General features: G+C 39.9%; 47 protein-coding genes, 1 tRNA gene and 1 riboswitch (1 of these 49 running past the window's edge). Of the genes, 24 read left to right on the plus strand and 24 right to left on the minus strand.

The window, feature by feature from the left end; all coding sequences use genetic code 11:
• The first annotated feature begins 3 nt into the window (after positions 1 to 3).
• Positions 4 to 80, plus strand: a tRNA-Asp gene (locus MHO82_RS16600).
• A 180-nt stretch (positions 81 to 260) separates the two neighbouring features.
• The gene (gene metA, locus MHO82_RS16605) at positions 261 to 1,202 is read left to right on the plus strand and encodes a homoserine O-succinyltransferase (protein ID WP_239185486.1); all 942 of its coding nucleotides are present in this window, start codon (positions 261 to 263) and stop codon (positions 1,200 to 1,202) included.
• Between the two features lie 59 nt (positions 1,203 to 1,261).
• Here metA and MHO82_RS16610 read toward each other — a convergent pair whose 3' ends face one another.
• Positions 1,262 to 2,539, minus strand: coding sequence for a sodium:proton antiporter (locus tag MHO82_RS16610; protein WP_239185488.1), 1,278 nt, complete (start codon positions 2,537 to 2,539; stop codon positions 1,262 to 1,264).
• Between the two features lie 194 nt (positions 2,540 to 2,733).
• On the opposite strand from MHO82_RS16610, the gene metH reads away from it, so the two are divergent.
• Entirely contained in the window at positions 2,734 to 6,414 is a 3,681-nt protein-coding gene (gene metH, locus MHO82_RS16615; protein ID WP_239185490.1) for a methionine synthase, read from the plus strand.
• A 97-nt stretch (positions 6,415 to 6,511) separates the two neighbouring features.
• Here the strand turns inward: metH and lysC are convergent, their stop codons facing one another.
• Complete coding sequence (lysC, locus tag MHO82_RS16620; RefSeq protein WP_343299973.1) at positions 6,512 to 7,867, minus strand: lysine-sensitive aspartokinase 3; 1,356 nt, start codon at positions 7,865 to 7,867, stop codon at positions 6,512 to 6,514.
• A 112-nt stretch (positions 7,868 to 7,979) separates the two neighbouring features.
• Positions 7,980 to 8,158: riboswitch (Lysine riboswitch) on the minus strand.
• Between the two features lie 249 nt (positions 8,159 to 8,407).
• On the opposite strand from lysC, the gene MHO82_RS16625 reads away from it, so the two are divergent.
• Positions 8,408 to 9,526: an alanine--glyoxylate aminotransferase family protein gene (locus MHO82_RS16625; protein ID WP_239185492.1), complete on the plus strand. Its 1,119-nt coding sequence runs from the start codon at positions 8,408 to 8,410 to the stop codon at positions 9,524 to 9,526.
• Positions 9,527 to 9,592: 66 nt separating this feature from the next.
• Here MHO82_RS16625 and MHO82_RS16630 read toward each other — a convergent pair whose 3' ends face one another.
• From MHO82_RS16630 to galU, 7 genes are all read right to left on the minus strand, one after another.
• The gene (locus tag MHO82_RS16630) at positions 9,593 to 11,365 is read right to left on the minus strand and encodes a Wzy polymerase domain-containing protein (protein ID WP_239185494.1); all 1,773 of its coding nucleotides are present in this window, start codon (positions 11,363 to 11,365) and stop codon (positions 9,593 to 9,595) included.
• An 88-nt stretch (positions 11,366 to 11,453) separates the two neighbouring features.
• Positions 11,454 to 14,279, minus strand: coding sequence for an excinuclease ABC subunit UvrA (gene uvrA, locus MHO82_RS16635; RefSeq protein ID WP_239185496.1), 2,826 nt, complete (start codon positions 14,277 to 14,279; stop codon positions 11,454 to 11,456).
• Between the two features lie 87 nt (positions 14,280 to 14,366).
• A complete protein-coding gene (locus MHO82_RS16640; protein ID WP_239185498.1) occupies positions 14,367 to 15,740 on the minus strand; it encodes an O-antigen ligase family protein in 1,374 nt (457 codons plus the stop codon).
• Positions 15,741 to 15,829: 89 nt separating this feature from the next.
• The gene (locus MHO82_RS16645; protein WP_239185500.1) at positions 15,830 to 16,630 is read right to left on the minus strand and encodes a hypothetical protein; all 801 of its coding nucleotides are present in this window, start codon (positions 16,628 to 16,630) and stop codon (positions 15,830 to 15,832) included.
• 136 nt (positions 16,631 to 16,766) lie between these two features.
• Positions 16,767 to 17,174: a hypothetical protein gene (locus MHO82_RS16650; protein WP_239185502.1), complete on the minus strand. Its 408-nt coding sequence runs from the start codon at positions 17,172 to 17,174 to the stop codon at positions 16,767 to 16,769.
• On the minus strand, positions 17,171 to 17,839 hold the full coding sequence (locus MHO82_RS16655; protein ID WP_239185504.1) for a hypothetical protein: 669 nt from the start codon (positions 17,837 to 17,839) through the stop codon (positions 17,171 to 17,173). The genes MHO82_RS16650 and MHO82_RS16655 overlap by 4 nt, the downstream gene beginning before the upstream one ends.
• A 5-nt stretch (positions 17,840 to 17,844) precedes the next feature.
• Positions 17,845 to 18,711: a UTP--glucose-1-phosphate uridylyltransferase GalU gene (gene galU, locus MHO82_RS16660; RefSeq protein WP_239185505.1), complete on the minus strand. Its 867-nt coding sequence runs from the start codon at positions 18,709 to 18,711 to the stop codon at positions 17,845 to 17,847.
• 336 nt (positions 18,712 to 19,047) lie between these two features.
• Here galU and MHO82_RS16665 point away from each other — a divergent pair, with 336 nt between their 5' ends.
• The gene (locus MHO82_RS16665; protein WP_239185507.1) at positions 19,048 to 21,213 is read left to right on the plus strand and encodes a choice-of-anchor A family protein; all 2,166 of its coding nucleotides are present in this window, start codon (positions 19,048 to 19,050) and stop codon (positions 21,211 to 21,213) included.
• Positions 21,214 to 21,366: 153 nt separating this feature from the next.
• On the opposite strand, the gene MHO82_RS16670 is transcribed toward MHO82_RS16665, so the two are convergent.
• From MHO82_RS16670 to MHO82_RS16740, 15 genes are all read right to left on the minus strand, one after another.
• On the minus strand, positions 21,367 to 22,569 hold the full coding sequence (locus tag MHO82_RS16670; protein ID WP_239185509.1) for a glycosyltransferase family 4 protein: 1,203 nt from the start codon (positions 22,567 to 22,569) through the stop codon (positions 21,367 to 21,369).
• A complete protein-coding gene (locus tag MHO82_RS16675; protein WP_239185511.1) occupies positions 22,566 to 24,065 on the minus strand; it encodes a hypothetical protein in 1,500 nt (499 codons plus the stop codon). The genes MHO82_RS16670 and MHO82_RS16675 overlap by 4 nt, the downstream gene beginning before the upstream one ends.
• Positions 24,066 to 24,067: 2 nt before the next feature.
• Complete coding sequence (locus MHO82_RS16680; RefSeq protein WP_239185513.1) at positions 24,068 to 25,225, minus strand: glycosyltransferase family 4 protein; 1,158 nt, start codon at positions 25,223 to 25,225, stop codon at positions 24,068 to 24,070.
• A 2-nt stretch (positions 25,226 to 25,227) separates the two neighbouring features.
• Complete coding sequence (locus MHO82_RS16685) at positions 25,228 to 26,871, minus strand: alginate lyase family protein (RefSeq protein ID WP_239185515.1); 1,644 nt, start codon at positions 26,869 to 26,871, stop codon at positions 25,228 to 25,230.
• A gap of 1 nt (position 26,872) precedes the next feature.
• On the minus strand, positions 26,873 to 27,811 hold the full coding sequence (locus MHO82_RS16690; RefSeq protein WP_239185517.1) for a hypothetical protein: 939 nt from the start codon (positions 27,809 to 27,811) through the stop codon (positions 26,873 to 26,875).
• A complete protein-coding gene (locus MHO82_RS16695) occupies positions 27,811 to 28,917 on the minus strand; it encodes a hypothetical protein (protein ID WP_239185519.1) in 1,107 nt (368 codons plus the stop codon). The genes MHO82_RS16690 and MHO82_RS16695 overlap by 1 nt, the downstream gene beginning before the upstream one ends.
• On the minus strand, positions 28,877 to 29,494 hold the full coding sequence (locus tag MHO82_RS16700) for a hypothetical protein (protein WP_239185521.1): 618 nt from the start codon (positions 29,492 to 29,494) through the stop codon (positions 28,877 to 28,879). Before MHO82_RS16700 ends, MHO82_RS16695 begins: the two co-directional genes overlap by 41 nt.
• Positions 29,445 to 30,710 (minus strand): hypothetical protein, encoded by a 1,266-nt coding sequence (locus tag MHO82_RS16705; RefSeq protein ID WP_239185523.1) that lies wholly within the window; start codon positions 30,708 to 30,710, stop codon positions 29,445 to 29,447. The genes MHO82_RS16700 and MHO82_RS16705 overlap by 50 nt, the downstream gene beginning before the upstream one ends.
• A gap of 26 nt (positions 30,711 to 30,736) precedes the next feature.
• Positions 30,737 to 31,978: a UDP-N-acetyl-D-mannosamine dehydrogenase gene (gene wecC, locus MHO82_RS16710; RefSeq protein ID WP_239185525.1), complete on the minus strand. Its 1,242-nt coding sequence runs from the start codon at positions 31,976 to 31,978 to the stop codon at positions 30,737 to 30,739.
• Between the two features lie 15 nt (positions 31,979 to 31,993).
• The gene (gene wecB, locus MHO82_RS16715; protein WP_239185527.1) at positions 31,994 to 33,136 is read right to left on the minus strand and encodes a UDP-N-acetylglucosamine 2-epimerase (non-hydrolyzing); all 1,143 of its coding nucleotides are present in this window, start codon (positions 33,134 to 33,136) and stop codon (positions 31,994 to 31,996) included.
• Between the two features lie 18 nt (positions 33,137 to 33,154).
• Positions 33,155 to 35,374 carry a polysaccharide biosynthesis tyrosine autokinase gene (locus MHO82_RS16720; RefSeq protein ID WP_239185529.1) on the minus strand — a complete coding sequence of 740 codons (2,220 nt, stop codon included), beginning with the start codon at positions 35,372 to 35,374 and terminating at the stop codon, positions 33,155 to 33,157.
• A 26-nt stretch (positions 35,375 to 35,400) separates the two neighbouring features.
• Complete coding sequence (locus MHO82_RS16725) at positions 35,401 to 35,895, minus strand: polysaccharide biosynthesis/export family protein (protein WP_239185622.1); 495 nt, start codon at positions 35,893 to 35,895, stop codon at positions 35,401 to 35,403.
• Positions 35,896 to 35,938: 43 nt separating this feature from the next.
• Positions 35,939 to 37,174 carry an outer membrane beta-barrel protein gene (locus tag MHO82_RS16730; protein ID WP_239185531.1) on the minus strand — a complete coding sequence of 412 codons (1,236 nt, stop codon included), beginning with the start codon at positions 37,172 to 37,174 and terminating at the stop codon, positions 35,939 to 35,941.
• Between the two features lie 14 nt (positions 37,175 to 37,188).
• Complete coding sequence (locus MHO82_RS16735; protein WP_239185533.1) at positions 37,189 to 38,589, minus strand: undecaprenyl-phosphate glucose phosphotransferase; 1,401 nt, start codon at positions 38,587 to 38,589, stop codon at positions 37,189 to 37,191.
• Between the two features lie 285 nt (positions 38,590 to 38,874).
• The gene (locus MHO82_RS16740) at positions 38,875 to 39,513 is read right to left on the minus strand and encodes a LuxR C-terminal-related transcriptional regulator (protein WP_239185535.1); all 639 of its coding nucleotides are present in this window, start codon (positions 39,511 to 39,513) and stop codon (positions 38,875 to 38,877) included.
• Between the two features lie 143 nt (positions 39,514 to 39,656).
• Between MHO82_RS16740 and MHO82_RS16745 the strand changes: the two genes are divergently transcribed.
• From MHO82_RS16745 to MHO82_RS16835, 19 genes are all read left to right on the plus strand, one after another.
• Complete coding sequence (locus tag MHO82_RS16745) at positions 39,657 to 40,919, plus strand: MFS transporter (RefSeq protein ID WP_275440651.1); 1,263 nt, start codon at positions 39,657 to 39,659, stop codon at positions 40,917 to 40,919.
• Positions 40,920 to 41,052: 133 nt separating this feature from the next.
• Positions 41,053 to 41,586 (plus strand): single-stranded DNA-binding protein, encoded by a 534-nt coding sequence (locus tag MHO82_RS16750; protein ID WP_239185539.1) that lies wholly within the window; start codon positions 41,053 to 41,055, stop codon positions 41,584 to 41,586.
• 208 nt (positions 41,587 to 41,794) lie between these two features.
• Positions 41,795 to 43,768 carry an RNase E specificity factor CsrD gene (gene csrD, locus MHO82_RS16755; RefSeq protein WP_239185541.1) on the plus strand — a complete coding sequence of 658 codons (1,974 nt, stop codon included), beginning with the start codon at positions 41,795 to 41,797 and terminating at the stop codon, positions 43,766 to 43,768.
• Positions 43,769 to 43,963: 195 nt separating this feature from the next.
• Complete coding sequence (locus MHO82_RS16760; RefSeq protein WP_239185543.1) at positions 43,964 to 45,331, plus strand: MSHA biogenesis protein MshI; 1,368 nt, start codon at positions 43,964 to 43,966, stop codon at positions 45,329 to 45,331.
• Between the two features lie 8 nt (positions 45,332 to 45,339).
• Complete coding sequence (pilO, locus tag MHO82_RS16765) at positions 45,340 to 45,978, plus strand: type 4a pilus biogenesis protein PilO (RefSeq protein ID WP_239185545.1); 639 nt, start codon at positions 45,340 to 45,342, stop codon at positions 45,976 to 45,978.
• Positions 45,971 to 46,318: an MSHA biogenesis protein MshK gene (locus MHO82_RS16770; RefSeq protein WP_239185547.1), complete on the plus strand. Its 348-nt coding sequence runs from the start codon at positions 45,971 to 45,973 to the stop codon at positions 46,316 to 46,318. The genes pilO and MHO82_RS16770 overlap by 8 nt, the downstream gene beginning before the upstream one ends.
• 12 nt (positions 46,319 to 46,330) lie before the next feature.
• Positions 46,331 to 47,923, plus strand: coding sequence for a pilus (MSHA type) biogenesis protein MshL (mshL, locus tag MHO82_RS16775; protein ID WP_239185549.1), 1,593 nt, complete (start codon positions 46,331 to 46,333; stop codon positions 47,921 to 47,923).
• Between the two features lie 2 nt (positions 47,924 to 47,925).
• Positions 47,926 to 48,768 (plus strand): AAA family ATPase, encoded by an 843-nt coding sequence (locus MHO82_RS16780; RefSeq protein WP_239185551.1) that lies wholly within the window; start codon positions 47,926 to 47,928, stop codon positions 48,766 to 48,768.
• A gap of 3 nt (positions 48,769 to 48,771) precedes the next feature.
• Positions 48,772 to 50,073 (plus strand): tetratricopeptide repeat protein, encoded by a 1,302-nt coding sequence (locus tag MHO82_RS16785; protein WP_239185553.1) that lies wholly within the window; start codon positions 48,772 to 48,774, stop codon positions 50,071 to 50,073.
• Complete coding sequence (locus MHO82_RS16790; protein ID WP_239185555.1) at positions 50,063 to 51,790, plus strand: GspE/PulE family protein; 1,728 nt, start codon at positions 50,063 to 50,065, stop codon at positions 51,788 to 51,790. Before MHO82_RS16785 ends, MHO82_RS16790 begins: the two co-directional genes overlap by 11 nt.
• Positions 51,791 to 51,801: 11 nt before the next feature.
• Positions 51,802 to 53,022: a type II secretion system F family protein gene (locus tag MHO82_RS16795; protein ID WP_239185557.1), complete on the plus strand. Its 1,221-nt coding sequence runs from the start codon at positions 51,802 to 51,804 to the stop codon at positions 53,020 to 53,022.
• The gene (locus tag MHO82_RS16800) at positions 53,009 to 53,509 is read left to right on the plus strand and encodes a hypothetical protein (RefSeq protein ID WP_239185559.1); all 501 of its coding nucleotides are present in this window, start codon (positions 53,009 to 53,011) and stop codon (positions 53,507 to 53,509) included. Before MHO82_RS16795 ends, MHO82_RS16800 begins: the two co-directional genes overlap by 14 nt.
• A gap of 12 nt (positions 53,510 to 53,521) precedes the next feature.
• Positions 53,522 to 54,043, plus strand: a complete 522-nt coding sequence (locus MHO82_RS16805; RefSeq protein WP_239185561.1) for a prepilin-type N-terminal cleavage/methylation domain-containing protein — start codon at positions 53,522 to 53,524, stop codon at positions 54,041 to 54,043.
• Between the two features lie 25 nt (positions 54,044 to 54,068).
• A complete protein-coding gene (locus tag MHO82_RS16810; RefSeq protein WP_239185563.1) occupies positions 54,069 to 54,566 on the plus strand; it encodes a type II secretion system protein in 498 nt (165 codons plus the stop codon).
• A gap of 201 nt (positions 54,567 to 54,767) precedes the next feature.
• A complete protein-coding gene (locus MHO82_RS16815) occupies positions 54,768 to 55,310 on the plus strand; it encodes a prepilin-type N-terminal cleavage/methylation domain-containing protein (RefSeq protein WP_239185565.1) in 543 nt (180 codons plus the stop codon).
• Positions 55,297 to 55,905 carry a type II secretion system protein gene (locus MHO82_RS16820; RefSeq protein WP_239185567.1) on the plus strand — a complete coding sequence of 203 codons (609 nt, stop codon included), beginning with the start codon at positions 55,297 to 55,299 and terminating at the stop codon, positions 55,903 to 55,905. The genes MHO82_RS16815 and MHO82_RS16820 overlap by 14 nt, the downstream gene beginning before the upstream one ends.
• The gene (locus tag MHO82_RS16825) at positions 55,905 to 56,750 is read left to right on the plus strand and encodes a prepilin-type N-terminal cleavage/methylation domain-containing protein (RefSeq protein WP_239185569.1); all 846 of its coding nucleotides are present in this window, start codon (positions 55,905 to 55,907) and stop codon (positions 56,748 to 56,750) included. Before MHO82_RS16820 ends, MHO82_RS16825 begins: the two co-directional genes overlap by 1 nt.
• Entirely contained in the window at positions 56,740 to 57,225 is a 486-nt protein-coding gene (locus MHO82_RS16830) for an MSHA biogenesis protein MshP (protein WP_239185571.1), read from the plus strand. The genes MHO82_RS16825 and MHO82_RS16830 overlap by 11 nt, the downstream gene beginning before the upstream one ends.
• Before the next feature lie 3 nt (positions 57,226 to 57,228).
• A protein-coding gene (locus tag MHO82_RS16835; protein ID WP_239185573.1) for a DUF6701 domain-containing protein crosses the window boundary here: on the plus strand, positions 57,229 to 57,671 show its 5' portion. It continues 3,607 nt past the right edge of the window; 443 of the gene's 4,050 nt are visible here — the first part of the coding sequence; its start codon is at positions 57,229 to 57,231; its stop codon lies off the right edge, out of view.

Consider the following 57,671-nt stretch of genomic DNA (forward strand, 5'->3'; position numbering starts at 1 on the left):
TGCGGAGTGGTAGTTCAGTTGGTTAGAATACCGGCCTGTCACGCCGGGGGTCGCGGGTTCGAGTCCCGTCCACTCCGCCACTTATTGGAAAAGCCCGATACTTTCGTATCGGGCTTTTTTCATGTCTGCTGTAAATTATCTTTAAGCGATATTGTTTATTTTCAATCTAGTATTAGATTGGACTCGACATCATACGATTAGCTCTTTATATTTAGATGTATAGACGTCCAAATATCTAGATTGCTTAAGGAGAGAGCAGTATGCCGATTAAAATTCCTGACTTACTACCGGCTTCGGATATTCTTCGAAATGAGAATATTTTTGTGATGCCAGAATCGAGAGCGACAACCCAGGAGATTCGGCCCCTTAAGGTTCTTATCCTAAACCTTATGCCTAAAAAAATTGAGACTGAGACTCAATTCTTACGCTTACTTTCTAATAGCCCATTACAAGTAGATGTTGAGTTACTACGTATTGATGATCGCCCAAGTCGAAATACGCCTGAAGAGCACCTTAATAACTTTTATCGTCAGTTTGAAATGGTCAAGCAGCGTAACTTTGATGGTTTGATTATTACAGGCGCACCTTTAGGCTTAGTGCAGTTTGAAGATGTACTTTATTGGGATCATTTACAAACCATCATGAGCTGGGCTAAAGATCATGTAACATCAACCTTATATGTTTGCTGGGCTGCTCAGGCTGGTTTAAAATTATTATATGATTTACCTAAGCGCACCCGTTCAGAAAAGCTTTCTGGTGTGTATTATCATGATGCTCTTGATTGTCATCATCCTCTTTTAAGAGGTTTTGATGATACTTTTTTAGCCCCTCATTCGCGTTATGCCGACTTTTCTTCAGATTATCTTACCGAGCATACTGATCTCGATATTTTGGCAACTTCAGAACAAGCAGGTGTTTATTTAGCATCAACGAAGGATAAGCGGAATGTCTTTGTCACAGGGCACCCTGAATACGAGTCTCACACTTTGCATAACGAATATGTGCGTGATTTAGGAGAGGGAATGGAGCCTATCGTTCCTGTTAATTACTATCCAGATAACAATCCAGAAAACAAACCGAGAGCCACTTGGCGTAGTCATGGGCATTTATTGTTTTCAAATTGGCTAAATTACTGCGTTTATCAACAGACACCTTATGACTTAGAGCATTTCTCAGAAGCTAATTTTACTAAAGACGACTAGGATTAAGCCTAAAATAAAAGCCAGCAGTAACGCTGGCTTTGTTTATAGTAGGAAGGTTGTTATTGCTCTTTTTCTAGCTGTTTGGCTTTTTCGATCATCGGAGTGATGGTTGAGCCCTGTACTAGAATAGAGAAGACAACAACGGCATACGTCATCACGAGAATGATTTCTCTTACGTCTATGCCTTTTTCTGGAACAACCCAGACTCCAGCAGGAATGGCCATGGCCATAGCAAGTGCTAGCCCACCTCGTAAGCCGCCCCATGTCAAGATTTTCACTGAGTAAGGGTTGTAGGTACGGTAGCGTTTAAAACCGACATAAGATAAAAACACACTTAAATAGCGGCTTAATAATACTAGTGGAACCGCAAAAATCATGACAATCCAATCCTCGCTATGGAATTGGAATAGAAGCATGGATAAACCGATAAGTAAAAAGAGTGTTCCATTTAAAAACTCATCGACTAACTCCCAGAAGTGGTCAAGGTGCTCTTCACTCTCTTTTGAAAAGCCAATATAGCGAGTCCAATTACCAATCATGATTCCCGATACCACCATAGCCAGCGGGCCAGATACATGAATGATGTCGGCAAAGGCATAACCTGCGGTTGGTACACCAATCGTTAACAGGAGCTCCATTGAGTGATCGTCTGTGGCACTGATCAAATAGTGGAATAATAGGCCGAGTAAAAAACCATATACGATACCGCCAATGGCTTCTTGTACGAATAAATGAATCACATTACCGACAGTTGGAGCTTCGTTACCAAAAGCGATGGTAAATAGCGTTACGAATAGAACTAAGCCAAACCCATCGTTAAATAGGGACTCTCCTTCAATTTGAGTGGAAATACGTTTTGGGGCGTCGAGCTTTTTGACAATTGCTAATACTGCGATGGGATCGGTAGGAGAAATAAGGGCACCAAACAGCAAGCAATAGATAAAATCAAAAGGTAATCCGATTAACTGGCAAAACAGCCATAAAGCCCCACCAATGAAGAACGTTGAAAATAGAGTTGCTCCCAGAGCTAAGACGGTAATTTCCCACTTTTGGTCTTTGAGGTTAGGTAGTTTTATTCCTAAACCACCCGCAAATAATAAAAAGCCTAGGATCCCCTTTAGGAGAAAATCTTCAAAGTTAATCGCACTGAGTGTTGTTGTCGCAATTTCTGTTAGGTTGAACCAATCATTATGGCCCGCAATGATGATTCCAAGGGAAAGAATCATCGCACCTGCCGTAATGGCAATCGTGGTTTGCATTTTACCAATTTTACTATTGATAAATGCGATGATCATAGCGGCTGCAGCTAAAAAGCAGAGCGTGTAATAGACCGACATGGGCTAACCTCTGGTTAGAAAGAGAATAGATTAAAATGTTACTAATTGTAACTATCAGGCATTTTCAACGTAAGCTGGAAATTTATCAAACATATTTTTGTGAAGGGAGGGATAATTTTTTTAGACGTCTAGATTTCTAATTGCCCTGTGTTAGGATGGTTGTCAGTAAATATAACAAGGAATGAGGTAGTACCGTGTCGGGAAGCAATGTGAAACAGCAATTGGAAGCCTTACTCGCCGAGCGAATTTTATTGATCGATGGCGGTATGGGGACCATGATTCAGGGCTATAAACTGGAAGAGCCTGATTATCGTGGTGATCGTTTTTCTGATTGGCACTGTGATTTAAAAGGAAATAATGATCTACTAGTACTATCTCAGCCTCAGATTATTAAAGATATTCATAGTGAATATTTAGAGGCCGGCGCAGATATTCTTGAAACGAATACCTTTAATGCGACTACCATTGCTATGGCTGACTACGATATGGAAAGCCTTAGTGAAGAAATTAACTTTGAGGCCGCAAAACTAGCAAGAGAAGTTGCAGATGAATGGACGGCAAAGACACCGGATAAACCTCGTTATGTTGCGGGTGTGCTAGGGCCTACGAACCGCACTTGCTCTTTATCTCCAGATGTTAACGATCCTGGCTTTCGTAATGTGACTTTCGATGATCTCGTAGTCGCTTATTCGGAGTCGACACGTGCTCTGATTAAAGGTGGATCCGATCTGATTCTGATCGAAACCATTTTTGATACTCTTAATGCTAAAGCATGTGCCTTTGCTGTTGAATCGGTATTTGAAGAGCTTGGTATTGTTTTGCCTGTTATGATTTCAGGCACGATAACAGATGCTTCAGGGCGTACCCTATCAGGTCAAACGACAGAGGCTTTTTATAACGCTTTACGCCATGTTAAACCCATCTCATTTGGTTTGAACTGTGCACTTGGTCCTGATGAGTTGCGTCAATATGTTGAAGAGCTTTCTCGGATCTCCGAGTGCAGTGTTTCTGCTCACCCTAATGCAGGCCTCCCTAATGCGTTTGGTGAATATGACCTATCGCCAGAAGACATGGCGGAGCACATTGCAGAGTGGGCTCAAAGTGGCTTTTTAAACCTTGTTGGTGGTTGTTGTGGTACAACACCAGAACATATTCGTCAAATGGCCAATGCCGTTAAAGGGGTTAAGCCACGCGCATTACCTGACTTACCTGTTGCTTGTCGATTATCAGGCCTTGAGCCTCTTACTATTGAAAAAGATTCGTTATTCATTAACGTTGGTGAGCGGACTAACGTTACGGGCTCTGCTCGCTTTAAGCGTCTTATTAAAGAAGAGCAATACGATGAAGCTTTAGAAGTTGCTAGGCAGCAAGTCGAGAACGGTGCACAAATCATCGATATCAATATGGATGAAGGTATGATCGACGCCAAGGCTTGCATGGTGCGTTTTCTGAACCTGTGTGCGTCTGAGCCTGAAATATCTAAAGTACCAATCATGGTCGATTCGTCGAAATGGGACGTCATTGAAGCAGGTTTACAGTGCATTCAAGGTAAGGGGATCGTTAACTCTATTTCCTTGAAAGAAGGCAAAGAAGCGTTTGTTCATCATGCCAAATTAGTAAAGCGTTATGGTGCCGCCGTTATCGTGATGGCGTTTGATGAAGAAGGTCAAGCGGATACTCGTGAGCGCAAAACTGAGATTTGTACTAATGCATATCGGATTTTGGTTGATGAAGTTGGTTTCCCACCGGAAGACATTATTTTTGACCCGAATATCTTTGCGGTAGCAACCGGCATTGAAGAGCACAACAACTACGCGGTGGATTTTATTGAAGCCGTTGGGGACATCAAACGAGATTTGCCACACGCTATGATCTCTGGTGGGGTCTCTAATGTTTCGTTCTCATTTCGTGGTAATAACTACGTTCGTGAAGCGATTCATGCGGTATTTCTATATCACTGTTTCCAGCGTGGTATGGACATGGGGATTGTTAACGCGGGGCAACTTGAGATTTACGATAACGTGCCTGAAAAGCTTCGTGATGCAGTTGAAGATGTTGTATTGAACCGCCGTGAAGATGGCACTGAGCGTTTATTGGAGATTGCTGAAGCGTACCGAGAAAATGCGGTAGGCAAAGAGGACGACAAATCCGCACTAGAATGGCGTACTTGGTCTGTCGAAAAGCGTTTAGAGCATTCTCTGGTTAAAGGCATTACTGAATACATCATTGAAGATACGGAAGAAGCGCGTGTGAATGCTTCTCGGCCGATCGAGGTGATTGAAGGCCCGTTAATGGATGGCATGAACGTGGTCGGGGATCTTTTCGGTGAAGGTAAAATGTTTTTACCTCAAGTGGTGAAATCCGCACGTGTAATGAAACAAGCGGTTGCCCACCTAGAGCCTTTCATTAATGCACTAAAAGAAGAAGGCACTTCTAACGGAAAAATTTTACTCGCAACAGTAAAAGGCGATGTTCATGATATTGGAAAAAATATTGTGGGTGTTGTTCTTCAGTGTAATAACTATGAAATTATCGACCTTGGAGTTATGGTACCTTGTGAAACTATCTTAAAAGTCGCTAAGGAAGAAAACGTCGATATCATTGGGTTGAGTGGGTTAATTACCCCTTCTCTTGATGAGATGGTACACGTAGCAAAAGAGATGGAACGTCAAGGATTTGAACTGCCATTATTGATCGGTGGCGCGACCACATCTAAAGCGCACACCGCTGTTAAAATTGAGCAAAATTACCATGGCCCTGTGGTATACGTAAATAACGCTTCTCGTGCGGTAGGGGTATGTACGTCCTTGCTCTCTGATGAGCTGCGCCCTGCCTTTATGGATCGATTAGAGCTTGATTATGAGCGTGTGCGAGATCAGCATAACCGTAAAGCGCCACGAACCAAGCCGGTGACTTTAGATCAAGCGCGTGCGAATAAAGCAGATCTAGATTGGGATAGTTATACTCCACCTGCGCCAGCCAAAGGGGGAATTCATGTGTTTGATGATTTTTCTGTCGCTACGCTGCGTAACTATATCGATTGGACGCCATTTTTCATGACGTGGTCTTTAAGTGGTAAATTTCCTGCGATTCTTGAGCATGAGTTGGTGGGAGAAGAAGCTCGTAAACTTTACAAGGAAGCTAATCAACTGCTTGATAAAATTGAGCAGGAAGGAATTATTAAAGCTCGTGGCATGTGTGGTCTATTTCCTGCCAATAGCGTGGATGATGATATTGAAGTGTACAGCGATGAAAGTCGTACTGAAGTCATCAAGGTTCTACATAACTTACGACAGCAAACAGAAAAGCCAAAAGGGTTTAACTATTGCTTATCGGATTTTATCGCTCCCAAAGACAGTGGTAAACCTGACTGGGTTGGTGCTTTTGCCGTTACAGGAGGGATTGGTGAACGAGAACTTGCTGATCAGTTTAAAGCCCAAGGTGATGACTATAATGCCATCATGATCCAAGCTGTGGCTGATCGCTTGGCAGAAGCCTTTGCGGAATGTTTACATGAAACGGTTCGTAAAGAGATTTGGGGTTACGCTGCGGATGAAGATCTGAATAATGAAGATTTGATCCGTGAAAAGTATCAGGGGATTCGTCCTGCACCGGGTTATGCGGCGTGTCCTGAGCATACTGAAAAAGGCTCTTTATGGGAGCTAATGGATGTTGAAAATGCTATTGGCATGTCGTTAACATCCAGTTATGCGATGTGGCCTGGTGCTTCTGTTTCTGGCTGGTATTTCTCACATCCTGATTCTCGTTACTTCGCTGTAGCACAGATCCAACAAGATCAGGTCGATAGCTATATCGAGCGTAAAGGCTGGGATCCACTGGAAGCTGAAAAGTGGTTAGGGCCTAACATGAACTAATTACTGATTCCTATTCGGAAAATAAAAAGAGCGTGGTTGTTAAACACGCTCTTTTTGTATCTGGATAAGAATAAAGGAATTGGACGGTTAGCTGTTTTTATTCGCTTTCAAATAGTTCCTGGTGCAATGTTTGAACGGCTTGCTTAGACTCTGATTGGTGAACGAGGAAGCAAAGGTTGTGAGGGCTGGCACCATAACAGATCATTCTAAGGTTAAAGTCTTCTAAAGTACTGAAGACTTGTTTTGCATAACCTTTATTTTCACTCATTTTGTTACCAATTAAGGCCACTAGGCATAAGTCGTGCTCAACCTCTACTCGACACAACTTTTCCAGCTCTTGTTGGGCTTCGATAGGTAACTCAGGTGCACCGCCAGCAGTGTTGGTTTGATCTAATGTTAATGACACGCTGACTTCTGAGGTTGTGATGAGATCCACTGAGATCTGATGCTTCGCTAAAATGTTAAAGACTTCTGCGAGGAAACCATAAGCGTGGAACATATTTAAACTATGTAAAGTGACCATCGTTTGGTTGCAGCGTAGCGCCAGTGCTCTGAATAATGGTGCACTGTCGACAGACTCTTTTATCCACGTCCCGCCTTTTTCCGGTTCTTTAGAGGATCCGACAAACACCGGGATCTGGTGACGTACGGCAGGCACTAAGGTCGAAGGGTGGAGAATTTTTGCGCCGAAGTTGGCCATTTCAGAGGCTTCACTGAAGCTAATTTCTGGGATTGGTGTGGCTTTCGGGGCAATGCGAGGATCAGTGGTATAGATCCCAGGAACATCGGTCCAAATTTCTAACCCATTTGCTCGCACGGCTTCTGCGATTAATGCTGCGCTATAGTCACTGCCACCACGGCCAAGGGTGGTGGTGTTACCTTGTGAATCTGAGCCAATAAAACCTTGGCTGATCACTACGTGATTTTCACATAGTGGTATCAGCTTTTCACTAGCAAGGGCGGAAATGTCATCAAGTTGAGGTACGGCTTTGCCAAATTGACTATCTGTTCTTAATACATCTCGGATATCAAATCGAACGGCATCAATGCCACGTTCACGAAGTAACTGGGCAAATAGGTGAGTCGACATTAACTCACCACAGGCGACGAGTTGATCCGTTAATTTATTACTCGGCTCTTTTGATGCTGCTTCAGCCACCGTGGCAACCGTATCTAAAATCTCTTGAATGTCATTTTCGACCGCAATTGGATCCGCGAGTTGATCGAGCACTCCATAGTGAATATTTTTTAATTGTGAAAGGGTATTAAAACGGCTGGTGGCATCTTGCATTCCATTAGCCAGTTCAACCAACAAGTTTGTGACGCCTGAGCAGGCACTAATCACGACTAGACGAGTATTTTGATTGTGTTCGATGATATTTGCACAGCGCCCCATGGCTTCAAAATTAGCCACACTGGTTCCGCCAAACTTTGCAACAGTGAAAGTGCTCACTTTCCTTTCTCCCAAATATATCCAGATAAATTGGTGATTGTGTTACGTGGGAAAGTTGTGTCCCAACGTCCATTGTCAGGAGAGCTAAGGTAGGAAAATACATAGAAATGTACTAACCAGAAGCTCTCCACTTGTTATGTACAAGTGACAGCCGCAAGGATTCAGCCTTAACGACCGATAAGATTAAGCCCGCAACCTAACCTTATCTCGGCATTGCTCCCCATGACTGACTCGCATTGGAGTTGGGGCTCCGCGAGTGAGCTGCCTGGGCAATGCTCCTCTTCTGTTTTGTTTGCCTCATTCATTGAGTACAAACAAGATGAATGACTTATTGATACGTTTTTGTTGCATTGTTGTCAATTGTAGAATGAGTTGTTAAGTAAAAAAGTGTGTATTTAGGAAAGAGGCGACAAGAAATTACCGTTTTTGAGAAAAAGAGAACAGCATTTTCGTGGTTGGTCTAATTGTACACAAAAACATCATTGGCTATGATGAGCGAGACATGGCAGGAGCCTACTTTACCTCTAGGAGATGATAATAATGACAATTCAAAGTTTTAACCCTCCTCACCGTACGTTAATGGGCCCTGGCCCTTCTGATATTTACCCGCAAGTGCTGCAAGCGTTGAGTCGCCCGACCATAGGGCATCTAGATCCTTTGTTTATTGGAATGATGGATGAACTTAAACAGTTACTGCAATATGCTTTCCAAACTGAAAATACATTCACAATAGCGGTATCGGCACCAGGTAGTGCAGGCATGGAAGCGTGTTTTGTCAATCTAGTTGAGCCGGGCGATAAAGTGGTGGTGTGTCGCAATGGTGTGTTTGGGGAACGCATGCGCCAAAACGTGGAACGTTGTGGTGGTGTTGCTGTTGTTATTGATGACGAGTGGGGCAAACCAGTTAGTGTTGATAAGGTGGCAAAAGCCCTTGAAGAGCACTCAGATACCAAGTTAGTCGCCTTTGTTCATGCTGAAACATCGACAGGAGCGTTAAGTGACGCACAAGCGATTGCTGCATTGGCTCAAAAGCACAATTGTTTAACCATTGTCGATGCAGTGACCTCTTTAGGTGGGGTTCCTTTGCTGGTGGATGAGTGGGGGCTAGATGCAGTTTATTCCGGTAGTCAAAAATGTTTGTCCTGTGTTCCTGGCTTATCTCCATTGACATTTTCATCAAAAGCGGTAGGAAAAATTCAGGCTCGAACGACTCCAGTCCAAAGTTGGTTTTTAGATCAAAGCTTAGTACTTGGGTATTGGAGTGGGGAAGGTAAGCGCAGTTACCATCATACGGCACCAGTAAATAGTTTATATGCGTTGCATGAAGCATTGCTACGCTTGAAAAATGAAGGTTTAGAACAAGCGTGGCAGCGTCATGCAGCAGCTCATGAGCAACTAAAAGCTGGCTTAGAGCAGCTTGGTATTGAATTTGTTGTGGACGAAAAAGATCGTCTTCCTCAACTTAATGCGGTTTACATTCCAGACGGTGTCGATGATGCCGCAGTGAGGCAGCACTTACTTGAAACCTATAACCTTGAGATCGGTGCAGGACTTGGTGCATTGGCGGGTAAAGCGTGGCGTATCGGGTTAATGGGATATGGGGCGAGAGCTGAAAACGTAGCGCTGTGTTTAAAAACACTAGAGTCAGCGCTTCGTTAGTTTTGTAAATTTCTTATGTCTTGGTAGTTGGGCTGATACTAATAATCAGCCCTTTTATTATGTAAGTTATTCGGCTGCGCTGCTCGCTTTGCTCAGGCCTGAAGGCAGATTCACGAGAGAAAAATCGACCTTAGGAAATAAGTAGCGGGCTTCGTTGCGAATCTCTTCCGCCATCTCCCTTTCTCCAACGCCTTGATAGGCCAAAATCAAGTTCTTATAAAAAGCAGGACGTGGCTTATTGAGAATGATGTCTTTAGACCAGTTAATGTAAGGCTGAATGTATTCCGGTTTGTTTTGCTGCAAACCGATGGCCAACTGAGTGCTGAAAATATCCCAGTTAAAGCGATCTTCCCACACGACAGGGTTAGTTACCTGTAAAAGAATATCAGGCTGAGGCGGGCGGCTAGTTTCAAATTTTGTTAAGACCCAATTGGTGTGAAGAACACTTAACATATAGGCTGTTGTGACGATGGGGATCACTAACGAGCTGACTCGAAACAGCACTTTACTTGGTAAATGAATGGCAACTTTTTTGTATTTTGCACTGAGCTGTTCAATCCAGTACACCAAAATAATAAACGTGAACCAGTGTGGCGCAGAGTGGTAAAACGGATACTCAAGTAAACTATGCAGCATGATAGGCGTCAGTAAAGCTAATAGGGCCAAGCGCGAACCATTACTTGAATGATGAATACGAATGAAAATATAGCAGCCTGCCAGTATTAATCCGATCACAGGGATCATCCCACCTTCAACGGCCCAGAATAAGAATTCATTATGTGGGTGATCCATAGAAGGCAGCCCAGGGTGGTAATTTGGATTCAAGGCGTGTTGTTTGGCGGTATAGAGGGTGTACTCTGCTTCAAACCGACCATAACCATACCCGGTATATGGTTTTTCTAATACCATATCTAAGGTTTGAGGGTACGTGAATTGGCGAGCGCTCTCCAAAGTCGTTTTATGTGACAAAAGCTGCTGAGTACTAGCATTTTTGAGAGAGTGCAGCTGGATCACACTATAGCTCAGTATTAAACCCGTGAGTAAACTGCTTCCCCATAAATAAAATCGCTTCTTATTGGTATAGCGCCACATGTAAGGGGAAATGAGTGCTATTGTAATGAATGCTGATAACCAGCCTGTGCGAGAAGCTAAAACAACTAACAAAGGGATAAGGATGATGGGTGTAATGAAAAGAATGAAAGTTGCGATTTTATTGTTATCGTATTTTACCGATTGTCTTGCCAGTAAGTAGCTTGAAAGCACTAACCCTGTGGTTAAAAAGCTAGCCATGACATTGGGTTGCTGGAAAATACCATAAGGGCGGTTCGCAAATGTGTTATAGCCAAATGGATTATTCGGCTCTAACAGTAAATATTGCACATAGCCAAAGCTTGCTTCAATTAAGGTGGCGATAACAATAAGCCATAATAAAAACTGACGTTGTTTATTGTTAAAGGCAAACTGCTGTAATAAAACGAAAAAAAGAAAACCAGCCCACACGCCTGTTAGTCGACTAAGGACTAATTCAGGCTGTGCATCAGCATAAAAGATAGGGACTGTTAATAACAGACAACTGCATAATAGAACAAGGGTGAGACGAGTGTATTTGATCGCCCCTTGGTTTGCTGTGTGATAAAGAGCAAAGGCAATGGCAATACTTAACGGTATCCAGCTTGACGCATTGAAAGATAAATGCAGCCCGGAACCACCAGGGTTAGGTTGGAATACATGCATTGCAACAAGAAATAGGAGAGCAAGGCTAGCTAGAAAGTAGCGAGTCAGTGGTAAGCCTTGTGTTTTTGCTGCGAGTTGAGTTCCTTGAATATGTAAGATTGCCATAATGATGAAACAAAATTCCTTGTGGTCGAAAAAAGCCAGCGTTGCTGCTGGCTTTTTTAGATAAGCTGAATTAACTGCAATGGAGATATTATTTCAGCATCGGTTTTAAGAATCTAGCTGTATGTGAGCCTTCCACAAGGGCGACTTGCTCTGGTGTGCCTTGAGCGATAATTTCACCACCACCTTGGCCACCTTCTGGGCCCAGATCGACAATCCAATCGGCGGTTTTCACAACATCCAGGTTGTGTTCGATGACAACAATGGTGTTACCATGATCACGTAAGCGGTGAAGTACTGTTAATAGCAATTGAATATCATGGAAATGTAGCCCTGTCGTCGGCTCATCCAGAATGTACAATGTCTTACCTGTGTCTCGCTTGGAAAGCTCACGAGCCAGTTTGACACGCTGTGCTTCACCACCAGATAAAGTTGTCGCTGCTTGCCCCAATCGAATGTACGATAAACCAACGTCCATCAGTGTTTGTAGTTTTCTGGCAATAACGGGAACCGGATCAAAAAACTCTCGTGCATCTTCCACGGTCATTTCTAATACTTCATCGATGGTTTTGCCTTTATAACGGATCTCTAAGGTTTCTCGGTTATATCGCTTACCAGCACAAGAGTCACAAGGAACGTAGACGTCGGGTAAGAAATGCATTTCGACCTTGATCACACCATCACCCTGGCAAGCTTCACAACGCCCCCCACGCACATTAAAGCTGAATCGTCCCACTTTGTAGCCGCGTGAACGAGACTCTTGTGTACCAGCAAAAAGCTCACGGATAGGCGTGAAAATACCAGTGTAGGTAGCAGGGTTAGAGCGAGGGGTTCGGCCTATTGGACTTTGATCAATGTCGATCACCTTATCAAAGTGCTCTAGTCCCTGTATTTTTTTATAAGGTGATGGTTCTACCGTGGTTGCTCCGTTTAATTGTGTGTGAGCAATTTTGAAAAAGGTGTCATTGATTAACGTTGACTTTCCTGATCCCGAAACACCAGTAATACAAGTAAAGAGGCCAACTGGTAATTCAAAGGTCACATCTTTTAGGTTATTACCAGTCGCACCTGTGAGTGTCACGGTTTTATTTGGATCTCTTTCTACGCGATGAGCCGGCACTTCGATGGATTTTGTGCCATTTAAATATTGTCCGGTTAATGATTCTGGTGTGGCAATAATTTCTTCAAACGTTCCTTCTGCAATTACGTCACCGCCATGCACGCCTGCCCCTGGGCCAATATCAATAATATGATCCGCCGCACGAATAGCATCTTCATCATGCTCTACAACAAGAACGGTATTACCTAAATCTCGAAGATGATTCAGCGTTTTTAATAACCTTTCATTATCACGCTGGTGGAGGCCAATGGAAGGTTCATCCAGTACATACATGACACCAACAAGGCCAGCGCCTATTTGACTTGCAAGACGGATACGTTGAGCTTCACCGCCTGATAAGGTTTCGGCACTGCGAGAAAGGCTTAAGTAGTTAAGACCAACGTTAATCAAAAAGTGCAGGCGATCATTAATCTCTTTCATGATCTTTTCTGCAATTTGAGCTCGTTGTCCCGTGAGTGTGAGGGCCTGGAAAAAATCCATCGCCTCACTAATACTCATTTCACTGATTGCAGGTAAGGTTGTGTTATTGACAAAAACACTACGAGCTTCAAGGCGTAAGCGAGAGCCATCACAGCTAGCACAAGATTTCGTTGATACGAATTTGGCAAGATCTTCACGAACTGAGTTCGATTCAGTTTCGCGATAGCGTCGTTCCATGTTATTCAAGATGCCTTCAAAAGGGTGGCGTTTTACTCGAATATCACCGCGATCATTAATGTATTTAAACTCTATGTCAGTACGTCCAGAACCTTTTAAAATGATATTTTGAATTTTTTTAGGCAGTGATTTGAACGGAGTATCAATGTCAAAATCATAGTGCTCAGAGAGAGATTTCAACATTTGAAAGTAATAGAAATTTTTCTGATCCCAACCTCGAATAGCTCCGTCTTTTAAACTTAATGTACTGTCCGTTATAACACGGTTTTGATCAAAATATTGCTGTACTCCCAAACCATCACAGGTGCCACAAGCACCAGCTGGGTTGTTAAATGAAAATAAGCGAGGCTCCAGCTCTTGCATGCTGTAACCACAGTGAGGACACGCAAAGTTAGCCGAAAAAACAAGAGGCTCTTTGTCTGACTCATCCATCCAGCTAACAACGGCAATACCACCAGACAGCTCTAAACAAGTTTCAAAAGACTCGGCTAAGCGCTGTTTTAGATCATCACGGACTTTAAAGCGATCCACCACGACTTCAATCGTATGCTTTTTATGAAGTTCAAGTTCTGGTGGATCGGAAAGATCACACACCTCACCATCAATACGGGCGCGAATAAATCCTTGTGCCGCTAGATTCTCTAAGGTTTTAACATGCTCGCCTTTGCGCTCTTTGATAATAGGAGCAAGTAAAAATAGCTTAGAACCTTGTGGTAGCTCTAATACTTTGTCGACCATTTGGGTTACTGTTTGGGCGGTTAGCTCAACGTGATGCTCTGGGCAACGAGGCTCGCCGACACGCGCGTATAGCAATCGTAGGTAATCATACACTTCTGTAATCGTACCAACGGTGGAGCGAGGGTTGTGAGAGGTGGATTTCTGCTCAATAGAAATGGCTGGGGATAACCCTTCAATATGATCAACGTCAGGCTTTTCCATTAACGACAGGAATTGGCGAGCATAGGCGGATAAGGATTCCACGTACCTACGTTGGCCTTCTGCATAAAGGGTATCAAAAGCAAGAGAAGACTTGCCTGAGCCTGATAGGCCCGTGATAACGATTAATTTATCACGGGGCATGGTTAAATTGATATTTTTCAGGTTATGGGTACGAGCCCCTCTTACTTCGATCTTATCCATTGCCAATTCTTTTTCATTGAGGTTGTGGTCAGTAAGTATTGCATAGAGCCCCAAAACAGAAAAGGGAACTACTGGATAAAATTACAGTTACCTAGGGTGAGGCTCTCTCGGCATATTTTTGGAGATACCAGCTAAGACTAAAATGAGAATAAAAGTGGCGGCATTGGCCGGTGGTTGCAAATTAAAGTCAACGGAAATGTGGATGAGCATGCCACAAATGGCCATCAAGCACCCTAAGGCAGTGCCTTTCATTAGATGACTATGACGATTTCGTATCGTCCAAATACATTGATATATGGCTATTAAAATGGCCATGCCAAGTAACAAAGTTGCGGGTATACCAGACTCCACCATAAACTGAATGTATTCATTATGAGCGTGATCGTAAAAGCCGACGTCAGCATGGCTGTAACTTGGAAAAATTGCATAAAAACTACCAGCTCCGGTACCTGTGAGCGGATAATCTTTGATGATGTCTAGGCTCCATATCACCACTTGATCGCGAGACTCTTCCTGCAGTGATGTTTCAACAATTCGCTGTTTGACTTTATCAAGGCCAAATAAAGCACCAACAATAAAAGTATCTATCGCTAGTACACTGATGATTAACACTGTGAGAGCTCTAGGCCTATGTTTATAGAAGAGGAGAGCAGCGATGCCCCCAATGATCGTCGCGCTAAAAAAGGCGGTATTACCCATCCGAGAGCGAGTCATGACTAGCCCGATGACCATAATGATCAAACATAAACGAATGAGCATTTTTGTACTTAGGATAGCTATTAACCAGCGCTTAATTCGTACTTGCCAGCTGCCAGACTCTGTAGTGTTAAGCTCACTGATAATTAGACCTATTCCCATAGTAAGCACTAACATCAAATAATTAGCTAAATGGTTTTTATAAACAAATGACCCTGTCGCTATCTTTTTTTCGTCAAAAGAAAAAACAGGACTGATTTTGGTATCGAGTAATACCAATACAGCACCATAAAACGCTTGGATCATGGCACTGATCACAAGAGCAATAATGACAGCTTTGATGCGTTTGCTACTTGTGATCATGAGTACGCAATTAAGGGCCAGTAAGGCGTAGCTTATTCCCTTTAGAAGAGCAATAAAGCTGTGCTCATTGTCTAACGAGATAGAGCCTTGCTCATACCCAAGGCTGCGATATATTTCGGCGGTTTGTGGTGACAGGTAATCCAAAATGGAGAGAGGAAATACAACCGTTTGTAATAATGTCCAAGCCTGAAAAAGAAAAAGAGCACTAAGAAGCCACTTGATATATTTGATTTGGGCCCAAGGAAGGTTGCCTTTGTAGTAGGCAATTAAGACAAGTGTTTGTATAGCGAGCCATATCTCCATTATGGACCATGCCCATGCTCGGTTACTGGCTAAAGGAATTGGGAGCCAAATAAGCAGTATGAGCAAGCTAAAAAAACAGGCGCGTTCGATCTGGCGCATAAAGTACCTGTAAGTTATATGACAGAAATAAAAACAAGAAAGCCCAAGAAAACTCGGGCTTTACGAATACATTGGATTAAAAGATTTTATTAGCTTGGGGATACACCACTACCACCACCACCAGTGCCGCCAGCTGGTGCCGCTGGTGCACTGATCGAAGGAATCACAGCTGCTGGGACCGTTGAGGTACCTGCCGCTGTTGCTTCTGCAATTTGAGTCGGGTCAATACCGGATAAAATTGCCGCCGTTGTAATGACTTCATTGGGAATTTCTTGTTCACGAGCTGCTTGAGCGATGCTTTCTGCTTGCTCTGGCGCTAATGAGAGTACTAACCCTAACACTTCTTCGCTGCTTGCAGGATCCGAAATTAAAGTGGCTTTTAAAATGGACGCGGCTTGCTCTGGTGCCTGAGTCACTGCAGCTGTAACGATCTCTGTGACTTGTTCAGGCTGCATTTTCATCGCAGACGTTACAATATTGCCAGCTTGTTCTGGTTGTTTTTGTACTGCGGTAGCAACAATTTGGCTTGTATATTCAGGGGCGATAGCCGTTGCGGAAACGACAGTTGCTATCGTTCGTGGGGGCGGCACAGACATTGCCGCAGCCACTATATTACTGGCTTCCTCTGGAGAGGTTGCAAGGGCGTGGGCGATAATAGCTTGATATTGCTCAGGAGATTGAGTTACAAGCTGTTTTACTGTCTCAGCCACCAGTGTTGGGGAGCTGGTAACTGCCTTGCTAATGATTTGTTGTATGGATAATGAAGAGTTTGATACTAATTTAGTAATGGTATTCATTTCACTGTCATTAAGCGGTGAAACTTGTGCTTCTGCGTAAACATTTCCCGATAAAGCCAGTATAAGTAGTGTGGCTGCAGTGTATCCTTTCATAAGGCTGCGCTCCTAAAAGTATCAAAGTGATCTGTAGTTTAAAAAATATGCATTTAGTAACAAGAGAAGGAAGGGAAAAACCAACTTTTTTCATACTAAAGGGGCAAGAAGCAACAGCTCGGAATGGTGAGTATTCTTACTTTTTTGCTAGTTTTTTATAAATGGTTACAGTGATATAACTCAATGTTGTACCGAATAAAATTCCAGACCAATTTGCCCCCATATCTAACCAAGAAAATTGTCTTGTGGGAAGGAAGTACTGAGCTCCCTCATCAAGAGTTACCAGTAATAATAAAAGTAGTGTGATCCTGTTAATAATAGATCGTGGTGTGTAATTTAATTGGTTAGGGATAATCCAGAAAGAGAAATAAGAGATGAGTAAGCTGAGAACAAAATGCAACATTTGATCTCCACCTGCATGGTGTTCCAGTGTTAAAAGCTGTGTTGTGAATAGCCCCAAGCTTTTGGCTATCGATGCAAATACAGAAAATATGATAACGAAAATAAAGAGGGTACAGAGTAAATAATGGCTTCGCTTTTTCATAAAAGGTTATTGCATGCGTGGAGGGTAATGTTATTAAAGTGGAGTAAATTGCACGCTCGCTGCTTTGCTGGGGAGCGAGTAATGATATTCTCCACCTCTGCACGATACTTCGAAGAAGTAGAATGCTGTAGTAAAATACGAGCCACTTTAATTTGCTGGGGTGAATGTAGTTGAGTCCAATTAGCTAGCCCTATTTCTAAGTAGGCTTCGGATGAATAGGGGCTATGAGGCCCAAATTGTTCAGCGTGTTGAAGGTAGGTGTTTATTTGATTCGAACCGAGTTGTTTCTGCCACGCATATCGCGCCAGTTGTGAATAGCTTTGTGACCATATAGGTCTATTTTGTAATGCTTGTGACTCAAAGTTGATAGAGTGGGTCAATAGCTCAGGATCTTGGTGTAAAAAGCTCAACCAAGCATAGTGAGAAGCTGCTAAAGAAAGGTAATAAGGGTGGTTAGGCTGTATTTCTAACAAGGCATCGATGAGTTTTTCTGAATTTTGTATTTCTTCTTCAGAAGGGGGGGAGATTGTGCCTTGTTCTTTCCACCGAATTTGGGTTTGTTCTATTGCACTGCCGTATAAGCTCGCTGCACCAAATGATGCAGCGAAATAAATCAGGGCAATGGAAGTAGCAGCGAGTAAGAGTGCTGGTACTTTATTGATCATATTACTTATTTTTTACCTGTGGCTTTTTTAGCTAACTCTGAGCTTTTATCTTTTAAGTAGAGGTTCTCAAAGCAGTAATTTGTTGCTTCAATGTAGCCTTCGACACTACCACAATCAAAGCGTTTTCCTTTAAACTTATACGCGAGAACACAGCCAGTTTGGGCTTGTTTTAATAACGCATCGGTAATTTGAATTTCCCCACCCTTACCAGGTTCTGTTTTTTCAATGAGTTCAAAGATATCTGGGGTTAGAATGTAGCGGCCAATAATCGCAAGATTACTTGGTGCTGTGCCCGGCTCTGGCTTTTCGATCATGTTGTCAACGCGGAATAGATCATCTTTGATCATTTCTCCTGAGATAACGCCATATTTATGTGTTTCATCTTCAGGTACTTCCTCTACTGCAACGATTGAACAGCGAAATTGCTTGTAAAGAGCCACCATTTGTTCAAGAACGCCTTTGTCTTCATTGACGCACAGATCATCGGCAAGCACGACAGCAAATGGTTCATCACCAACAAGCTCACGTCCTGTCAAAATAGCGTGGCCAAGCCCCTTCATTTCGCGCTGGCGGATGTAGGTAAAGTTGGCGGAGTCGATAATACTACGGATATCCACTAACAACTCTTCTTTGTTCGTTCCGCTGATTTGGTGTTCTAGTTCGTAGTTTTTATCAAAATGATCCATCAAGGAATGTTTGCCACGACCTGTAACAATGCACATGCCGTCCATACCTGCATTTATAGCTTCTTCAACACCATATTCGATTAATGGTTTATTCACTACTGGCATCATTTCTTTGGGCATGGATTTGGTTGCGGGTAGGAAACGTGTTCCGTAGCCAGCAGCCGGAAAAAGGCATTTTTTGATCATAAAATCATCCTAGATTATTGATTGCTTACGAGCACTATCATCGTACATAAGATTTGTTAGTAATTAACGTATTCTAAATGGGATCGCCTATAGTTCACAGGTCTAATTACGTTAATTATATTCCTAAAGTCATTCAGTATATTGGCTTAGAAAATAAATGCCTAAATGGATAACAAGAAGTGTTAGGTGGTACCAAAGTATGATTAGATAGTGATATTTATCTCATTGCCTTTTTATCTGTTAAACCTATGGCAATATTGTTGCTTTCAATGCTGAAATATTAACCAGTTTAACTTCCTTCCTATTTTTCGAAATATTATAAAAGGCATAGATACCATGATATCTACGATTGTAAAAAAGACTCCGTTAGCGATTGCGATGGCACTTGTTTGTCAAAATGTTAGTGCTGCAGAACTTGGTCCCGCACAGGATTATAGTGCTTTTGTATTTGGCAATTTCACTTCGTATAGTGGTGCCTCTGATGGCGCTATTTTTGCGAAAAATAATGTCAATTTAGAAGGGTACAGTATCCGTTACGGTGAAGAATCGAAGCCTGAAGAATTGTCATTAGTTGCTGGTGGCAGAATTAATTATGGCAGTGGTCGTGTGTATTCAGGAAGTATTTTGTCAGCTAAAAAGGTGGAAGTCTCTCAAGAGGTTAAATTAGGCTTAGAGTCTGGTGCAACTATTTCTGAGCACACATCTTTACCTTTTGATACGGAAAATGCCGAAGAGGAATTAAAGGATCTGTCTGAAGAACTCAAGAATTTGTCTACGACGGGTACCGTAACTAATTCATGGGGGGGATTATATCTTGCTGGTGACAATGAAAGCGAGTTGCAAGTCTTTAATGTTGACGGGATAGAAATGGCTGCCGCTCATACATTTTCAGTTTCTAATGTCCCAGATGGCGCCACCATCGTTTTTAATATTTCAGGTGAAAAAGGCAAAAGTAAAAAAGCTTTAAATAATAAATCATTTGCTTCATTAGCCCCTCATAGAACCAAAACCATTTTTAACTTTTACGAAGCAAAGAAACTTGATGTTCGTGGTGCCAGTGTAGAAGGTGTTGTTTTAGCACCGTACGCAAAAATCAGAGCATTTAGCGGTACGTTTACCATGCCTGTCATAGCGAGAAGCTGGGAAGGTTCAATGCATCTAGGGTATGGCGAATTTGACGGTGATTTACCGGATGATCAGTTAGTGATTAGCCCTCAGTTAAAATGCATGTGGAGTGGATCGAAGAACATGCCGGAGTACGATCAGGTTATGGCGGCTCCTATCGTAGTTCAGCTTAATGATGATAATAAAGATGGTGTTATCAATGAAAAGGATACACCAGATATTGTTTTCCCCACCTTTAAAGGCGTAAGAGTCGAAGCTCAAGGTATTTTACGTGCTATAGATGGAAAAAACTGTGAGGAAGTTTGGCAAGCATCTGAATCTGGTCCATGGGTGGATCCTCTTTTCACTCCAGCTGCGGCAGACATAGATGGAGATGGTATTGTTGAAATCATTACAGGCAGCGGCGGCGGTGGTTCAAATAATAAACTGACTGCATTTGATCATAACGGAAATATTCAGTGGCAAACACCAACATGGAATGCTAAAGGGTTTCCAGCTATCGCAGATTTAGATAGAGACGGTAACCCAGAAATCATTTACCAAAGTTATGTATTAAGTCATGACGGTGAAGTTTTGTTTAGAACCATGTTTGAAAATAGAGAGGCTATCGTATTTGAACAGTACAACGATGGGGTGAATGTCGTTTTAGGCCAAGGCTATATATATAACCAAGATGGCAGCAGAGTTAGCCTAGAAGTGACTGGTTCTAAACAATCCATTGGTAACTTTAATCAAGACCCTTTACCTGAAATTGTTACTGTTCAAGGACAAGGGCTGTACTTGCTGAATAATGAAGGGGAAAAAATCTGGGGACCTGTAACAATTCCAGGGCAAGGCTGGGGGACAACAACCATTGCTCAGTTGAATAAGTCGGATTTACCCGAAATTATTGTCGCGTCGAGTAGCAACCTAACTGCCTTCGATGCTAATGGGCAAATACTATGGACAAAAGCAACTAATGACTTGGGGTCGAAATCGACTGGTGCAACGACATTTGACTTTAACGGTGATGGGCAAGAAGAAATCTTGTATGCCGATGAAAATACTTTTTATATTTTAGAAGGTAGTACTGGAGAAACACTGTGGTCGCAAGATAATCAATCAGGCACCGCTTATGAATATCCTGTGGTGGCTGATACAGACAATGATGGCAGTGCCGATATAATTGTCATTTCTAATAACTACACTGAAGATGACTCAGAAGACGTGACTGGGGTTAAAATTTTTGAAGATAAAGAGTGGCCTAAAGCAAGGACGATTTGGAATCAGTACTCTTTCCATCAAACAAACATTATGGATGATGGAACGGTGCCTACCAATGAAAAACAGAGTTGGCTTGAAGGAAACTCTTATCGCTCTTCGACGATAAAAAGGTAGTGATAAAGGGTTACGTTATAGAGGTACAAAGTATAGCGTAACCCGATAAGCATAATAGATAAACTTATATTGAACCAGTGATGCACATCATAGCAAGGCTTACCCTAATTAAAGGAGGAGATGAGCTATTGCAGTAAGTTAATGAAGCTCTAATTAATATGTACGACGTAAAACAACCAATATTTTTTTTAAAACTGACTTAACAAGCCTGTTAGTTTTTATAAATATAAATGGAATATGGTCAAGGAGATTAAATTTGTTTTTATTAATTTTATATGAGCTATGTTGAATATAATCTTTATTATTAATTAAATTATCGTACTCTTTGCTCATTTTACATATATTAAATTTATCGCTATGTTGCCAAGCATTAAATGATATATCCTTCATTAGATTTCTATTTTTGTATAAACTAATGATTTTAGATGAAAAATCTTTTGGATCTCCAATGGTACATAAGTATCCATTTTCATTATTTTTTATGACGTTATCTGTAACCCCTTTGATGCTTGACACTATTGGCACTAATCCTCTAGCCATTCCTTCTATGTATGTTAATCCCTGCCCCTCGTTGTATGATGGGAGTATTATTATGTCTTGTTGTTCAAGTAAATTATGAGCTTCTTTCTGTTCAATGTGACCAGTATAATCTACATATTTATCAAGGCCTTTTTCAAGCATGACCTTTTTTAGTTTTTCTAATGCTATACCATCCCCTATAATTTTCAAATGTAAATCAACGCCACCGGATATACATTGATTGATTATATCAGGAATTAAAAAAATGCCCTTTTCTTCAGTTACTCTTCCAAAATATACAATGTTGACCTTTTTTGATAAAAAGTTGTAATTTTCTTTTTTCCAATAATCTGGGACATAAACACCGTTTGGAATAACGATAGTTTTATTTTTAATAGAGTCATTGTCGAGTATTGCATTTGTTTTTACGCCATCACTAACGCATACGACTTTTTCAATTTTATTTATGTTATATAGTCCCGCATTAATCACACAGTTTAATTCACTATGAAGAATGGAAAAAACCCTTAAATTTTTAGATATGAAATCTAAGCAGCGATGAAAAAAAGGAGCATAGTTTGTAAAGGCTACATCATAATCATGGGAATTAAAGTGAGATGCTAATCTTTTTATATGAGATTTTCTACTTTCAAAAAATCCTATATCTATGGTTTTAACATTATACCCTTTATTCTTGAAATAATCAGAATGTGTTCCTTTATTATTTGTTTCTATAATGGTTATACTATGATTAGTTTTGAAGTGATCGTATAAGTTCTTTATTACTGTTTCAACTCCACCGGAGTTTAAAGAGTAAGTGATAATAGCAATGTTCATAATTCACTCGGAATGATTTTTTCTTTACTTGAGTTGTAAAAAGAGATTTTTTTAATATAAATAAAATAAAATAAAGAGGCAGTGATAGTGCTAATAACTAAAGATGCTACCAATATTAATGCTTCATTATTTAGAATTAAACCCTGAACTAAATTCGAAGCTGATATACTAATAAGTAAACAGGATGATATAAAAGCAAAACATAATAAAAATGGAGTCATTGATCTTTTTGATATTATTGAAAAATATGAAACTGTAAATATTATATTTTTTACAAACAAAAAGAAAATCAATGAAAATAAAAACGCCCAAACTCCAAAATCATAAAATAATGAAAGGATGATAACAGTAATTAAGTGAAGAGTACCAATAACTACTGTAGATAATGCAGGTTGCTTTACTTTTAAATATGCACTGAAAATATAAGGAAACGAAGAGGTAGATAATAATATTGGAAGTAATATTAGTCCGTAAAATAAAAGTTCGTTAATGACTTTGTTTTCATAGTTTAACCAGATAGATAATATATATTCGGTATTAGAGACAACAGCACTTACAGGGATTGTTAAAATTAGTCCAATAAAAACAATTGAATTTGATGCAAGATATTGTATTTTTTCTGGATTTTTATTTGCATAAGAAGCTAAAATTTTAGGAGCATACACCCCACCAACGGTCTTAGCTATAGTAATAAACGCAACGATTACTTGAATTAAAATTGAATATTCACCAGCCTCTTTTAGGCTTAGGAAATGTTTAATTAATATTAGGTCAATAGTTAGTAAGAAAAATATTCCTAAACTTTCTACAGATACCCATTTACTCATATGATAGATATCTAATATATTTCTTTTAGATACGTATGATATTTTTAATTTTAATCCATTTGAAAAAGCATTGAATGAGTTAATACTATATATTAATGATACGATAGAGCCAATAATAAAAGAAATACCAATGTAGAAAACATCTGCGTTTATTTGGAATAAGATTAAAATAAATAAAGTTTGGAATAATAGTGTTATAAACTTATTTATATTATATATTTGTTGTTTGTTAATAGCATAGGCAGGAAGGGTGAATGATACTGATAGGCATGTTATAAATGAATATATAACCATGCAGGTGTATAAGTGCTTATTGCTAACATCAAATGAGTATAATAATAATACCGATAATGGTATAACGATGATGAAAAAGGAGCTGACTAAAGCTATGGAGGTATTAAAGACTTTATTCGCTTCATCAATGTTATTTGAGTTTATATTAATGACAAGAAAACGACTAAAAGAAGCCATTAGTGCTAAAGAAATTAAACCTATATAAAGTGGAATAGATAAGGCAATCCTTATAGTTCCAAGTCCTTCAATTCCAACATGCTCTAGAAAAAAAGGAGTAAGCAAAAAATTAACTAGTGTACTAGCCCCAAGAACAAATACAGCAGATAGGAGGTTAACTTTCCCTTGACCGATTTTAGATATTAAAAATGAAAACATGCTTAAATCACTTCGCTATACATTTTAGTAATATCTTCTCGAATAAAATCATCTTCTATTTTTTTGATATTATAGCTACTTATTTTTGTATTATATTTTAGGTTATTAATTGTTGATACTAAATCATCTACATTGTCCGGCTCTACTTTTAGTACTGAATCAAAATTATCAAGTAATTTACTGGCATCTCCTTTAACGCCAAAAACTATTTCTCTTCCAGTCGATGCATATTCAAATATTTTAGTTGGCTCTGCTGTTTTTAAAGATGGAATATCTCTTAACTGTGCGTAAAGAAAGTTGGAACGTTTGTATACTTTTTTTATTTCATCAAAATTAACAGAGCCATGGAATATAACATTGCTAATCTCTTTGTTTCTTGCGTATTGCTCTAAAGTTATTTTTTCTGGGCCATCACCCAAGATATTAAAAATAACATTCTTATTGTCTATTTTTTTTGCTGCGTCTAATAGAGTCGATAGGTTCTGAGGGTAGCCAATTGAGCCTGCATAGGTAATTTCAATCTTACCATTGTTCTCTACTTCACCTAGGGATTTTAGTTCATTAAACGATTTGTAGTCCAACCCATTAGGAATACATGTTGTCTCAATAGAGCTTATTGATTCTATTTCTGACTTTTGTGATTCAGTGACAGTTATTACTTTATCAAACCGGTTAATTGAAAACTGACAGATGAATTTTAGTGTTTTATATAATATTTTGTTTAAAAAACCGCTTTTAAATTCTAAGTATTTCCATATTAGGTCTCGTACTTCAAGAATATTTTTACTCTTGGAAAAAAAACAGTACAGGCCAGAAACAGGGAGTAACATCAAGAATGGTATGCTTGTAATATTAATCTCTGACTTCACTTCTTTGGACTTATTCATTAGTAATAAAGCATGCTTAGTTTCATTGATTATTCTTGAAATAAAGTTGCTTTTAGAAAAAAACTCAATTTCTATAGGGTGTAAGTGTATATTTTTATTTTCAGTCACTTCATGTGGAATGAGATTGATATTAAATTTGTGGCCAGGTTTTAATAGGTATATGACATTAACCTTATTGTTTTTTGATAGCTCTTTCGCAACAATAGCCAGTCTATTAGCTCCAGCTGTTCTCTCTGGTAAGAAGCTACCGCAAATAATGTTTATACTTTTCATTTTTATTCCCACTCTACAGAAAAATCAAATTTTTCAAAGTCTTTGACTTTATATTTAAAGGTGATTACTTTATTTTCTTCTGTTTCACCAAAACCAGGATGATATGTTGATCTTGATATTTCTATATCTAGTCGAGGATCAAATATTAAGGTGCATATTTTACTGTTATTATATTCTAACGCTACTTTATTTGAATCTGTTTGATTAGGAATTATATCTGGATGTAAATGGAAATATGTACTGGTACTATATGTAGATTTTCCGGAAAAATTATCGCATATTTTTAGACTTTTATCATGGAGTGTCCAAGATCTTTTATGGGTCACTTGGTTATTTAGCCGATGATAACCATTATGAGATGCAGAGTATTGTTGTTCATCTTTATTAAAATTCGCTGAAATTATTTTAGCTCTTCTAGCAACTCTAAATCCTGCCCAAACCTCGCTTGAATTTTGATTATTAATTTCAGCTGTATTGTGTGATGCTGTCGACCTTTGACGATGCCGCTCTTCAGAAATACCATATTCTGATGTTCCCGAATTTACAAAAATATCAATATCATTTATTGCCATTTCAAAGGATAAGGTATCAGCATGGGCATGGCCTGGAATATAGTCTGGTCCAACATTAGCACCATCACAAATCACATACGCATGATCATTTTCCAATCGACAATAGCCACTATTACTTAGGTAAACCGGATTTTTATCCAACGACTTAATGTATGACTCGCTAAGATTAAGTCTATCTGCGTATTGCTTTAATTCATTGAGCGTAGGAGCAACACCACTACTTGAATCATTAAAATGTGCATACTTTCCACTAGTATGAGTCATGGTTTCTAACCATAAAAACATTCTTTTTATAGTATGGTAAAGAGAGTCTAATAGTTTATTTGCTTGAGCTCTTTTTGGGGAAACATTGATAATGTTATATATATCAAGTAAATCTTCTAGCATAATGGCATGATACATAGGGCTTAACTCAAAGCTTCCACCGTCATCAAGTAATTGCTCTTTAATTTCTTTATTAAATATCTTTGTACCTTGTTCTATATATCTATCAGACTGTTCTGAATTAAGGTAAAATCCTGAAAATAATAAAGCTTTAGCGTTAACGAAAAGGTGGTTTCCTAGTAAATGGTACTCTAAGTTTTTAGTTAGCCAATCGGTTTGTTTATAAATGTTATTGTCATAATTTGTATTGTATATATTATTTAGTGATAAGAACTTTATCCAGTTTATGATCCTCAATGATACTGGATATGCATGCCAAGGAATAGTATTATAATCAATATTGTCAGATATCCACTTATTTATTAATAGTTCACCTTCTTTAGGGTTTTCGATATCTGTAATAAAATCAAAATAGTTCAGGTTATAATTTTCGAGTTTACTGGCATTTTTACTTTCCCATATTCCATCTGGGATCGGTATCGATTTATTTAGTGTAACTATGCTGTTTTTTTGATACGTTGATTTTTTTTTGCATGGATGGCTGATTTTATTTATTTTTGAAATTCTTTTTACTTCGACACTTTTAGGTATCAATAAAGAGGTTGGTATTATTTTATAATAAACTCTATATATTATTTGAATAAATTTAAGATACTTTATAGTATTTATATATAAGATTATTTTTTTCATTTTAATTAACATTGTTTTGTATAGTAGAGAGCATCTTTTCAGATAGATCTTCAACATTGCCTGTTTGATATATATAGCATCCATTTGGCCTTGGCACTGAGTCTGATGCTATTACTAGTGTATGTGCATCTAAAGCCTCCATTATGGATACACTGTTCCCATCTGTTTTTGTTGTTCTGAGGAACGCTGTGATATCGCTAAATACTGCCCAAAGAGGAAAATCGCCTTTAATATAATGCACACGATCATTGATATTTAGATTTTTAGCAATGCCCTCTATTTCATTTTTTATTTTTTCATTAAATATAGAATGACTAATGATTAAATTAGAGTCATTAATATTAGCAATAGCCTCAATGCTATCTTTTATTCCATATATGTCTTCTGATAATGAAGATATTGACTGTGATGAGCTGTTTATAAAAGTATATCGCTGATTTTTTATCATTGATTTTAAATCTTGAGGGATATTTCTTTTATCTTGATTTAAAATATCTGAACTTACAGGAATATAAGGTGACTCAACAATAGTTTCTTTAGGCTCTTTTATATCATACCTAAAATAGTTTTCTTTTAAGTGGCTACTGACAAGCCATAATGTATCGATTTTAGGAATTAACAATTTCAATACATTGATATAGATTTTGTTTTTTTTATTGAAATGTCGACTGTGATTGTGGTCAACCAAAGTAACAAATTTTAATTTATTGGTTAAAAATAGTAAAACAAGAAACAGTAAAGAAAAATTGTTTATAATTATTTTATCCCATTTTGCAAACGGAGAAAAAACAGCAAACTTTATAATTGATGATTTATCTCTTGGATCAATAGATAAAACGTGGTTTTTTTCTTTTATCAGTTTACTCTCTAGTCTTTGTACAAATATGGACAGTCCACCATAGGGCTTGGGTTTTCTTCCAATAATGGCTATTTTTTTCATTAATTATTACCTAGTGTAAATAATTTCATAAAACCAGAGTTGCTTTTTATTGAAGAGCAATAATTATCATACTTTTTTACTAACTCTAAAGGAGATATTTCGATGTTATCAAGGTTTATATCTGATTTATGATCACAGACTATTCCAAGATTTTCATTTTTAACCCATAATGAGTAGTCACCAATATGATCTGAGATAATTGGTTTTATACCACAAGAAATATATTCACAAAATTTTATTGGAGATGAAACGTTATTAACCTCAATATTATCCCTAAATAAAAAACCATATTGGTATAGGCTTAAAGACTTCTCCATGTCATCTCGATTATTAATGGAATATATTTTTATAGAGCTTTTAATATTATCAGGAAGATCTGATATCATATTCGTGATTTTATCTTTATCTTTTGAGATGAAATCAAGCTTAGCATCAAGGTTTTTTTCTTTTATTTTTTTAAATTCACTCAAAACTAAGTCTATTTTTTGCCATTCAGAAGCACCTCCAACATACACAAAAGACATGTGTTCTTTCTCTATATTGGTATTATATTTCAGATCGGATAGGCAAGGAATTAGCAGGTGATTATTTATTTTTATACCATACTTTTTATTAATGTGGCCAAGCATAGAATTAGATACAATAGTTATACCGCTACACATTCTCAAGGAGTAATTTTCAATATGAGATAATATTTTTAATCGTGCTTTAGATTTATTTTTCAAATAGGACTCTTCTGGTAGTATCCCTTGTAACCAAAGGTAAAGTTCTTTCTTTAATAGTTTTAAAGGGGATAGTGTAGACACTAATAAAATATGTGGTAAATATATCTTTCTTGCTGGGGAAGTTGCTATTTTTTTATATAGCCCAAATGTGCCAGAGTAGGTTGTTATTGAAGATCCAATGTCATTAATTCCATCAAGAACATCCATGTTAACATTTTCGTCAATCATAAGTTCTACTTGGAAATTTTTAGATATGCTAAAAATATGTTTTTTATATGCGGTCCATATAGCTGTTGAGCAACTGTACTTATCAATAATAACTAGTATCTTTTCCATAATATTATGTGTTATTTTTCCATTTGTAATTCTGCTTTTTTTCAATTGCAGGGCATCCTGCTATCAAAGTATCTCTTTTAATGAAACTTTTATTCACGATAGAACCAATTGCTATGGTATTAGAGTGGCTAATATTAACACCTTGAATTATTTTTACAGAAGAACCAATATAGCACTCGTTACCAATGTTTATGCCTTCTGGTCTTTGTCCTGCTCCGTGAGTCCAAAATTGGCTTGACCTTCCTGCTATCCAGCTCCCTTTTCCTATTGATATTCCTCCTGATAGGTCAAAAAAGTGCTTACTGGTGATATTTACTTCGCCCAATAAATATAAATTGGCCTTTTCTAATTCATTTTCATTAAGCCAATACCCACAATGAAACTCGTTATGATCTGAGATACGACAGTTATCTTTGATTGAAACCTTTATTGGCCCATAAAAAATATTTTTTTTACCAATGTAACTGTCTGATACGTCAAAATCGTTAACTGATATTACAGTTCCATATCCTATTTTGGATTTTTTTATCTTATAACCAAGTACCTTATTATATAAGGTAACTCTTAAAAAATTAGTGGGAAGCTTGGATATTATGTGAGGTGCTATTTTCTTTAACAACATTATTATTATGTTCCCTTCGTTTCTCTCTGCATTTTTCTAGTAATAGTATTAATATCACTAAGTAGTCTAATATCGGGTTTAATTCTAATATAATGCCCGCAATAAAAGTTGACAGGAAAGCAACGTATAATAGGTAATTGTATTTTCTCTCCTTAAAAAAGGACTTTACTAAATATACAAAACCAATTAGAGCAATAAATCCTGATGCAACAATGATTTCTAAGATTCGTGATCTCGGACTGGCCCATGCTTCTCCTTGAAACATTAAGCTTACTTCACCACCAATGAATACATTGATTAAGTTAGTATCGATTAAATATTGCTTATACCAAAGATTAAAAGTAGAGACACCAATACCAAAAGGATACTCAAAAAGAGTCATTATCGATACATATATTCCACTTAATCTAGTTACATAAGTGTCAGTAACATCATACAAGTTGGATAACCCGTATATGCCATGTTCACTGAGGGATTTTATTAATCGATCAATACCATATATTTGGAGGCTGTCATTGAGCAAGATATCATAATAGTCACTGATTTCTGTTCTAAAGCTAATGCTAATGAAAGAGAGAAGAAAAAGTGATACTAATTTTATGTGCATTTTAGCTGTAATTACTGCAACTATTAACAACACGAGAAATTGGGCTTTTGAAAAAGCAATTAAACCAATTAGGGAGAATGAAATAGCAATGTTTCTTTTTATTATGTTGTTGTTAATTCCTAAGAACAATAAAAAAACACTGAAACAATAATAAAATCCAGCAGAACTAGGTTCAAAGAATAACATTTTTGCTCTGTGAGGTGTGCTCAGAACCATCGGCATTTCGATTAATGCCACAATGCAGTTTACTGCTGCACCTATGTATATTATGTTTAGTATGAAATTATAACTTTTACTCCTTAAGTAGCTGTAAAGAAGAACTGCAAAAACAGATTCAATGACAAACTTTCTTATGCCTAGCAATTGAGCTGTATCGTTTGATTCAAAGGAATATTCACCAAAAAGGAAAAATAATACAGAATTAATACATGCAATAAAAATAATTAAGAACAAAACTAGAGCTTCTTTTGATAGTGAATACTTCCAGTTTTGTTCTTTTAGTTTAAGTAAAAACAGTATAAATAGTGCGGCTGAAACTAATATTTTTATTGGGTTTGTATCTAAAGCAGAGGAGACTAAGAAAGTTATAGTTGCATCTAATATAATCAACTTAATTCCAGCCTTTATAATGTGATTTAAATAATTCCGCGAGTATCTATAACTACCTTTTTGGCAAACTGAGTTTTGTCTGCAGACTTAAACTCTTTGTGATCAACTAACACGACAATAATGTTGGCCTTTTCTAATGCTGTTTCTAAAGAAACCTGCTCTACACCAGCTAATACGAGCTCTTTAGGTAAGGAGTGAACATTAGGTTCAACGGCTAATAGTTGCCCTGTTGCTCTATTTGCTAGTTCATTGACTATTTGCAAGGCTGGGCTTTCGCGGAGATCATCAATATCTGCTTTAAAAGCCAACCCTAAACAGGCAATGACTGGGCGCTTAAATTCATCAGCCGCATCAGTGATCTGATCAATGACATGATAAGGTTTGGCATCATTAATTAATCGGGCTTGTTTAATGATTTTTGCTTCTTCAGGGCAGCTATCAACGATAAACCAAGGGTCGACCGCTATACAGTGCCCACCAACGCCCGGCCCTGGATTTAGAATGTTTACGCGTGGGTGGCGATTGGATAACTTAATCAGCTCCCAAACATTAATTTTTAGTTTTTCGCAAATTACAGATAGCTCATTTGCAAAAGCGATGTTTACATCTCGGAATGAGTTCTCCGTTAATTTTGCCATTTCCGCAGTTCGTGCATTAGTTGTAATACACTCCCCACGTACAAATGTTTTGTACAAATCCGCTGCTTTTTGCGAACAACGAGCAGAAAGCCCGCCAATGACACGATCGTTAGAAATTAGTTCCTGCATTACATAGCCAGGCAGGACTCTTTCCGGACAGTGTGCAACATTAATATCTGCAGCATCTCCTTTAGTCTGAGGGAAAGTTAAGTCTTCGCGGGCTTCTTGTAACCAATGAGCAAGTTGCTCAGTAGCGCCAACAGGTGAAGTGGATTCTAGTATAACTAGGTTACCTTTTTCTAAAACAGGCGCTATGGCTTTTGCTGCTGCTTCAATATAGCTTAAATCAGGTTGGTGGTTATCCCCTTTAAATGGAGTAGGGACCGCAACCATGAATACATCGGCGGCTTCAGGAGTCGTCGTTGCTTTGAGCTTTCCTACTGTTACTGCACTTCGAACGGCAATATCTAAATCTGGCTCGACAATATGAATATTACCAGCATTGATTGTATCTACCGCATGTTGATTGACATCTACCCCGATAACATCAATACCACGTGAAGCAATAACAGCGGCCGTAGGCAAACCTATGTACCCTAGACCGATAACGGAAACTTTATTTAAACTCATGCTAAACCTTTTTCTTTATTTAGAATTTAAAAAACTATTTAAAATATCAACAATTCTTTGGCTGGCTTTTCCGTCGCCATATGGATTGTGCGCTTTCGCCATGGTGTTATATAAACCGTTGTCATTAAGTAATTGGTTGACACTAGATGTGATTAGCTCAGGGTCGGTTCCAACCAACTTAACGGTTCCAGCTTCAACTGCTTCTGGTCTTTCCGTTGTATCTCTCATTACTAGAACTGGTTTTCCTAGTGAAGGGGCCTCTTCTTGAATACCGCCAGAGTCAGTTAAAATGATATGTGCTTTTGTCATTAAAAAGACAAACGGCAAATAGTCTTGTGGGTCGATCAAATGCACATTATTAGAGGAGGACAGTAATCGGTTAACCGGCTCCTGAACATTAGGGTTAAGATGCACTGGGTAGCAAATTTGGATATCATCACGTTCAGCCAGTTTTGCTAAAGCTTGGCAGATTCTTTCAAACCCACCACCAAAACTTTCACGGCGATGACCAGTCACTAAAATTAATTTTTTGTTTGGATCTAAGAAAGGGAAAGACGATGACAGTTCTTTATATAAGCTCTGTTCTGTTTCTATTTTTTCCTTTACATCAAGCAGGGCATCGATAACGGTATTACCAGTGATGTAAATGTCTTCTTTATTAACATTTTCTTTTGATAAATTTTGCTGTGATCGGTCTGTTGGCGCAAAGTGCAGTTTCGTGAGACTGCCTGTTAATTTTCTATTCCCTTCTTCAGGCCAAGGAGAGTATATATTACCGGTACGAAGTCCTGCTTCGATGTGCCCTACTGGGATCTGCTGATAGTAGGCAGCTAAGCTGGAAGCTAGAGTTGTCGATGTGTCTCCATGAACCAGTACACAGTCTGGTTTTAATTCCTTTAGCACATCTCTAAGGCCCGTAAGTATTTTGCATGTAACATCTGTTAAATCTTGGCCGGGGCTCATGATGTTAAGATCAAAATCTGGTTTAATAGCGAATAAGTCTAGTACTTGGTCTAACATTTCTCTGTGTTGAGCGGTAACACAGACGTAAGTTTTTAGATTCTTATTCTTTTGGCTTTCTTTTACCACCGGAGCCATTTTTATTGCTTCTGGTCTAGTTCCAAATACAAATAAGACCTTTTTTTCAACTTCTTTCATTTTATTTTTCTCAAGGATTTAAGATTCTGCTGCTTGATAGTACTCGCCGTAAGCACTATATCCATGTTCAACGCTATTCGATTTTTTATTGATTTGGTTAACAATCACACCATCAATTAGTATGTCGTGTTTTAGCATCTTAGCCATTGTGTTTTGAATCAGGTTTTGTTTAGTTGAATTGGCTTTTACAACAATAACCGTCGCGTTGGCTAATCGACTCACCACTAAAGAATCACTAACAGATAAAGTCGGGGGAGTATCTAAAATAATACGATCCACTTTTTCTTCTAATTTATTGAGAAGCGATTCAAATTTTGATGAGCTCAGTAATTCCTGTGGATTAGGAGATAACATGCCGGCAGGAATAATGACTAATCCTGATTGTTCATCTCGATATAAGCACTCTTCTAACTCTGATCCCATTAATAAATAGTTGGTTAACCCTTTTTTATTCTTCTTTAAACCAAAGCGTTCTGCTATTGCTGGTTTTCGTAAATCACAATCGATTAATACAACCTTTTCCATTTTTGATAGCGACATGGCAAGATTAATTGCTGTTGTCGTTTTCCCTTCTCCTGGAACGGAAGAACTAATACTTATTCTCTTTCTGTTATTATTTACGGCATTTAAGAGTAGAGAAGTTCTGATTGAGCGAATCGACTCGCTGAAAAAATATTCATCTTGGTTAAAGAAGATTGAGTTATCTAAATCTTTCTTCTTGAATTTTTTATTCTTTACAATAGGTATACCACCTAAAGGTATTAGGCCGAATTTATCTTCAAAATCTTTTGTTGATTCAATCGTATTTTTTAATGACGAAATTAAAATTGAAAAAGTAATCGCAGCCATTAAGCTAGCAAACATTGATGCAATAATGAGTTTTGTTTTTTTAGGAGATGCAGGGATCAAAGGAACCATCGCATGATCCGTAAACCTAGCATTTGCGGCTTGAAAATCACTGGTTGCCGACGTTTCTTTTTGACGAGTTAAAAATAAATTATAAAGCTGACTGTTTGTATCAACTTCTCGTTTCAAAGAGTCATAACGAGTTTTCTTAACGGTTAAAATTTGAAACTCTTCTTTTTTATTAGAGAGCTCTTCTCTGATGATACTTTCTTGATGTCTTGCACTTTGAAGTTCTTTTTCGATACCTCTTGCAAGCTCTTTTACTACATTATTAGCTCTTTGTTGTACGGATTTAAGCTGCGCTTGAGCTCGGATCATTTTGTCATGTTTTGGCCCGTATCTTTTTGCTAGCTCATTAACCTGCTTCTCTATGTCAATTTCAGACTTTCTGATATCTCTTATTTGAGGGTGATTTGAAATTTCTGAAATTGAAGCTAGGGTAGATAAGTCCGTATTTTGGTTTTTTTGTAAAGTGTTGTATAGCGATTCTGCTGCCACTCTGCGGTCGGTAGCTTTAGATAATCTATTGGTTAAGTTGCGTAGCTCTGTACTTGTTAGGTTATCAATACCACTATTATCGATGAGTTGTTCACGTTCTAAAAACTCAGTTAATTGCTCTTCGGAGCTAATTAGTTGTTCTTTCAGTTCTTGTAAACGTGAGGTAATCCAGCCGGATGCCTGCTGTGTTGCTGATAAACGAGAATCTAAGTTATTTTCAATAAATGCTTTGCCGACTGTATTTGCAACTTTTGCAGCAAGAATGGGATCTTGAGACTCAAACGTAATTTTTACTAATTGAGTACTCCGGATAGGAGATATGGTTAATTTGCTTTTAAATATAGATAAAACTTGCAGTTCAAGCGCTGCTTGCCTTGTTTCATTTGATACTTCAGGCTTTTCTGGGAAAAAAGCCTTCATCAGAGGGAACTGTTTTAAAAACTCGATTATTTTTTCTTTTAGTGAAGGGCTACTATTTTCTTTCTGTCCGTTAAACTCAGGAACAGAGTACAAATCTAGCTCATTAATTACTTTCTTGGCAACGTTATTAGATTTTAGTATTTCATATTGTGTTGAATAGTATTCTTTTTTACTGCTATCAATTCCTACTATCTCTTCTATTGATACCGCTTTTTTCTGTTCAGATTCAATCAATAGTGTCGCAGTCGCTCGATATGATGGCGTTATCGATAATACTGTTAGAGTGGCAATTATTGTGCATAATAGGGTGAATAAAGAAATCTTTAACCAGTTTTTTTTAATGTTATTTAAGTATTTACTGAAATCGATAGTGATTTCATTATTTCTTAGTTCATCTGGTGTACTAAACTGCATGGTAATCAAGCCTATATAGCGGTAAATTAAAAGAAACTTTGCTCTATTACGATAATATCTCCAGGTATTATCTTTGTATCAAGATTGGCCTTTTTAATGTCTTTTCCATTTTCTTCTTTTTTGACTTTTATGGAGCTTTTAGAGGCTCGGTCAGTAAAACCTCCAGCCAGTGCTATAGCTTTATCAACGGTTAAGCCTGGCTGATATTCATAGCCACCAGGTCTTTTTACTTCACCATTTACGTATATTTTCCTGAAGCTAATAATATTAACCATGACTTTAGGGTTAATTAAGTAATCACCTTTTAATCCAGACTGTATCTTATCCTTTATTTCTTTAGGTGTTTTACCTTTAGTTGTTAGTTGTCCTAGATATGGATAATCAAAGGATCCGCTGGAGCTGATTAGTAATTCATCAATAGATAAATCGTCTTCTCCATAAACAACTATTTTAATTTTGTCTCCAGCACCTAACTTATAATTATGATTAATTTGGCTTGAATATGATTTCAACGGAAGCATAAATATAAATATAAAAATAAATATATTTTTTGATTGATACAGTTTATAAGGTAACATTTGCATTTATTCCCCAGTAATTTTGTTTATAACCATAGTTGGATAAACTGGAGTCTTTTTCTATTCTTTTCCAGTTAGCAGAGATCTCAAACCAGCGGCGTATTTCATAACCTAAGGTAATATCACTGAAGTTAGTTGTTTCTTCTCTATTTACACCGGTATAATTTTCATCACGATGTGCAATTGTTATATTGTTGTATACTTTTGCGCTCCAATAGTGTTTCCAACCAAGCTGATAATATTGTTCTTCAATATAATCACCATCTTGTTCTGGATCCTTTGCTGCCTGTGAGGTTAATGCTGTAATAGTGGAGTACTCTTTTGGTGTCCACTCAAGCTCAGCACTCCAGCTGAAACCGTTAAACCCTTCTGTATTCGCACTGATGAAGTCTTTATCTTGCAGGCCTAGTTTTATTGTCCCGTTTGTTTTACCTGAGATATCCCACTTAGCACCAAGGTAATAAAATATTGTATTGCTGTCTTGGATCGTCGCGCTTGAGGCATGATGCTTATACCTACGATCGTATTTTTTGATATCAAAAATAGCTTCGGTATTTGGCATCACTTGATAATAAAAGCTCATGGCATATCGGTTTTCATCATAGTCATTAAAACGACTACTTTGCTCTGGAGCTGCTTCAAAATACCTGAAATTTTTATAAATGCGATTGCCGTAGCCTAAAGAGCCTTCTAGTCGACCTTTTGCATTTTCAGAGCCGTAGACATACGTTGAATTAATATCATGGCTATCGTATTTCAGTGGCTCATTAATGGCGTTGGATGCGTTATCACCTTCCGAAATCCCTGAACCGCGATTTTCATGTAAATACATGTAGCTGTAGTTTAGGGCTAAACCATTTCTAGTATTAAAACGTAAGAAGTTATCGCTTCGAAATCGGTGATCGAGGTAATTGTCTTGCGAGCTTTGCGAGTAGCTGCCGTTTGTTAAAGCATACCCAGCAGAAAAGGTGCTTTCTCCCCGTTCGGCTTTTATGGCAACAGCTGGGGTGACTTCTAATAAAGGAGACGATGTTTTATTTGTGTCATTTGAGACTTGAGTAATATTGTCGTCATACCCATAGGAAGCCGATAAGTATGGCGCTATTTCAATGCCTGATTCTGTTCGGTATGGTTCGTTCTCAATGGCTAAGCTCAGCGGTGTAAACAGTATGGAAGCTGATACGAGTCCTGCGGAGTAGCTTTTTTTTCTGATAGTGGACATTGGTTCCCTCCTTATTAGTAAGCTGCTTTACCAACAAAACCTTTGAAAACAGTTAAAAAAACAATTTTTAAATCCATCCACAGTGACCAACCTTGGATGTAAGCAAGATCAAACTCAACACGCTTTTCCATTTTATCGAGGGTGTCAGTCTCGCCGCGATAACCATTAATTTGAGCCCAGCCTGTAATACCTGGCTTTACTTTGTGGCGTAACATGTAGCGTTCAACTATTTCTCGATATTCTTCGTTATGCGCAACAGCATGAGGCCTTGGGCCTACAATGGACATTTTTCCTTGAAGAACATTGAAAAACTGTGGTAACTCATCCAGTGATGTGCGGCGAATAAAGGCACCAAAAGGGGTGATTCGCGGGTCATTTTTTGTGGCTTGTTTGACGACACTTCCATTGTCCATGGTGTTCATGGAGCGGAATTTCCATACTTTAATTTTACGACCATCAAGTCCGTAACGGTTTTGTTTGAATAATATTGGACCTGGAGATGATAATTTGACGCCCAACGCGACAATTAATAAGACCGGACTGATTAGTGCGATAATGATGAGCGCTAAAACGATATCTTCTGCTCTTTTTACCCAGCCAGTTAAGCCATTAAAAGGGGTGTCATGGACACTTAAGGTGTGGATGTTGCCAACTTGATGCCAGCGAGAATGCAGCAGGTTATAAGTAAAGAAGTCAGGAACTAAATAGGTATTAGCTGTTGTATCTGAAAATTGAGTTAAAAATTGAGCGATTCGGTGGTTTGCATGCATTGGCATCGCAATGTAGACATGTTCTATTTCACCTTCTTTTGCTTTTTGAAGGGCATCAGACACAGAGCCTAGTAATGGCAAATCCATTTGAGACTTCAGGCGTTCCGGAGCGCGCTCATCATAAAAGCCAACGAGCTCTATACCTAAACTGTTTTTTCTTTTTAACTCTTTCGCTAAGGCTAAGCCCGTGTCTGTTACACCAATAATAGCGGCTTGTCTTTTATTAAACCCTTTTTTTCTTAAGGCCTTTAACGCTGACTTAAATAAATAGCGCCAGCCAACGAGGATAAGGGGAGTAATTAAAAACCAAGAACCGATTGCAACGCGTGAGTATATTTCACTTGTTTTAGAAAAGTAGCCTAAGGTTAATAAAATAGAAATACTGAAGATCCAAGGCAGGATTGTTGCTGATACTTGTTCTTTAAAAGAGCTAATACGCCATGAGCGATAAAGGTTTGAGCTTTCTGCGGCAAGCAAGAAACTAAGGACCCCAAGGGCACCAGCTAATAGATATTCTTGAGTAAATGTATTTAAGTAAAAGCTCGCAATTACATAAAGAGTAGATGCAATAAAAATGACATCAGTTAGACGATACAGGAAAGCAAACTCTGTTTCGTGTGAGCGAATTAGGCCTTTTTTTTCCATAATGTAAGTATCTTCTTAATTGGTGAAAGTAAATTAGTCACGCTACCGCCCCTAGGTGTAACCCCAGTATGACTAAGAATTTCGGTTGTGGAGGATGGACGATATGCGCTCAGGTTCAGCTTATTGATAACATCCGTGTTTCATTTTTTTGAGCTGATAATTTAGCGAATATTAGATTTTTTTAAGAGGGAATAAAGAATGGATTCTAGGGGGGCTTTTACTCGTTCTTGATTTTAAAAACGAGCAAAAGCCTGAGTTTTTGCCACTAAAGTATGAGAGTAGGAGTTAGTCGAGGTTTTGTTTGGCCCAAGACATGGCTTGTAACCTATTTTTCACTTCCAGCTTTTTGAAGATATTATATAAATGTGACTTTATCGTGTGTTCACTTATAAACAATTTGTCAGCAATTTCTATATTGGATGCACCACTTTTGAGAGTTTGTAATATTTCTGATTCTCGTCTTGTGAGCTCGATTTCAGGCTGGGTTGTTTTTGCTGTCGTTCTTGAAGTGGTATTTGTTCTATAGTAGTCAAGCAGTTCGTTAAGCACCTTTCTTGAAAGCCAGTTTTCTCCATTCAGTATTGTTGCAAGGCCTTTGCATACGGTATCTATATCGTCTGAATGCTTGAACATCCCAAAAAGATTTGGCCATATCACAAGTTCTTCTAGTGGGATGTTTTTAGGAGTATTTATGAGAACAGTTTTTACATTGTTTCGATACTTTTGTAGATGATTTGATAGCTCGGTGACATCACAATGGGTGGATAAGTCGATAAGGACAACATGCTCTTCTGGATGAGAAAGAATGTCGCTATTGTTGATATTGTCAATAATAAGTAGGGGGTGACTGAGTTTAGTTTCTAAATAGTGAGCCAGAGTTGAACTCTGTAAGTTAGATTGGGAAAACAATAATAAATTGGTCATTTTTTAACTCATATAAATAGATTCTAAATTTATCGTATAGCCTTGTTATCATACTTAAGTTGTAACTATATTCATATTGAGGTTTAGTAATTTCTTATAATTAAGACTGGAGCTATGGGTTATAAATTTACTTATAATTAAATATGTTAACTAACTTTCCCATTTTTTCTTATATTTTTTTGTTACAAAAGAGTATATTTGCTTCTTCTTTTCTCTATCTTACGGCTGAAAGTTTGAACTCAATCGAAAAAAGAGCCACTGCTTCGCTCGCTTTTGTTTTTGTCTTAAGGATGCTTGGCTTATTTATGCTGATGCCTGTCTTAGCGCTCTACGCTCAGCATTTAGAACACTATAGTTATATCTGGGTAGGTATCGCGATTGGTGCGTATGGTTGTACCCAGGCTCTGTTTCAAATACCTGCTGGGTGGTTGTCTGATCGGTTTGGTCGTAAACCTATCATTATTATGGGTTTGGTTATTTTTGCTCTTGGGTCTTTGATTGCTGCTAATGCGACATCACTGTATTGGGTTGCTATTGGGCGAGGAATTCAAGGGATGGGAGCGATTGCTGCTGCTGTTTTAGCGTTGGCTGCTGATTTAAGCCGAGAAAGTCAACGCACGAAGGTCATGGCTGTCATTGGTATCTCTATAGGTATGTCTTTTGCTCTAGCGATGGTGTTAGGGCCAGTGCTTGCTGGTCAGTTTGGGCTCTCCGGGTTGTTTTATATTATCGCTGCGATGGCGTTTGTCGCTATTGTTATTGTGCAGTGGGGGGTCCCTAATCCCGTTAATATAAATAACCACAACCCTAAAGTGGTGAAAATATCAGGTGTTAAAAAAGTATTAGCGGATAATCGGTTAATTAAGCTTGATTATGGGGTCTTTATTATTCATTGGATAATGACAGCGACCTTTATTGCTTTGCCTCTACAGCTGCTTGAACACCAAGTTATGAAAGATCAACATTGGGCATTTTACCTCCCTGTTTTCATTCTTTCTTTTGTCGTTCTTGGGCCTTTAATGAAAATAAACCGTAAAGCACCGAGAAGAGCTAATTCTATTGCTATTAGTTTGCTCATTTTAGGCATTAGTATGCTTGCTTTAAACTTTGATTCTTTATGGTTATTAGGTATTGGGGCATGGATGTATTTCTCAGGGTTTAATTTTTTAGAGGCTTCTATGCCATCACTATTAACCAAATTGGCCCCCGAACAGTATAAAGGCAGTGCTACAGGTGTGTATAGTACCAGTCAATTCTTAGGGGCTTTCATGGGCGGGGTTGCTGGCGGGATGGTGATGCAAAGTTATGGGGCATTTGCGCTATATTGCTTATCGATTTTATTGTTGATCAGCTTGCTTGTGTGCTGGCGTAAATTGATTGTCAATGATAAAGCGGTTGCCGCCTAGTGCAATGGAATTTGCGAGGGTCATTTAATTCTAGATCTATCTTGTACTATCATCCTCGTGATAAACTGAATCACATGTCTAATTTTTGTGAAGTGCAATGTTGCTTCACAGCTAATCTTATCTGGAGCTAATTATGGCCAGTCGCGGTATTAATAAGGTTATCTTAGTTGGTAACTTAGGTGGCGATCCTGAAGTACGTTATATGCCAAGTGGTGGTGCAGTAGCAAATATTACTATTGCAACGTCTGAATCTTGGCGTGATAAGAACACTGGTGAGCAGAAAGAGAAAACGGAATGGCACCGTGTCGCGTTATTTGGCAAGTTAGCTGAAGTGGCTGGTGAGTACCTTCGTAAAGGTTCACAAGTTTACATTGAAGGTCAATTACAAACTCGTAAATGGCAAGATCAAAATGGTCAAGAGCGATACACTACTGAGGTCGTTGTTCAAGGCTTTAATGGTGTGATGCAAATGCTTGGCGGCCGTGCACAACAAGGCCAAGGTGCACCTATGGGTGGACAGCAGCAACAGCAGTGGGGGCAACCTCAGCAGCCAGCACAACAGCAAGGCTTTGCTCCTCAGCAGCAGGCCCCACAACAAGCACCTCAGCAGGCTCAACCTCAGTATAATGAGCCACCAATGGACTTTGATGACGACATTCCATTCTAAATTGTATTTGATAAATGCAGTAAGAACCTAATGTTGACTTTGACAACTAAAAGCTCTGCTACGGCGGAGCTTTTTAGTATCTGCGGATATTTAAGATTGAATTCTAAGGTTTGCCTCACTGTGCTGAAATCAAAACATTCACATTTGAACTTATTCTTTTAATAATATTGTATGGATACTTGCTACTTTGCCAAGAGGCTCACTTTTTATGCGTAAAACACCAACATTGCGATTGAGTAACCGCTTAGTTGCTTTTGTTACTTTGATTGTTGTCAGTGCTATTTTTGTTATTTTTGTTGGTGGGGCAATCAGTTTTAAAAAGATTGGTAATGAGCATTTAAACCATTACTTAGAAGGTATTGTCGACGTTATTGATCAGGAAATGTCAGATCCTGAAGATGCTGAAAGTTTGTCTCGCTGGCTACCTAAGCTATTAAAAGCCAGTAATGTGGTTGAAATGAGCATCACAACGGATGCGGGCCCTGTTTACTCTTTCAAGGAAATTCAGTTACAGCTTGAACCCTCTTTGTTGTACCAAAAGCGCTATCCGTTAGAGTTGAATCAAGGTTATTACATTGAGTTCAAAACCCTGCCCGCATACAGTAGCTTTACTTATTCCATCGGCGCGATGTTTTCTATTACTGCGGCAATCATGCTCATCATTGCGGGGTTAATATGGGGGTTAAGCTGGCTTAAGCGTCAGCTGCATGGCTCTGAATTATTAGAAGAGCGCGGGAGGATGATATTGGCTGGTCATGTAGAGCCATACGCTATTGGTTCTGAAGATGAATGGCCCGCGACAGCAAGCCTTGCGCTTGATCAGCTTATTTCTGAATTGCAGGATGCTCGACAAGAACGCAGTCGTTTCGATACGTTTATTCGAACTCATACCTTTTTAGATCAATTGACTGGCTCTGCGAACCGAGTGCTGTTTGACAGTAAATTAGAGTCTGTTCTGCAAGAGTCTGACAGCCAAGGAGCCGTGCTTTTAATTCGCTTTGATGAATGGGAAGAAGTATTAGAGCATTCAGGAAAAGAGTTAGCGGATGAGCTCATTGTCGAGTCTGGGGGGCTACTGTCGAACTTGATCCAGCGTTATCCTGATGTGGTGCTATCCCGTTATTACGAATCTGATTTTGCGATTCTGATCCCCCATCAATCTGTCAAAGATATTATGCATTTCTCGGCTCAAGTTTTACGAGTTTTAGAGCGCTTGAGCCCACCTGAGCCACTCCATAGTGATAATTGGTGTCATATTGGTGTCACTATGTTTGGTGTCGGTGAGCGTCGTGGGCGTGTTATGGATGAAGTTGAAATGGCACTACGTAGTGCTAAGTTACAAAACGCGAACAGCTGGTCATTATTTAAAAAAGGCCAGCAGGAGCAAACAAGCCGTGGGAATGTTAGATGGCGAAGTCTGTTTGATGCGGTTTTTGAGCAAAAAGAGCTTCAGCTTTATAAACAGCCTGTCTTCATGGAGGGGGGCAAGACACCTCTACATTATGAATTATTAGCCAGAATTAAAGATGAAAATGGCTTTTTAATTAAAGCATCTCGTTTTTTACCTGCTATAGAACAAGTTGGTTACCAGATTCGAATGGATCGTCGAGTGGTAACACAAACGCTGACACTGTTACGAAAAGAAAATGGTGAAAGAAGTTATTCGGTAAACTTACATGTGTTATCACTGCAAGATAAAAGTTTTAATCGTTGGCTAAGAGATGAACTCTTGCAATTGCCTCGTATGTTATTAAAACATCTAAGCTTTGAATTTGTTGAAGGGAGCTTAGTTACTCACCTTGATTTTGTTCGTCCTGTAGTACGTATGCTGTCAGGGTTGGGCTGCAAGATCGTGGTCGATCAAGCCGGGCGTACTATTGTCAGTACCCACTATATTAAAGATTTGAAAGTGGACTACCTTAAACTTCATCGCAGTTTGATGAGAGATATTCATCAAAGATATGAAAATCAACTGTTTGTCCGTAGTATCATTGGGGCATGTGCGGATTCTAATGCAAAGGTGATTGCCGTTGGGGTTGAAAAAGAAAAGGAATGGCACTTGCTTAAAGAGTTAGGTGTTTCTGGTGGGCAAGGGCGATTTTTTAATGCGGAAACCTCATTGCATCATCAGCCGAAAAAAGTTCAGCAACCGAAACGACGTAATCGTTGGGCGAGAAAGTAATCGTACATTTCTCAGACTGGCTATTATATAGTATGCCTGCATCAGCACCATTAAGCTTCTAGGTACATAGAGTACCAAGTTTTTCATGTATTAATTTATAGAGCTATGAGTACGTTGTCTTTTTTTAAAAAATTCACCCGTTCCAGTAAAGTTAAAAATACAGTGAGTATTGCCGTACTTTCTGATGGACTCTATGTGGCTGTAAGTAATCACTCACAGCAGCCCGCTTCTTGTTTTAAGGAAGCAGCAGTACCTGAAAAATGGGCGATGGCACTAAAAGCCGCTGTTGAGCAATTATCGGCGACTGGCTATGGTGCCAATGTCATTATTGGTTCGTCTTTGTATCAAAGTCTTCAAATTGATAAGCCAGACGTTCCACGAGAAGATCTACCAAGTGCTTTGCCTTTTCTTGTAAAAGATTTGGTGAATGATCGTGTGGCGGATATTGTCGCTGATGGATTCCCCTTAGAAAGTAGCGATAAGTTGCAAGCTTATGTCACTCAGAAGAAAAACATTGAGCAGTTGCTGGATGCTTGTCGTCATGCTGGTATTGAATTATTGCAAATTCTACCGGAAGAGATGGCTTGGGGGAAAAGCCAAGTAGATGTTTCAAGCTGGATGTTACTTCACCGCAGCAGTGGAGGTGACTTAAAGCTTAGCGCTTACCATGAGCAAACTATTGGTTTTCATCGTTTACTGCGTGGTTTTAGCTCCCCACTGGGTGGCGAAATGGCCAGTAGCCTTCAGTTAGATGGCCTTGCATTGGAGCTGCAGCGCTCTTTTGATTATTTGAATGCTCAACTAAAAACGGGCCCAATTAATCAGCTTTATCTCATGTGTGATGATGAAAGTGGTGAGCAACTCGCTAACGATCTTCGCCTTCGCTTAAGTGTTCAAGTCGCGCCTCTTCCTGTACCTGATGAATCGATTCATCGTTGTGGTGAGGTTTTAGCATGGGCAGGGCTACAGCTTTTTAATGCTGATATTAATTTATACCCAGATTATCTGCGTCCGAAGAAAAACTATTTAACTCTGCAAAACCTCGGTATCAGCTGGGTAGCTGGGATCGTGTTATTAATGGGAGTTTTTGGTTACCTGACGTGGCAAAGCCAGCAGCTAGAAAAAGAACTGACTGCTGCGCGAACAAAAGTACAAACATTAGATCAAGAGTTAAACGCATTGAATAAACGTTTAGCGAAACACAAGCCATTGCCAGCACGTATCGCCGCGGTAAGCCGTTTGAAAGAAACCATTAAGTTACAAGAAACGTCACTCAATGCCATTTCTGGCCATGATACTTCTTTACAAATCGGTTATTCGGGAATGATGCAAGACTTGGCTAAAATTGGTCGCAATGATATTTCTCTTACTCGTATTTATGTGCAGGGCGATATGATGGATCTACAAGGCTTAGCACGAAACGCCAGTGTTGTGCCAAACTGGTTGCAACAGTTCCAATCGGAGCTACACCTTGTTGGGCGAACGTTTAAAAAAATGTCCATTGGCAGGGACGAGCAAGATAGAGTGACTTTCTCCTTACTGACAGAGGCGAAAGGACAATGAAGATAGACATGTCGTGGTGGAATAGCCTACATGAGAAATTTGATGCCTTAAGTAAGCGAGAGCAAGTACTTGTTGGTATCATGGGGTGGGTGGCCGTTGCGCTGGGTTTGACGACATTTGTTGTTGAGCCTGCTTTTTTGCATTACCAGAAACAAGAAAAGCAGCTTATTTCTTATCAGCGTGATGCGGTAAGTAAAGCTCAGCAAATCGATCTTGCTCACTTTAAGCTAAAAAGAGATCCTAATGCTGCCATTGATAAAGAGTTTCAGCAGCTTACCCAACGAAGCCAAGCTTTATCCGCAGAATTGGACCAGATTATTGGTGGTTTGGTCTCTCCGGGAAAAATGGCCGAATTACTTGAACAAGTGCTAGTGAATTCATCGAAATTGAAATTACTCTCTCTTGAGTCTTTGCCTGCTGAGCGCTTATTAGAAGGCAAGAAAAAGACGGGGTATTTTGTTCATCCAGTCCGGATTGTGCTAACGGGTTCTTATTTTGATATATCTGAATATTTAGCCGCTTTAGAGCAATTGTCAGTGAAATATTATTGGCGAACTTTTGAATATCAGGTTGAAGAGTACCCAACAGCACGCCTTACATTAACGGTATACACATTAGGTTCGAGTGAGGGCTTCATTGGTGGTTAAGACGATCATTTATCATGGCATTATGGCGCTGATGTTAAGTGCTTTCTCTTTTACTGTTTATGCTCAGCAAGATCCTACGGCACCGCTCGGCTGGATGGAGGTTGAGAAACCTGAGCCAACGAAAAAAACAGTCAGAAAATACAATTTACCACGCTTAGAAAGCATTGTCTGTATCAGCGAGCAGCCATGTTATGCCGTATTAAATAACAAGGTTGTGAAGAAAGGCAGTAAAATAAACGGTTATCAAATTACCAAAATAAGTGACTCTTTAGTGATGGTGAGCCGTGGCTCTCGTCAGTGGCAGTTAACGCTTTTTCCTCTGGATGTAAAAAAGAAATAGGTTTTTATTAGTATGCGTAAAATCGTTATCGGGATTGTTATTGCGTCTTTAATGGGCTGCTCCATGGGCCATAGAGATCCAGAGGAAATTAAACAATCGTTAAATCAATCAATTAATGAAGTGAATAGCCGCTCTTTACAGCAATTGCCAGAATCTGTTCAGGCAGAGTTGATGCCAAGTGTGAATACGGGATTTGCACCCGAAGGAGAACTGCTATTAAAACGTTTTCAGGTCCAAGCTCAGCGTGTTCAGGCCAAAGCATTTTTTGGTAGTTTAGTTAAAGGAACTGAATACAGCATTGCCATCCATCCTGATGTCTCTGGCACCATCACATTAAATCTTGTTGATGTCACGTTAGATGAAGTACTTGATGTTGTTACCGATATGTATGGTTATGAAATTGTTCATACTGGTAAAGTAATCCAAGTGTACCCTGCTGATTTACGTACAGAAACGATCCCCGTTAACTATCTTCAATTTAAGCGTAGTGGTCGCTCACTAACCTCTATTACCACTGGCTCAATCGCTGCCAGTAATGGTTCTGAATCAAGCTCAAGCTCTTCTTCATCGGGCTCTACGGGAGGCACGGAAATTGAAACGACCAGCGAAAGTGATTTCTGGGCTGAGCTAGAACGTGCGGTATCAACGATTATCGGCTCTTCTAACGGCCGCAGTGTTGTTGCGTCTTCACAAGCCAGTGTTATTACTGTGCGAGCATTTCCAGATGAACTTCGCGAGGTTAAAGCTTTTTTAGGCATGTCCCAAGAGCGTTTAAAAAGGCAGGTGATCCTTGAGGCTAAGATCTTAGAGGTGACGTTAAGTGATGGTTATCAGCAGGGCATCAATTGGACTCAGCTTTCCGATCATGTCTCAGTGGCTCGGTTAAGTAATTTAACAGACGGAGCCTTACCGGGCTTAGACAGTATCGGCGGCTTATTAGGCGGTCAGACGAATATTACTGTCAAAGGCAGTAACTTTAATGCGGTATTGAGCTTTATGGCGACCCAAGGGGACTTGAATGTACTATCAAGCCCAAGAGTAACGGCAGCCAATAACCAAAAAGCAGTCATCAAAGTGGGTAAAGATGAATACTATGTGACTGATGTATCGAGTGTAGCTGGCAGTGGTGATAATTCAAATGTGGCACCTGAAGTTGAGTTGACCCCTTTCTTTTCAGGTATCTCGTTAGATGTGACCCCTCAAATTGATGAGAAGGGCTCCGTGCTTCTTCATGTTCATCCTGCTGTTATTGATGTGGCTACGGAAACCAAGATCATTGATTTAGGCACATCTGGAGGTGTCTTAAAGTTACCATTAGCTCAAAGCTCCATTCGAGAGTCTGATTCTGTCATTTTGGCTAAAAGTGGTGATGTGGTGGTGATTGGTGGTTTGATGAAATCGAGTACCGTTGATCAGGTCTCGAAAGTGCCATTTTTCGGAGATATCCCAGGACTAGGTCATTTGTTTAGAAATGTATCTAAACTCACTGAAAAGACAGAATTAGTGATTTTATTAAGGCCTACCGTGGTAGGTGTAAACACATGGCAGCAAGAGCTTGAGCGCTCACGTGATCTGCTTCAAGATTGGTTTCCTGAGTCGGAATAACTATGTACGAAGAGCATTATGGCTTTCATCAAGCCCCGTTTTCACTCACGCCTAATACAGCGTTGTTTTATTGTGTCATTCCTCATTATGAAGCCATTCAGATGTTGTTGTCTGCGCTTGGTATGGGCGAAGGCATCATGAAAGTCACGGGTGAAGTGGGAACTGGAAAAACCTTGGTTTGCCGAATGCTCATTAACCATTTACCCGATAATTTTGAATTAGTCTATTTCCCTAACCCCGTCATGACAGGACATGAGCTACGCCAAGCCATGGCAAAAGAATTAGGGCTTGATACGTCTGGTGATAATATTGCGATTACTGATCGAATTCATGAAAAATTAATTGCTTTGCAGAGTATGGGAAAATCCGTCGCAGTGTTTATTGATGAAGCTCAGGCTTTAAGTGACGAAGCATTAGAAACAATTCGATTATTTGGCAACTTAGAAACGGATCAAACCAAACTTTTACAAGTCGTTCTGTTCGGGCAACCTGAATTGGATCTTCGATTGGCGGAATACCATATGCGTCAATTACGACAACGTATTACTTTTTCAGCCTCATTGAGAGAGCTCAATTGTGATGAAACGACGGCGTATATTGAAGAGCGACTGAAATTATCTGGCTGTAGTTTTGATATTTTTGATCTTGCCGCCACAAAAGCGATTTGGAAAGCCAGTAATGGCACCCCTCGAATCATTAATCAGATTTGCCATAAGGCTCTATTATTAGCGTATCAAGAAAAACGAGCGACAGTGAATGAGGCCGATCTATATGCGGCTATTCATGATACGTCTGATACCCGAAAACCTAAGTTTCGCTTCCCTATGTTATGGGGTTGGAGTTAACGAATGAGCGTCATCAATAAAGCGTTATCAGACCTCGCTTCGGCAAAGCAGCGCGCACTTAATGATAAAAAAACACACGATATTAATGAACAGCTTGAGCAGAAACCCTCTCGACCTGCTTGTTCCGCTCCTTTAAAACCGGCACAAATTAAAAAGCGTAAACCATCGTATAAATATCTTACTGTGGCGATGATTGCTGTTGGGTGCTTTATGCTGGGCGGTTGGGCGGCTGGGTATGTTTTTTTTACTCCGAGTCAGTCGGCCGTTGAGGAAATATCAAAAACTTCAGAACCCTTGGTGTCAGTATCTTCGCTGCCTCAAGAAGAATTAGCGATACAGACTATTTCCGTTCAACACGCGGAAGAATTAGGGCAACCACTGGACATTTCACCGACTCATAAGCCGTCTCCTGTGCATGAAACGGAGATTTATGAAGAGCCGTCAGTGATTAAAATCATCGAGATTGAAGATAAAATATCGGCCATATCCTCAGAAGTGGTACATGAGCCATTTGTTCCTACTTTTGACCCACAGCTTAAAAAAACGCCTCCGGTGAATGATCAGGTTGTTGTGAAGACGGTTGAAAAATCAACGCCATTTGTTGAAGAGCCAGTGAAGCCTGAAAATTTAGTGAAGCCTTACCAAGCGCCAAAGCAAGAGCCCCAAGAAGAGCTGTTTGATAGCCAAATGGTGGTGAAAACGGTGAACTTGTCATTGCCCCAATTGGCTGAACATTCCATTCAAAGTGCGAAAGATGCACTAGAAGCGAATGATTCTGCTCGTGCAATACAGGCGTATTATTCTGCGCTTTCTTATACCCCCAAGAATGAATTTGTTCGCCAGCAATTGGCAGCATTACTGTATGGTCGAAAGCAGCCTCAAAAAGCGTTAAGGGTGCTTCAACAAGGGATAGAGCTAAACAAAAACAGTGAGCTGCTACGAGTGACATTATCTAAGTTGCTGGTTAGAGAAAAACAGCCGGAAGCTGCATTGGCTGTATTGGAGTATATTCCCGAAACTGCCAGCAGCGAATACATTGCGATGCGCGGGGCGCTGTCTCAGCAACAGATACACAGTAATCTAGCGACGGAAAGCTACTTAATGCTGGTGGCGCAAGAGCCTAATAATGGCCGTTGGTGGTTGGGGCTAGCCATTTCTTATGATCAAGCCGCTCAGTCTTCTGAAGCATTAAAAGCGTACAAAAACGCTTTGGTGAGAGTAGGTGTTTCAGCAAGCTCACAACAGTTTGTAAGGCAGCGCATTAAAGCATTATCAGCAATGGAGGAGAAAGCAAATGCAAATTAAGCTACGAAAAAGGCTTGGGGACCTCCTTGTTGAAGAAGGTATTGTTACTGATGATCAGGTCGGTCAGGCACTGGCTGCGCAAAAAGGCACAGGACGTAAGCTAGGTGATACGCTTATTCATCTTGGCTTTTTAACGGAAACTCAAATGCTGACTTTTTTGTCTCAGCAACTGGATTTACCGTTAATTGATCTGAACCGAGCCAGTATTGATGCTAATGCTGTTCAGCTATTACCCGAAGTACATGCGCGCCGTTTACGGGCTGTGGTGATCAGTCAGCAAGGCGATGTTGTACGTGTAGCGATGAGCGATCCGGCGGATCTTGCGGCTCAGGAAGCGGTACTAGGCCAGTTACAACGATATCGCGTTGAGCTTGTGATTGCGCCAGAAAGACAGCTGGTTGATAGTTTTGATCGCTATTATCGTCGCACCAAAGAAATTGCGTCATTTGCTGAGCAGCTTCAAGCCGAGCACCAAGATACCAGTGATTTTAATTTCTCATTTGGTGATGAAGAAGAAAGTGAAGAAGTCACCGTTGTAAAACTGATCAATTCTTTGTTTGAAGACGCGATTCAAGTGGGAGCTTCGGATATTCACATCGAACCTGATGCTAATGTCCTGAGGATCCGTCAGCGTATTGATGGTGTCTTACACGAAACGTTACTGAATGAAGTGAACGTGGCCCCTGCCTTAGTGCTGCGTCTTAAATTGATGTCGAATCTGGATATTTCAGAAAAGCGTTTACCTCAAGATGGGCGCTTTAATGTGAAAGTTCGTGGCCAATCTGTTGATATTCGTGTTTCGACAATGCCAGTACAGCATGGTGAATCCGTGGTCATGCGTTTACTTAATCAGTCTGCGGGTATTCGACCGTTGGATGAAGCGGGGTTGCCTGCTGATATGCTTGAAAAGCTGCGTCATCAGCTTCATCGCCCACATGGTATGATTTTGGTGACGGGCCCGACGGGATCGGGCAAAACCACGACTCTTTACGGTGCATTGTCAGAATTGAACCAGCCGGGGAAAAAAATCATTACGGCGGAAGACCCTGTCGAATACCGTCTACCGCGTATTAATCAGGTTCAAATTAACCCGAAAATTAACCTTAATTTTTCTACTGTCCTGCGGACCTTCTTACGTCAAGACCCTGATATTATTTTAATTGGTGAGATGCGTGACCAAGAAACTGTAGAAATTGGTCTGCGCGCAGCTTTGACGGGTCATTTAGTCTTATCCACTTTGCATACGAATGATGCAGTAGACAGTGCATTAAGAATGATGGACATGGGGGCTCCGGGCTATCTTGTGGCCAGTGCGGTTCGAGCTGTGGTTGCTCAGCGTTTAGCTCGTACGATTTGTACGGAATGTTGCATTGATGACGAACTGGATGACGCGCGTTTGAAATGGCTAGAAGCCCGTTTCCCCATGCAAGTCTCTTCCTCGTTTAAGCGGGGTTCTGGTTGTCAAAGTTGTAATTTAACGGGCTATCGCGGTCGAGTTGGTGTGTTTGAATTACTCGAATTGGATCAGGACATGATGGACACCTTGCGCGCCAATGATGCTGTTGCTTTCTCTCAGATGGCAAGGCAGAGCGAAACGTATACTCCATTGGCAGTATCTGCTATGCGTTTAGCTTTGGAAGGGCGAATCAGCCTCAATGAGGTTATGGCATTGGCTGAAGGTGATGGTTCTGGTGGTATTGAACCTATCATCATGTAGCGGAGAACATCATGGCAAGCTACAGTTACCAAGGTCGTAATAGTAAAGGTGAAACCGTCAAAGGAAAAGTGGATGCGCCTTCAGAAGAAGCCGCGGCAGAAGCACTTTTTCGACAAGGCATTATCCCGTTAAATATTAAAGAGGGAAAGGGCGGCTCGGCTATTCAACTGGATTTATCTAAGTGGTTCCAGGCTCCATTACCATTAGAGCTTTTAGTTATCTTTTGCCGTCAGTTATATAGCCTTACAAAAGCGGGTGTGCCTTTATTACGTGCGATGAAAGGGTTAGCGCAAAGCTCGAACAATAAAATGCTCAAAGAGGCATTGGAAGATGTATCGAGTGAGCTTACGAATGGTCGCGGTTTATCGGCAGCCATGCAGCAACATCCAAATATTTTTAGTCCTCTGTTTATCTCTATGATCCATGTCGGTGAAAATACGGGCCGCTTGGATCAGGCTTTGCTTCAGCTGGCTAACTATTATGAGCAAGAGATGGAAACTCGTAAGCGGATTAAATCTGCGATGCGTTATCCGGTATTTGTATTAACGGCGATCTCGTTAGCCATGGTGGTGCTTAACCTTAAGGTGATTCCCCAATTTGCTTCGATGTTTGAGCGTTTTGGGGTTGAATTACCCCTTCCGACTCGGATTTTATTGGCGACATCACACGCTTTTGTTAATTATTGGCCCATGATGTTGGGCGTGTTAGTTGGCTGTGTGTTTGCCTTTCAAGCTTGGATTAGAAGAGCTGAAGGGCGAGAAGCTTGGGATCGGTTTCGTCTGAGAATTCCTATTGTGGGTGATATTGTGAACCGAGCGCAGCTCTCACGTTTTTCTCGAACTTTTGCACTGATGTTACGTTCGGGGGTTCCGTTGAATCAGTCTATCGCGTTATCGGCCGAATCACTTGGTAATCAGTTTCTTGAAAATCGTTTAATTGAAATGAAAAACGCCATAGAGGCGGGGAGCAGTATTTCGTCCACGGCTGCACAAAGTGAAGTGTTTACTCCCTTAGTTTTGCAGATGATCTCTGTAGGAGAAGAAACTGGGCAGATTGATGACCTGCTTTTAGAAGTCGCTGATTTTTATGACAGAGAAGTGGATTACGACCTTAAAACATTGACCGCTAGGATTGAGCCAATCATGTTAGTCATTGTCTCTGGTATGGTGTTGATACTGGCGCTGGGCATATTCTTGCCAATGTGGAGTATGTTGGATATTGCAAAGGGATAGATGGAGTCACATTACTTTTTCTAGCTTTGGAGTGTGGATTTGCCTCATTCTTGCGTTAATTGCCATTTTGTTATGGCAGTGGCGAAGGCTAGAGCCAGAAGTGGAATCAACAGCGTTAATTGTTGCAGCAAAACAGATGACAGACTCGGCAAATAAGCTGAAACAATATTGGCTCGTCAATGGTCAACCCGAGTTTCTGATGATTGAACAACAGAGGGTAGATTTTACAGCGAATGGCTGGCCCTTGGTTCTAAAAACGGTAAAGCCAGCCGCTAAGCAGGTGGATTGTTATGCTTTAGCATCAGTGTTGATGGCTGGAAAAAAGAGTATATTTATTGATGATTTAAATGTGTTTATGGCAAATAGCTCTACCACAAATTATCGTTGTATTTACAGTTTTGACGTAGGTAAAAGTCTCGACTTATCAATAAAAAGTGGGACAATGAGCATTCGTGCCAGCGTCGGTAATCGTGAATTAACCCCTTAAATAGGTAAGTAGATGAAGCAACAAAAAGGTTTCTCTTTAGTTGAATTGGTGATTGTAATTATTGTTGTTGGTTTGCTAGCAGTTGCTGCATTGCCGCGTTTTCTTGATGTGACTGATGAAGCGCGCCGCGCCAGTATTGAAGGGGTTGCTGGTGGCTTTGCAACGGCGGTATTGTCGGTGCGAGCTCAGTGGGAAGCCAATGCTCGCCCAGTTAGTGCGGGACAAAATACGATTAATTATGATGGAACAGACTTTTGGTTAACGGTGGAAGATAATACAAATAATATCCGGCCGGGTTACCCTGTCTCTGTTAATCCTGACCAACAAACAGTTATTCAAAATGCAGCTCAATGCGCTACGTTAATGGAAGAGCTATTACAAAATCCTCCTTCTGTATCGAGTGCAGTGGGCAGTAAGTACTTAGTAACGGCAGATACACTGCAAAATACGTGTACTTATACGCAACAAGAGAATGCGGGTCACTTCTTTGAATACGATCCAGAAACAGGCCGTGTTACGGTAACATTAAATTAATCCTGACTTTTTAAGAGGAAGCAACATGAAAAAACAAGGCGGCTTCACGCTAATTGAATTAGTGGTGGTTATCGTAATTCTAGGTATTCTGGCGGTTACTGCGGCTCCAAAATTTTTAAATCTTCAAAACGATGCTCGTGCATCTGCGTTACAAGGATTAAAAGGTGCCATCAGTGGTGCGGCGGGTATCACTTACGGCAAATCAGCAATTGAAGGTGAAGAGGCAACATCGCAGGCAACAAACCCTAATGTAGATGGAATTACTACCCATTTTGGTTACCCTACTGCGGATGATGCAGGCATTGGTGCTGCTGTTGTTGGATTAAATGCTGATTGGACAAGAGCTACTTCAGGGACTGTTGGTACCAATGGGCAGCTTTTTATATCTTTTCAATCAGACACTACAAATACAGCGGCTTTAATTGAAGCAACTGATTGTTACGTTGTTTATACCGAAGCTCTTTCTGCAGTTTCTGAAGCAACAGCTTTAGTTGTAGCATCTGGTGCGGCATGTACTAACTAGATCTTTGTTTGTGGCTAACTAATCGCGGTAACTTTTAGATTATCGGTGTATTAGTAAGCGAAATAATATCATAAGGGCTGCATTTTACTGCGGCCCTTTTTATTTATGCTATGGGTTTAAAAATGCTAAATTACTTGAATCATATAGAAACATAAGTAGGGTTTTGGCGATGGCAGCAAAGGGAGAAAGAGTATAGTGATTATGGGAACTTCAAAGCCCTTGCAAGCCAACTCAGGTTTTACCGTAGTGGAGTTGATTATTGTGATCATTATCCTCGGTATTATTGGGTTATCTGCTTCTAGCCGCTTTATCGGTGCTAGCAGCTTTTCTGCCCCAGTGGCACAAGAGCAAGCCATTTCTATTATCCGGCAGATCCAGCTGGCCAGTATGCATTCTAACTATGACGTAACCACCCCTGAAGACCAATGTCGCCAACTAGATGTAACACTGAATCGCCTTGGGCGGCCCGCTGGCTGTGGAGATGCCGATACATTCAGCGATGTACTGATTTCTGATGATTTAAAAGGGGCGACTTTTAGTGTGACAAATGGCCCTATTCCCGCGTCGATTCGTTTTGATTTATTAGGTCGCCCCATTAATAGTGTAGAAACCGCCAGAGTATGTAATAACGAACCAACCGATCCCATCACCAGTGCATGCCGTATTACGATGACAGCAGCCACTGGTGGAGAATCAGCTTCTGTATGCATTAATAATGAGGGGTTTATTTATGCCTGTAACTGATCCTTTGTGTCGAGAAAATCAGAATGGTTTTACGTTAATTGAAGCTGTGATAGGTATTGTTATCATGGGGGTTGCCATGACGATCTTATTAACTTTCTTATTCCCTCAAGCTCAGCGTTCTGCAACTCCTCATTACCAAGTTCGAGCAGCAGCATTAGCGCATGCCACCATGACTGAAATTCTTTCTAAAAATTTTGACAATAACAGTGATCCAAATGGTGGCTATATCCGTTGTGGGGAAGATGACTTAGAAGGGGTTTCTACAACCTGCACCGCCCCTGATAGTTTAGGCAGCGATGGAAAAGCGGCCGGAGCGTTTACGGATGTCGATGATTACATCGGTTGTTGGCGAACAAGCGCTTCAGGGTGTGCTGATGTGCCTGCTGGAACGCCAATTGGCTCATTAAACGATGTCTTCGGTGCGGATATGAGCAGTGAATACCCTAACTTCACGCTTATTATTGAGGTATTTTATGATGGTAATTTGGATGGGATTGATGATGAGCTTATAAGAGATTTTAAGCGTATCAATTTAACTGTCGATACCAGTCGGTATGGTGTATATGAGTTTAATGCCTATCGAGGGAATTATTAATGAAATCGAGCTTTTCGTTTCGTAAAAGGGGCCTAGGTTTTACGCTTATTGAGTTGGTTATCACGATCGTCGTTGTTGGTGTTGTGTTTCTTGGTATCAGTAGTTTTTTGCAGTTAGGTGTTCAAAGCTATGTGGATACGGCGGACAGACAGCGATTACAAACTCAAGCGCAATTTGTGATGGAAAAAATGAGTCGTGAGTTGCGCCATGCGGTTCCAAATAGCTTTCAAGTAAACCTTGATGAGATTGTAGGGGGAGAGATAGGCAGTTGCTTACAATTTACTCCCATCCATTATGCGGGATTTTATCTAGGTTTTCCTTTAGCTGATGCCACCCAAATGAACATTGCAATGATGCAAACCGTGGTTTCTGGTGCAACCCCCGCATGGGAAACGGATCTTAATGAAGGCAATCGCAACTTGGTGATTAACCCGACGCGAGTTGAGGATCTCACTGATCCGACAGCTAATCAGTTTGTATCGATTACAGGGGTGATATCTGGTTCTGTTAATACGACAAATAATAGCGGTATTGTGAGTTTCCCTGCGCCAGCATCGGGTGCAACGCCATTCACATCTGAGTCAGTCGCTCAGCGGTTTTATATCTATCAAGATTCCGCTCAATATTGTTTAACGCTATCTAATCGTTTGTTTCGTATGGAAGGCGCGGTATTAAGCCAGGTAGCAGAAAATATTGATGGTTCATTATCCGCCGCGCATCAAGCGTTTGTTGTTGATTCGCCTTCGTTAACGCGCGGGGCTTTAGTCCATCTTAATTTTAATTTTTTCAATGACGATGAAGTCAGTAATTTTAGGCATGATGTTCAGGTGATTAATGTCCCTTAAATGTAGAGAACGAAGCCCATTATTTTTAGTGCACAGCTCGCCGAAAAGGCAACAAGGCAGTTTGATCATTGTGGTTGTTTTTGTGATTGTGGTGATGTCTTTATTAGCTAGCAGCCTCATGCGAATGGAGTGGTCTAATCAAGATGCGGTTACCAAGGAAATCCTAGGAACTAAGGCGTGGTTTGCTGCACACTCAGGAGCAGAGTGGGGACTAAATCAATTGTTTCCGATTGGAGATCCTGCGGTGCAACCAGACGTAGGGGTATGTTCGGGAATGTCTGCCCAATCGGCGGCTGCGTCCATGATAGCGAGTATTAATGGCTGTCAAGGGCTGGTAGTAGAGTGTACTCTTTACCAAGTATCACAAGGGGTCGATACGATTAATCATTTTAGAGTTTCAAGCAGTGCAGTTTGTGGCAGCAATCGCCATGAAGTTCGAAGAGCTCAGGAAGTTTGGGCCAGAGGTATTGAGTAACACATGGCAATAAAGAAAACATTGGTATTAGTTGTTAGTTTATTAAGTAGTTTGGTGTGGTCTTTTGCTGCGTTAGCGGGCACCGGAAAATTTGAATTTGGCCGATTGTCTGTTAGCGATTGTTTTTACCCTACCACTTCGGCTGAGTGCACTATTCAGTTTACAAATAGTTACTCTCAGCCCCCGCTTGTTTTTTTAATGCCTACCATCGAAAAGAGCAATACTAGCCCAGTGAGGAAGACCACCGATCTGCCTTCTAGCTTGCGAGTAACGAACGTTTCGTTAACCAGTGCCGATGTTCGACAGTTTATCGCGCCATCTCGGCAAAGAAGTGCCAGCAGCGGTGCGATTTTTAATAAAAAGCCGATGACGACGATCGACTACTTTGTCATTGAGCCGGGGGTGATCAAACTGTCTAATGGAACGCAAATTCTTGCAGGTCGTTT

The organism is Vibrio sp. Of7-15, from assembly GCF_022347565.1.
Taxonomy (GTDB): Bacteria; Pseudomonadota; Gammaproteobacteria; order Enterobacterales; family Vibrionaceae; genus NORP241.

What these genes read in the sequence shown, in the direction of transcription:
- metA (WP_239185486.1), top strand. Translation starts at nt 261, where the DNA reads ATGCCGATTAAAATTCCTGACTTACTACCGGCTTCGGATATTCTTCGA.
- MHO82_RS16610 (WP_239185488.1), bottom strand. Translation starts at nt 2,539, where the DNA reads ATGTCGGTCTATTACACGCTCTGCTTTTTAGCTGCAGCCGCTATGATC.
- MHO82_RS16625 (WP_239185492.1), top strand. Translation starts at nt 8,408, where the DNA reads ATGACAATTCAAAGTTTTAACCCTCCTCACCGTACGTTAATGGGCCCT.
- MHO82_RS16630 (WP_239185494.1), bottom strand. Translation starts at nt 11,365, where the DNA reads ATGGCAATCTTACATATTCAAGGAACTCAACTCGCAGCAAAAACACAA.
- uvrA (WP_239185496.1), bottom strand. Translation starts at nt 14,279, where the DNA reads ATGGATAAGATCGAAGTAAGAGGGGCTCGTACCCATAACCTGAAAAAT.
- MHO82_RS16640 (WP_239185498.1), bottom strand. Translation starts at nt 15,740, where the DNA reads ATGCGCCAGATCGAACGCGCCTGTTTTTTTAGCTTGCTCATACTGCTT.
- MHO82_RS16645 (WP_239185500.1), bottom strand. Translation starts at nt 16,630, where the DNA reads ATGAAAGGATACACTGCAGCCACACTACTTATACTGGCTTTATCGGGA.
- MHO82_RS16650 (WP_239185502.1), bottom strand. Translation starts at nt 17,174, where the DNA reads ATGAAAAAGCGAAGCCATTATTTACTCTGTACCCTCTTTATTTTCGTT.
- MHO82_RS16655 (WP_239185504.1), bottom strand. Translation starts at nt 17,839, where the DNA reads ATGATCAATAAAGTACCAGCACTCTTACTCGCTGCTACTTCCATTGCC.
- galU (WP_239185505.1), bottom strand. Translation starts at nt 18,711, where the DNA reads ATGATCAAAAAATGCCTTTTTCCGGCTGCTGGCTACGGAACACGTTTC.
- MHO82_RS16665 (WP_239185507.1), top strand. Translation starts at nt 19,048, where the DNA reads ATGATATCTACGATTGTAAAAAAGACTCCGTTAGCGATTGCGATGGCA.
- MHO82_RS16670 (WP_239185509.1), bottom strand. Translation starts at nt 22,569, where the DNA reads ATGAACATTGCTATTATCACTTACTCTTTAAACTCCGGTGGAGTTGAA.
- MHO82_RS16675 (WP_239185511.1), bottom strand. Translation starts at nt 24,065, where the DNA reads ATGTTTTCATTTTTAATATCTAAAATCGGTCAAGGGAAAGTTAACCTC.
- MHO82_RS16680 (WP_239185513.1), bottom strand. Translation starts at nt 25,225, where the DNA reads ATGAAAAGTATAAACATTATTTGCGGTAGCTTCTTACCAGAGAGAACA.
- MHO82_RS16685 (WP_239185515.1), bottom strand. Translation starts at nt 26,871, where the DNA reads ATGAAAAAAATAATCTTATATATAAATACTATAAAGTATCTTAAATTT.
- MHO82_RS16690 (WP_239185517.1), bottom strand. Translation starts at nt 27,811, where the DNA reads ATGAAAAAAATAGCCATTATTGGAAGAAAACCCAAGCCCTATGGTGGA.
- MHO82_RS16700 (WP_239185521.1), bottom strand. Translation starts at nt 29,494, where the DNA reads ATGTTGTTAAAGAAAATAGCACCTCACATAATATCCAAGCTTCCCACT.
- wecC (WP_239185525.1), bottom strand. Translation starts at nt 31,978, where the DNA reads ATGAGTTTAAATAAAGTTTCCGTTATCGGTCTAGGGTACATAGGTTTG.
- wecB (WP_239185527.1), bottom strand. Translation starts at nt 33,136, where the DNA reads ATGAAAGAAGTTGAAAAAAAGGTCTTATTTGTATTTGGAACTAGACCA.
- MHO82_RS16720 (WP_239185529.1), bottom strand. Translation starts at nt 35,374, where the DNA reads ATGCAGTTTAGTACACCAGATGAACTAAGAAATAATGAAATCACTATC.
- MHO82_RS16725 (WP_239185622.1), bottom strand. Translation starts at nt 35,895, where the DNA reads ATGCTTCCGTTGAAATCATATTCAAGCCAAATTAATCATAATTATAAG.
- MHO82_RS16730 (WP_239185531.1), bottom strand. Translation starts at nt 37,174, where the DNA reads ATGTCCACTATCAGAAAAAAAAGCTACTCCGCAGGACTCGTATCAGCT.
- MHO82_RS16735 (WP_239185533.1), bottom strand. Translation starts at nt 38,589, where the DNA reads ATGGAAAAAAAAGGCCTAATTCGCTCACACGAAACAGAGTTTGCTTTC.
- MHO82_RS16740 (WP_239185535.1), bottom strand. Translation starts at nt 39,513, where the DNA reads ATGACCAATTTATTATTGTTTTCCCAATCTAACTTACAGAGTTCAACT.
- MHO82_RS16745 (WP_275440651.1), top strand. Translation starts at nt 39,657, where the DNA reads ATGTTAACTAACTTTCCCATTTTTTCTTATATTTTTTTGTTACAAAAG.
- MHO82_RS16750 (WP_239185539.1), top strand. Translation starts at nt 41,053, where the DNA reads ATGGCCAGTCGCGGTATTAATAAGGTTATCTTAGTTGGTAACTTAGGT.
- csrD (WP_239185541.1), top strand. Translation starts at nt 41,795, where the DNA reads ATGCGTAAAACACCAACATTGCGATTGAGTAACCGCTTAGTTGCTTTT.
- pilO (WP_239185545.1), top strand. Translation starts at nt 45,340, where the DNA reads ATGTCGTGGTGGAATAGCCTACATGAGAAATTTGATGCCTTAAGTAAG.
- mshL (WP_239185549.1), top strand. Translation starts at nt 46,331, where the DNA reads ATGCGTAAAATCGTTATCGGGATTGTTATTGCGTCTTTAATGGGCTGC.
- MHO82_RS16780 (WP_239185551.1), top strand. Translation starts at nt 47,926, where the DNA reads ATGTACGAAGAGCATTATGGCTTTCATCAAGCCCCGTTTTCACTCACG.
- MHO82_RS16785 (WP_239185553.1), top strand. Translation starts at nt 48,772, where the DNA reads ATGAGCGTCATCAATAAAGCGTTATCAGACCTCGCTTCGGCAAAGCAG.
- MHO82_RS16790 (WP_239185555.1), top strand. Translation starts at nt 50,063, where the DNA reads ATGCAAATTAAGCTACGAAAAAGGCTTGGGGACCTCCTTGTTGAAGAA.
- MHO82_RS16795 (WP_239185557.1), top strand. Translation starts at nt 51,802, where the DNA reads ATGGCAAGCTACAGTTACCAAGGTCGTAATAGTAAAGGTGAAACCGTC.
- MHO82_RS16805 (WP_239185561.1), top strand. Translation starts at nt 53,522, where the DNA reads ATGAAGCAACAAAAAGGTTTCTCTTTAGTTGAATTGGTGATTGTAATT.
- MHO82_RS16810 (WP_239185563.1), top strand. Translation starts at nt 54,069, where the DNA reads ATGAAAAAACAAGGCGGCTTCACGCTAATTGAATTAGTGGTGGTTATC.
- MHO82_RS16815 (WP_239185565.1), top strand. Translation starts at nt 54,768, where the DNA reads ATGGGAACTTCAAAGCCCTTGCAAGCCAACTCAGGTTTTACCGTAGTG.
- MHO82_RS16820 (WP_239185567.1), top strand. Translation starts at nt 55,297, where the DNA reads ATGCCTGTAACTGATCCTTTGTGTCGAGAAAATCAGAATGGTTTTACG.
- MHO82_RS16825 (WP_239185569.1), top strand. Translation starts at nt 55,905, where the DNA reads ATGAAATCGAGCTTTTCGTTTCGTAAAAGGGGCCTAGGTTTTACGCTT.
- MHO82_RS16830 (WP_239185571.1), top strand. Translation starts at nt 56,740, where the DNA reads ATGTCCCTTAAATGTAGAGAACGAAGCCCATTATTTTTAGTGCACAGC.